Genomic DNA, 57,671 nt, shown 5'->3' with positions numbered 1-57,671 from the left:
CGATAAAGTCAGAAAGAGGGGCACCTTTATCAATGATTGACAAGGGACTATATCCTGCATTGAGCAATCCCTGTATTCCCGAAGGCCCCATTGAAATTCCAAATGTCAACAACACATGATCGACATAAGCCTTTGTAGCTGCATCTTGAGAAAGCTCCGGATCAGCAACATTTTGAATAGAATTGCCGTGAACATTAATTGCTGAGTTTGCAGGGTTTATCGTCAATTCTCCTGCTACTTCTAATGGATTTTGGGCCCATAAGCTTGGGTTGATTAGCAATACACAAAATATAACCACTCCTGATTTTGTATATCTTTTCATTGTGCTGTTTCTTTTTGTGGTTTTCAGTATCATTTCTTTTGAACGGTATTTTCTCTTTATCACAAGATTAATACCAATTCACAACACTCACAAGCCACATCCTCAGGTAGTTCTCTTTAAAGTGGAGCCCCATTGGTGGTCGGCATTCTGCGGTCAGGCCCTCAACCTCTTGCGGTGAGGAAATATTCCAAAAGCCTTAATCCTAAAAATAGGGCAATAGCAATGAGGAGTTTTTAGAAAAGCACCTTTCTGGTCTCTTCACTTTTTTCAGTTTTCAGTAAGGCTTTTACACCCGTCATGAGCTTATCTCTGTTTAACCATAAGATGATTAGAATAAATAGCTGATATAAAATTGCGGCTTTAAGAGCTCCCACATGAACTCCGAAGTAGATGTCCTAAGAAATGACGTCTACCAGAGTACCGACAGGTATGGAGACTATGCTTCAGGCAACCACTTAATTAGTCAACTGTATAGTATTTCTGAGCTTATTTTACAGCCTTGATGATATAGCCATCAATCTGGTTATTATCTTCATAGTAATCGCCCACACCAAGAATTCTCGTATTTCCTACACGAATATCTCCTCCGTAGATTCCCGCAGACCATAATATGCCTTCATGATCCAAATTTAAGTCAAGGGGAGAGGCCTGACCGTGAATCGGATCGCTCCAAATTAGAATACTATTAATTGGGTCAATCTCACAAAGGATAGATCTGGCAGCATGAGTATCGTAGTAAGAACCATCACCAATGATGATGTATCGTCCTGTGGTAAATTGAGCGTATAGTTCATCAGAATCGCTCATTTTAAGAATTCCGGCATATAAATCATCACCCTGAAAGTAAGTAAGTTTTTGAGTATTAAGAGACGCATCGAACTTAAGTATAAATACAGCCTCGTCCTCTGAAAGCTTATTGTAAGAGGATGGTATTTGGTACAAAGAACTTGACATTTTTAATGAGTCATCGGTTACCCCACTGAAGTAAACATTGTTTTGCGTGTCTACTTCCAGAAAGCCCTGGTATCCACCATCGTTACCAAAGGATTTGACATTTAAAAAAATGTTTGTGACCGGATTTAAGGTAGTGATAAAGAAATTGTCCTTCCCGGGAGTAACAGAATTCAATGGAAACCCTCCCACATTAAAAACAGTACCATATGATCCGGCCAGAATGTAATGGCCCAGTGAGTTTACCTTAATATCGCGTGCGAAATCATTGCCGGCTCCGCCCAATTGCTTGAGATAGGAAACACTTCCGGTACTATTTGAAATTCTTGCGACAAAAATATCCCCCTGACCGTTGGAAATGAGTTGGTTCCCGACAAAACTAGCGGTGCCATCAAAAGTGCCGGTAATGACCAAATCTCCTGATAGATCGATGTCCATAGCCACAAAGGTATCATATTCGGAGCCTCCAAGAACTCTACTCCATTGTGGTATCCCGTTGTTATTTAGTTTGATAACATTCACATCATTTTCCTGGGCAACAAATGAGCCACCGCCATCCCAAAGGGTATTAGCCCCTGTTGAGTATCCGCCTAAAAATATATTTCCGGAATTATCAAGTCGTATTTTAATGGGAATCATGCCTCCTGTACCAGTACTGGTCTTAACCCAGAGATATTCTCCATCGGCATTTTGTTTTGCTACATAGGCGGTATAAAGTGACCCGTTCGGGTTATTGAGAGTTGTGCTTCCAAAAGTAGCACTCCCGTTAAATAATCCTGTAATATATCTGTTTCCGCTGTCGTCGAAATCAATAGATGTAACATATTCGAGAGAGTCTCCGGCTACGCTGTATCCGGTTAATAAAACATTGTCTTTACTCAATCCTGAAGTGAAATAAGTCCATTCTGTACCGTTCCACATTCGAAGAGTATTATAGCTCGTGTCTATAACCAGATCACCGCGTTCAGGAGAAGCAATGGCCTTGATTTCATCGTAAGTCATTTTTGGAATTCCCCCGGTGGCTGGTGTTATGCCAGACGGCGTAATTGTCACATTCTGTGCGAAAGAATAAGCCGTGATACAGATTGAGATGAACAGAGTATATATTTTCTTCATTTCCGTTTTTTTCCGAAAAGAAGCACTGCCAGCACTGCACTCCAAAGTAGTTTTATTTTACGGAGGAGAGTTTTATTTTATGGTTTTGAATTTCTCTGGACGAAGTCTTTCCATAGTGGAGTCAGCTAACTATTTGGAAGACTTATTTCAGCTACTCATCCTCTGACGGTAAGGAAATATTCCAAAATTCTGAATAAAACAAACAGGGCAAAAGCAATAGATAGTTTTAAGAAAAGCACCTTTCTGGTCTCTTCAATTTTTTCAGTTTTCAGTAAAGCCTTTACACCGGTCATGAGCTTATCTCTGTTTAACCATAAGATGACGTTTACCAGAATTGTGGAGGTGACTAAACAGCCGATGAGTCGGGTTCTTTTGATCAGAATTAAGAGTCCACCAAGGACTTCAAAGACTCCGATTGTGATGGCAAATGGTTTTGAATAGCCGTAAAATGCCCACATCAGCTGCATTCCGGTCATTTCAGAGACTGTTTTATCAATTTGAGCAGCTCCGTCAAATTGCATCCCTTTAGCACCACCATAAAGGAACATGGCTAAAACTACCACCCAACTAATCGCATTTTCAAAGATTTCGATTTTGTCTTGCTTAGTGAAGGTCATTTATTGGATGGGTTGAATGAAGAAGCCGGTTTACAAACCGGATTGATTTATGCTTTTCTTCAAACTTACTCAAAACCGTTGATGAAAAAGAGTTTTGGCAAAACAGAGCCCTCCCTGATACCTTGGAGAGGACAGGGAAGCTGATCTGTCAGAGAAGTGGCTAAATTTTTATCAGTTGTTTTTATTGTTGAGTTCCCGCTCTTTGGCTTCTATCTCAGGCAGTTTTTGTATATATTCTTCAACATCCCAGGTGAGATTCCACCTATTCAAATTTTCCTGCATGGTATTCAAACCCATTTCAACTCGTCTTTGATCTACATTTTCAGGAGATTCAAGAGGTAAAACATAAGGTGATTTACTCTCTTTACTCATCGCCAGTTGTGTTCCATAGATCTGTCGTTCTCCGCGGTTCAGAAGTAAGCGGTCGTAAAACATGGCGTATTGTCGTTTTGGCAAATTTTTATCTTCCGTTGCTTTTTGAATGAGAGGCAAATATTTTTCCTGAGTACTTTGGTTTGCATGCTGTATCACTAAAAATAAGGTCGAAGTCCCCCTTTCACCGATTAAGTTCTTATCAGGCCATCCTTTTTCATCCAGGATTCCACTGACTTTTATCAGATTGACAGAATCTTTCTTTAGAATATCCTGCCAAAGAAGCTCCATTTCTGTTGATTCCCTTCCAAACTTCTCTTCGGTAGAACGTATCTTATTTCGGGTACTCTGATCATCAAAATAGATCTGATCCAATACGGCAACCATCTCCTTATCAAAATGGGCCTCCTCCTCTTTCTTGTTTTGAATGATCAGCGAACTTAATTTCTCCCATCTGGGGTCATCATGCAAACTTGTCAAGTCTGTATCACTGATTAAGTGATCATGGTCTGTCCATTTCAGCTCATTCCCAATAATGAATAAATGATGAAAGGCCTTGTCTTTGTTATTGGCCAGAGCATAAATGCAGGAAGCATTATAACGATCTCTCAAAGGTACGTCCTGTGAAATTTGGAAGGCCTTCTCATACTGTTCTGCCGAGCTTTCGAAATCTTTGGCTAGACAGAGTTTCCATCCTTCACTTATTAATTTTGAGTATTCTGAGCTATTTTGAGTAAATGCTTTTGATAGGGTTAAAAGGAAGAGAATGAAAATCAATGGATATTTCATAAAACTTTGATTTATAGGTTTGTTGAATAGTTGATGATTGCCCGATGACGTCGGTCTTTCTTCCTTTAAAAAGGAATATCGTTTATTCGCAATTAAGGATGTGATCGTCACATTAAGAACGAATCTGTCTGAAAAAAGCTTTCAGATGAACCTGAAAGGCGGTAAAAGCCATCGTTTTTACCGCCTTTGATACGCGAACAAATGTTTTGGCTTTAACCGCCCGAGGTATAGCTTATTAACTCATTTCGGTACAACCCATACCCGTCATCATTGAGGTGTAGAACATACGTTTTTAAAGCCGGGGCGTACCACCAGGTGTCTGACATTTCACCTTCGAAGCCCCTGGAATTCGTTACCTGGCCTTTATATTCTATTTTGTAGGCTTTGAACGTGCCTGCAGCTACTTCAATGTCCTCAAAGGCAACAACCTCCACATCCTGCCGGGTTTTTCCTTTGGTTCCCTCATTATTTTCCCATTCCGATTCATAAACCCAGGTCTTGCCTACAAATAAAGGCCAGCTTCTGAAAGGAGTGGAGTTTTCATCACGGATGTATTCAGTGGGAATTTGCAGGGTATCCAGACCGTTCCAGAGAACAGGGCGACCGTTTTGATCAAGGACTTCCTGAAGGTCTTCGCCTTCAGCCTTCACTTCTCCATCGACGGAACGGCTCCATTTCCAGGTCCATTTTTCACCGGTCCGGTAGTCATGGGCCAGAGGCTGTTCCGTAGTTTCAGGGGTACAGGCGTACAGCCCTGCGAACAGGGTGCACACCAGTAAAATTTGCTTTTTCATATGTATTTGATTGTTTATTCTTAATTGATTTTGTTTTAACCTTCCCTAAAGATCGGGATCCTGATACAGCTGTCATTTCGCAGATCGAGCTGCAATGGTTCACCGGCATCCCTGATCGATTCAAGGCTGACGTCTTGCCCCGTCCCATAATTGATTTGGGCATAGGGGTTTTTATTGCCGTTGATCACCACCACAAGGCGACTTCCACGAGCGATTTTTTTGCTATTGATCCGGGTGTTTCCGAAAGTCAGATGGGTCACTTCGCCGGGCTTAAGCAGTTTTCTGGATTCCCTGTTTTGAGCAAAACTGGCCCGGCCAATGTGGTAGCTGAGATGAAAGTAGTTCCCATCCGGGGTTAGCTCGTACAGCGTCACGGCATAGTCAAAGTCTTTTTTATTTGATATCAGGTGAAAATCTCCACTGAAAGAGCCGCTCATTATCATATCTTCTTCGAAGGGTTCCGTTTGAAAAATCAATCCGTCGGTCAGATCAATGCTTTCCCTGATAATGGGCCAGGGGTAATAATTGGCATTTGCCTGGTCGGATCGGTCGGCGAAGTCGATGGCCAGCGGAATAAAGTCTGGATTTGGGTCTTTGTCAACAGACAGCAGATAACTGTTTCCGGCCTTTCGCGTACTCAGTGAGAAGGTAAGTGAGTCATTGGCGATCGCCCGGAGGTTTGAAGCATGAAGCCATTGATTCCTTCCCATGATCTGAACATTGACCTTATCTATTAGAAGTTGAGGTTTTGAACCACCTTTGAGGATATAATCAAACCATTCAAAAGCCAGCTCCTCCCGGATATTGAGGGTAGCGACTTCGTCAATTTCATATCCGCGAAGATTCGGTACAGAGGCGGATTGGGCTCCCCAATGGTCATAGGGGCCTATCACCAGGTAATGTTCTGCTTCAGGACGGTATCGGAGGTGTTCTCTGTAGTAATATAAGGCTCCCGGCTGACCGTCATCATAATAACCTGTAGTCGTAAGAATAGGAATCGTAATATGGACAAACTCTTCCCTGTAAGGAATCATGGACTGCCAGTAGGCATCATAGGTTGGATGACTGATCCACTCGTGGAAAAGCTTATTGGGTTTTCCGTCCAGGGAATCCATACGGGCAAAAGGAGCACCGGACTGATACCAGTTATTTTCAAGGTCTTTCCAATGCGACCGATCCAGATTGGCCTGTACATCCAGGTAGCGGTTATTGGTGACATAGGGAATCCATTTATAGGGAAAATTGAAGAAGATGTTATTCTCCATAGGTACATCAATACCCGGTGCTGCCGAAACCGAAGGTACGATGGTTTTCAGGGCGGGGTGAACGCCATTTTTTAAGGCTGCCCATTGTGCAAAGCCATTATAGCTGCCTCCGTACATACCGACCTGCCCATCGCACCAGGGCTGACGGCTGATCCAGTCGATCACAACGTTGACGTCTTTGTGTTCGTGGAGGTAGGGTTCAATCGCGTTGGTGCTTTGGCCTTTTCCTCTGGAGGTGGCAATAACACCCACATACCCTTTGGCCGCGGCGATCATGGCCTGATTCTTATTATTGTTTTCCGCATAGATGGTGAAAATCAGAATTGCAGGTAATACCCCACTTGTCCGCTTTCTAACCGTGATTACAGAAAGTTCGGCTCCATCCAAAGGGGAGATGATCAGGTCTTCTGTTATCAGGTATCGTCTTTGTTCATCCAGCTCCGCTTCTCGATATACGAGTGGCTCTGTCAGCGAAAAGACCTGAAACCTGAATGCGGACTTTAGTAACCGGACAGATTCATCAATGCCAATCTGACCAGTCGGAGCTTTTTTGTACAAATCTTCGAATTCAGCGGTAAACTGGGCCACGGCATCATAGGTGGTAAGCCGAATCGTGATTTTGGCGGCTTCTGTATCAGAACATTCGCTAAGGTAATTTCGAAGTACGTTTTGATAGGCATTTTCAAAAGAATGGCCGTCTGCTGTCTTTAGCTGTTGTGCCTCCGCAAAAAGCTCATAGGGCAGAAGAGCCGCTTCATTTTCCGTACGGGAGGAAATGGCCTGCAGACTTTTCAAAGAAGCAGCGTATTCTCCGGCCAGCAACTCCACCTGAAAGCGGTCTGTTTCTGCAATCTCAACTTTTAAAACGTTTTGGGCCAGTTTTTTGATTGAAGTCTGAACGCCAGAGCTATCGGGCCATGCGGCCTTATCAAAGTCAAAGAGTTGACTTCGGCAAGGCAAGCTAAAGGCCAGGAGATTTACGATTAGAATTAATTTTTTCATGGGCTATCTTCCCTATTCCATAGAACAGCGTTCAAAAGGGAGGGAGGTTAAAAGAATTTATAAGCTATTCCAGTTTTTAAAACGGGCGGTTTGACGGGATGAAACCTCGAGCGTCTCTCCTGTGCTCAGCGTTAGATTTAATTTCTGTTTAAAGCCAGGTGATATTTTTTCGATGTATTCGGTATTGACAATCTGACTTCGGTTGATTCTGAAAAATACATGGGGATCCAGTTTTTCTTCAATGAGGTTCAGCGACCGTTTGATCATCGCTTTTTGTTCTCCAAAAAAGAGACGGGCGTAATTGTCCATGGACTGGATCAGCCGGATTTCTTTCAGTGGTATAAAATAGCAATCTTCCCCCTCTTTGATGAAAATCTTGTAATGCATCGGCAAGTATTTTTTGGGCGGCTCAAGGTTGGCCAACTCGGCTTTGATTTTTTCAATAGCCAGGGCAAACCGCTCTTTCCTCAGTGGCTTCACCAGATAATCGAGGGCGTTAACATCAAAAGCCTTAACAGCATACTGATTATAGGCTGTGGTAAAGACAACCATAGGGACTACGGTGAGTTCTTCCAGTAATTCGAATCCTGACTTTTCCGGCATTTGGATGTCCAGAAAAATCAGATCAGGTTGTTCCTTTTCAATCAGCTCGGCCGCCTCTAAAGCATTCGAAGCTTCTCCTGCAATTTGAAATTCGGGATAGTCAGACAGGGCTCTTCGCACTTCCTCGCGGGCCAGTCTTTCATCATCGATGATCAGTGTTTTGCAGGTATTTATCATTTTCTCAATGGGAAAGTTAAGGTCGCGGTCACCAGGTCATCTCCCTCATTTTCAAGGGTGAAATCAGCGTTTTGTTCGTAATGTAACTGAAGTCTTCTAGTCAGGTTTTTTACTCCGATACCGGTCATTTGTTCGACTTTTGAGATGCTCCCGGGGTTTTGAACTGTGACAACCACCTGATCATCTCTCTTTTCGATGTTTAGCCGAATGTTGCCGCCGCTAATTTTCCGGGCAATGCCATGCTTGATACCGTTTTCCACCAGAAGCTGAATACTCAATGGCAGGATCAGACAGTTTTCCAGTTCAGGGTCCATGGTTACGGAAATGGATAAACGTTCTTCAAAGCGGATTTTTTCAAGATCGATGTAATCTTTGACCAGCTCCAGTTCTTCTCTCAGCGTAATAAAAGGGACCTCTTTTTCATAGAGCGAAGTACGGAGGAGGTCAGATAGTAAGTCGACCGCTCTTCGGGCCGTATCAGGACTTTCGGAAATCAATGACTTGATGGAATTGAGCGAATTGAAAAGAAAATGAGGGTTCAGCTGATTGGATAAATGATCCAGTTGGGCTTGTTTCGCAATCAGCTGGAGATCGGCATTTAGTCGGGCGGTTTCCAGTTTATTCTGATGATAATGATAGAGGTGATAGGCCAGAATCCAGATAGCCATAAGTCGCAGGCCGGTAATGAAAACCGGGTCCCAGTAACTCATGGAATACCACAAAGTATAGTCCATCTCACGGATATAAACCCAGTAAAGGTGCCATTTGAAATCCACCAGCTCCATATACAGAAAGGAAAGGAGAATGATCGAAGGGATTACCCGGGCTGTCAGGCCGGCCAAAGGCAGCAAACTCCAATGGTATCTTTTGGCGATGAAACGATAAAAATGGGTCAGAGCTACACCAATAGCGATATCAAGCACATAATTGAGTGCTGTATAAAAAGGACCGTACTGGTCACGGAAGTAAACGGTATAAGCCCAATAGGTGGAGACTGCCCCCCAGCCCAGCAACTGGCATTTCCAGTAAAGGGAGAGAAAAGATGCCTTCGATATGTCTTTTGTTTTTTGCATTGACAGATCAAAGTAAAAATGATCTGTTCAACTATAAAAGAGAAAGTACATAAGCGTCAGGAATCGGGGGTGAAACGTCTTTGATTCCTTCCTTTCACTTTTATTTTGGGTGTTTTGGGGGCAATTTGATAGGAGATTGAATTATTCGTCTGATCCCTATTCGGTTTGATCATCTACTTTCTTGTCTCCTGAGCACTCCAAAATCAGGTTTAATACCCTCGGGCTCAATCCTCCTCCTCCACAAACTCCAAAATATCACCGGGCTGGCATTCCAGAACCTGACAAATAGCCTCCAGTGTGCTGAAACGAACGGCTTTGGCTTTTCCGGTTTTCAGAATAGAGAGGTTTGATAAAGTAAGCCCCACTTTATCAGAGAGTTCGTTCAATGACATCTTTCGTTTGGCCATCATCACATCCAGATTTACAATTATGGGCATGGCTCAGATGGTTAGTTCGTTTTCAGATTTGATATCAATAGCTCCATGCAGTACCCTCCCGAAGATGGCTGCTGCCGTGGCAACAACCAGTGCGGCAAAACTTAGCACAAGGCTCATGGCAATAAAACCGGCCGGGTCGTCTTCAGCAGAATGGGTAATACGGATAAACACAGCCAATAAAATGATAGATCCACCCAGGATAAGGGCACAATTTCGAATACCCCGGAGAGCTTTTACGGCTTCCGGTGTAAAGATTTTTTGATCGCCAATCAGACCGAGCAACTGAAAGGCCTTGTACAAGGCCGTAAAAAAAGCAATGGAGGCGGCATAAGCATACAGAATAACGGGGTCCAGGTAAATGCTTAAGAGGTCGAGGTCACGTGCCCGGCCTTCTTGTGGAGGAAAAAAGATCAGGAAAGCCAGAGTGGCCATGGCGATCAGAATGATAACGCCTTTAAGGAAAACAAGAGGTAACTTTTTCATATAGTGAATGATGTATAAACTGGTTAATAGTTTCAGGGTCAAACGGTTAGGTCCTGCTCGTTTTGGAGTTCAATCCCTCTTTTGAAGATGACGGCGATGATGTAAATGACTGCTCCCATCAGAATAAAAGCCTGGCTGTCAGCCCAAAATTGGTTCAGTCCGTCGGTCAGGTAACCATTTTTCATCAGGCCCTTGACAAACTGCCGGGCGATATGACTCAGGAAACCGATGGCCAGCGTGTAATAGCTGATTTGAGAAATCTGCTTCTCGATATAGGAGCTGAAAGGCTTCGATAAATCCATTTTATGCATCAGACTTATCACGATGTAAAAGAGGTGTGCTTTCAAAATAGCCACACTTAGCACAAAGCTATATACACCGAAAAACGCGATTGGCTTTCTTTCGTGCAGCTCTGAGAGGTCAAGCTTTTGGTACAGATTACCAAGAAACTCCGGTTTAAACAGGCTGAAAAGAAAATTGATGATTAAGCCTCCGGCCTCAATACACAGTCCTACAAAAATGACCCAGGCTATAACATGTAATGCTTTGAATACGACCGAATTTGTTTTTGACATCGCAATTGAATTTAAATGATTCGCCAAAAGTCAATAAAAAATTATTGATAAACAATAAATATATTTTCTTTTTCAAAAAATAAAAATGCCACAGATGTGGAGGTCATAGCAACTTCAAGAAGTTGTGAGGTCAATCTCTGAGGAGGGAAATTAGCCGAAGAAATGATTTGCTGATTGAACAACTAACAATACTAGCCACTCTGCACTATTTACCACTAAACCAATAACTAATCAACCATTCACCAATAACCAAATCCTATAAAACGGTCAAAAAATCCCTATTTACCCGATGTTTTCAGGGCTTTGAGATGAAGAAATTTGAAAAATAATTTCTCAATCACATGAAAATGATCAATCGCATAATCGGATTACTGGCTTTAGTTTTCGCCGCACAGCTAACTTTCGCTCAGAGTGTTGAAATTCTGCCTGATAGCTTAAATGGCAGAAAAGTGGTGGCTGATACGCTGGAAGCTCGTCATGCTCTGATTTATCCAGCTGGCGGAAAACTATTGGTTGATTCTCTTCTCCTCAAATACCTGCATACTGAGGAGGCCATTATTGAGAATCTTACTGTAGAAAACCTCAATAACAGTGTTTTAGGAGTTGACAGCCTTGTAGTTGACGAGTATGCGGAGGTTGAAGATTTAAAGGTTAGAAATTTGGGCTCTTTGTCTCCGGCCCCTGTCTTCTCCAATCAAAATAAGGAGCTCAGTAATGCAGCTGTTGGCTTTACTATCACTATTCCGGCGACTGATTTTTTTCCTGAGATCGTCAGTGCGGTTTCAAACTCCGGGTCACCGGTTTTGGGTCAAACCCGCGTTTTCAGTAATGGAGAAATTCAGGGATATGGAAACAATCTCTATGGTCTTTCAGCACCACTATACCTTTCTCTGAATAATGCCCATCAGAACATTTATATCAGAGAATTAGAGCTTTGCGGACTCGACAGAAATAATACTATGGACCTCTTTGCCGGCTTATATAGCACTACCGTAGGAACGCCGGGCCCCCTTACCACCTTACTTAAAATGGAAGCTAAAAGCAGTGGTGCCGCCGGTTCTAATTCATATAACTGTTGGTCGGTGAAAACGTCAGGTGATGATTTTAACATGGACTATACGAAACACAGCTATTGGGTTAAGGTAATTCCACGCAGAAACACGGTGGCCTCCATCGATGACATCTGCCCGGGCGAGTGCCAGGAAGAATGGGGAACCGTAACCTCGGGTGCCAATGTGATGAAACTGGTTCATGTTAAAATTCACTATGATTTTTTGCCATCTCCGGCCAATTAAATTACCTAAACAACGATTACCATGAAACAACAAATTGTCATAATAACATTGGTTTTAGGTTTTGTGACTTCTTCATTAAAAGCACAAATACAAATTCAGCCCGACGATGTTCAGGAGCTTCAGGAAGGAGACTTTGACATTACCGCCGGTATCAATAGCACCTCAAACAGGCCTTACTGGATAGGTGTCAGCAGCTACCCGCACCTTTATCTGGGAAGCGGAACACACCACAAAGTAGGCATTGGGGTTGGTTTGCCTCAGCACGGCTACCCCGGTGCACCGCAGCATTTTGACGTTCATGCCAAGCTACACGTTCGTCATGACGGAGGCACGGGGAGTGATTCTCCTACTGTAAAAGGACCTCATCTCCTTCTCGATGAGACTAATCCTTCCGAGAACGCCATTTTGAGGTTCAGGCAGTCAGAGAATATTTCTAATCTATACAATGGCTCAGATATTTCTCCGGGCCGTAGTTGGTGGGATTTGAGAGGCTATGCCAACGGAAGCAGTCTGGGCCAGGATGAATTCAGGCTCATTAATAAAGATGCTTCAGAAGACCTTTTCAACATTTCAGGAGATGGTAATTTTAAATTCACAGGCGAATCTATTACGCATTTTGAGCTGAAGGCACATCCGGGAAACAACCCAATTAAGCTTGAGTTTGGCGAAGTGGGCACGGTTAGCAATGGCGGCAGACTGTGGTATAATAACAGCAACGGGGTTATGCAGGTTTTTGCTGGTGGAGCGGCCTCTTTAGTACTTGATGCCGGAAACGTAGGGGTTGGTTCTGTAAATCCCGGTGATTCCAAACTTTATGTAGATGGTTACAGTACGCTGGGGGATCATGCTCAGGCTCCCAAAATCAAAACCTGGTACGGCGAGGCCTATTTACCCAACTCTTCAAATGGAGTAACAAACCATTCCATTTTACCTGTAGATGGAGGCCGAATTCTGTCTTGTTCGGTAATGGTGACTAACGACAAGGGAGAGGTGGTACCTCCTAATTTGGATTTGGAAATTGAAGACAGCTACTACTATTATAAAATTGATGGTACCACCATTTCATTATTCACAACCGCCTATAATTTCAGTTGGGCGGTTCAAGGCAATCTGGCCCGAATTTTTATCACTTACACAGATTAATAAGGGGTAAATATTTGGAAATAATAGAACAAAATAAGACCATGAAAAAAATAAGAATAGGAGGGCACCTTTTTGCTCAACCCAAAAAACTACTGAGGCTGGAGGCGGATGTCAACTACACCCATATCTACTACAAAGACGGGCGATATGTTTATGTGGCGACTACACTTGGTAAGCTGGAAAGCCGACTCAAAGAGCATGGGTTTTACCGTGTAGATCGGGGAACAGTGGTCAATGTTGATTCCATCAAAAGTTACCGCAAGGTGGGCTCGTGCCTAAAGGCAAAGTTAAGCAACGATTTGGAGGTAAACGTCTCCAAAAGAAGGGTAAAAGCTTTTCTGGAGCTTTCTTCGGCTTTGGCTTCCTGATTTAAAAGAGGTGGTTTTCAATCAGAAAGACACCGTTTTTGTTGGAGAGGATAATATCGGGCCGCTCATCTTGGTTCATATCCTCAATTGCGATATTGAGTCCTGCACCAGAGTCAATGTCAATGATCTGTTCATAATAATGCGGAGGCTCAGGGGTGAAGAAAAACCACATCAAAATAGGAGCATCGGCATCTCCGGCGTCATTACCATTATGAGCCAGATAACGTTTGCCCGTTAAATAGTCTTGTCTTCCGTTTCCGTCCAGATCTACCATGATAGATGAGTGCGTTTGGGCCGTGGTCTCACTCATCAGATGCCTTTTGAAATTGATTTTTCCTTCTTCCTCAATTTGCTCGTACCACCACACGCCTAGTTTATGGGCGGAGGCTGAAACAACATCATTTTTTCCGTCTTCATTAATATCTAAAATTTGCATGTGAGAGCAGGCTTCGCCTAAATCTGCCGGGTGGAAAATCCAGTCGCCTGAGCTCAGGTCGTCTTTACCTTCAAACCAACCTGCCGTGATAACGACGTCTTTGAAACCGTCGTGATTAATATCACCATAACCTATGCCATGAGAGTAGCGGTCGGTACCGGCCACATTTTCTTGGCTTATAGCATGTTTGACCCATTCGGTTTGTCCGGGCTCAGTAGGGGCTTGCAGCCAGATAATTTGTTTTTTTGCCACATCTGAGCAGAGGATATCTATTCTTCCGTCTTCATCCATGTCAATAAAACCGGGTGATTCATTACCAACACCTACTGAGTCAGCAATGATATGTTTTTTCCATTCAACGTTCTGATTTTGAGGATTTTCAAACCAGTATGCCGCCGTGCCGGGGTAGTCGATATTGACCACATCTTCCCAGCCGTCCTGATTGACATCAATCGTGTAAACCAGAAAAGACTTGCTGTATTCTTTTCGAGGTTGATAGACCCGCGAAGGAGCTATCTCATGTTTTATCCAATCAGGGGCTTCAAACCAATAATAACCCGTGATAATGTCTTTCAAACCGTCATTATTCAGATCACCGGCCGCCACACCTTCAGAGAGGAAGTCGCGGGTAACGATTGTTTTCTCAAAATTCGGAGAGGTTTGGCCATGAGATATGAGGGCCGAAAAAGTCAGACAAAAGAAAAGGAGTTTTTGCATAGGGTTGTTAAAAAGTCAAATCCAATTTAAGTCATATTTCTCAATGATGATTATGAAGTATTGATCCATTCCGTTTTTCAGGAGATCAAAAGAAGCGTGCTGGTGATTCTGAGATTTGATTTTCTGCATTAGAAAATGAGAAGCAACGCAAACGTTTGCATCCATATTGATGGCACTTCAATTCATTGAATATGAGTGTTATATGGTTTTCTGATGAATTGAATATTTGAAAAATTTGAGTCTGGAATTATTTCCTTTGAGGAGCCTTGAAGATTGCTCGTATCTTTGATTTGTATAACAGACCCTATCGTATGCAAAAGAAAATTGTCGGTTTAAGTCTTCTTTTGGCTTTGACCTTGTCTATCTCCTGCCAGAAAAATCAAACGGCTGATCTTAAAGAACTTCAGGAATATTTTTCGCCAAGGGGTTTTGACCCGGATACCTTTGAAAAAGATAGCACTGATTTGCAAATGCAGGTCATTGCCGGCCCTGATGTTGTACCCAGTCCGGCTTGTCTGGCTGTTTCGCCTGAAGGTGAAGTGTTTGTCGGTGTTGATAAGATGGGATCCTTAGGAAAAGATCCCGGTTATGGAGCCATTGTAAAACTGCTGGATCAAGATAATGATGGCGTGTATGAAGAACATGTTGAGTTCGCTAAAGCGGATAACCCAAGGGGAATCATGCCGGTGGGCGATCAGGTCTTTGTGCTGCATACCGTATTTGAAGGTGGTGATAACATTGCCACAGGTATGGATCTGGTGGTTTTTGAAGATAAAGACCATGACCACATAGCCGATGGACCATCAAAGCCTTTGATTAAAAATATTTGTTCCCCGGCACCTCTAAAGGGGCGTGGTACCGACCATGCCATCAATGGAATTCGGATGGGGATTGATGGCTGGATTTACATCGCCGCCGGCGATTTTGGTTTTCATGAGGCCGAGGACCGAAGCGGGAAAAAACTTACTATGCTCGGTGGAGGAATCGTAAGAGTAAGACCTGACGGCACTGAAATGGAAATTTATGCTCACGGAACACGTAATATTTATGATGTGGCCATTGACCCATTCATGAACATCTATACCCGTGGCAATACCAACGATGGCGGCGGCTGGAATGTCCGGTTTATTCATTACCAGCAAAGTGGCGAGTTCGGGTATCCGACCTTGTTTAAGAACTTTACAGACGAAATTATTCCGGCTCTGAAAGATTTGGGCGGTGGATCAGGAACAGGGAGCTATTTTATGGATGATGATCGCTGGCCGGTGGCCTATAATCATGTGCCCATGATGGCGGATTGGGGGCAGAACGAGCTCTTTATTCATCGGGTGACCATGGATGGCCCGACGTTTACACAACGTGATGAAAATTTCATCAAACTGTCTCAAATCACCGATGTGGATGTGGATGGCTCAGGCCGTATGTTTCTGGCGGCCTGGGATGGTGCCGGATACAAAGGTAGTCCTGACAAAGGTTACGTGGTGAAAGTAGTGCCAAAAGACTGGAGCTACGAAGCGTTTCCTGATCTCAAAAAAGCTACTGTGCAGGAACTGGCTGAACTGCTGAAAACAGGAAGCTCTGCAACGCGTTTCCATGCTCAGCAAGAGCTTCTCAAAAGATCAAAAGACGAAGCCTCTGCAGCTGCATTGGCGATAGCAAAGGATCAAAGTCTCACTCTTCAAAGTCGTGTGGCTGCGGTATTTACCTATGCTCAACTCACCGGTGGCAACGGAGTGGATGAGTTGGTGAAGTTGAGTGAAGAGGATAAGATGAGAGAGTTTGCCCTCAAAGCGTTGACAGATCGACTGACTTGTCTTGAAAATGTGCCTATCCAACCTTATTTGGACGGAGTTGAAGATGCAAACCCCAGAGTAAGAGCGGCGGCTATTGTAGGTCTTGGAAGACTTGGAAAGACCGAGGCGGTGGAAACCTTGATGAAAATTCAGGTTCCTGCCTCGGCTAAAATACCCGAAACGGGATCTGAGGGTCCGCATGCCACACCAAACTCAGAGATCGTACTACCTCACCTGGCTGTAAGGTCATTGGTAAAGATCAATGATGTGGAAGCCGTTCTTAAAGGAATGGATAAGAATCCGACCCTTGCTCTTTGGGTTTTGCGGTATAAGCATGATGAAAAAGCCGTAGATGGCTTGATGGAGGCTTTTGAAGAATCAGAATATCAGGATGAAATTTTGAGCACACTTTCACGACTTTATCACAAAGAAGCCCTGTATGATGGAAGCTGGTGGTGGAGCACCCGACCTGACACTCACGGGCCTTATTATAAAGCTATTGAATGGGAAGGTTCTGCGAAGATCAAAGATTTCTTGTTGGAGAAAATGAGCAAAGCTGGTGAAGAAAAAGCCGACTATTTTGCCTGGCTGAATGACAGAAACAGACTCGACATTGCAGATCTCGGAACTGCTGAGGTTGCTGAAGCGGAGGAGGATGAAATCAATGTGGATTTTGAGGCCATTAAAAATAAAAAAGGTCAGGTAGGGGAGTCTTCCATTGAAGATGTGATTTTGGCCATGGGCCAGATCAAAGGTGATGCTTCGAAAGGAAAGGCTTTGTTCACTTCTCAGGGTTGTATTGCCTGTCATAGCATTGAAAAAGGGCAGGTAATGAAAGGACCATTTATGGGTCAGATCGGCTCCATCATGAATCGTGATCAGATTACTGAGTCGATTTTGAAGCCAAATGCCTCAATTTCTCAGGGTTTCAGCACTTTTATGATTGAAACCAAAGATGGGAAGTCATACATGGGTTTTGTGACGGCTGAGTCGGCGGATAAACTGACCATTCGCGATATCGGTGGAAATGCTACCGAGTTGAGTAAAAACAATATCAAAAGCCGCGAGGAGATGGAAAACTCCATGATGCCGGCAGGGCTGGCGAATGCTCTTTCCTTTGAGGAACTGGCTTCTTTGGTGACCTACCTGCAGGGACAGAAATAGGTAAGGTTTCATGCCCGAATGTCATTGGTACGGTGACCACGCTGCGGTCATTAAAAGCATTTATGGATTGATGTGGCTATCATACTTTGACCCCTACAGGGTCATAATAATCCCGTCGGGATTACCTTATTTTAGCAGGAAACGAGATGAAAGAACATAGACCCTGTAAGGGTCACCGTATCTATCTGAAAGAAGGAAATTATTGGAGACCAACGAAAGTGCCCGATAAGGGCTACATTTTCTTATTCGTCGAAAAATGAAATGTCGGCCATACAGACCTTTGGACTTAAAAATACAATATATTTTACCTTAATTTCGGCTCTCTGAGCCTATTGAACTTTAGATTAGAAGCAGACGGAATCAACAAGTTTATATTCATCAAATGAATCCAATTTGAGAATAAAAGAAGGTCAGAAGTTCTTTTTTACTTACTCCCTTCGCCTATCAGCTTTTCAATGAGCATCAACTCTTTATGATGGCTATGATCGCTATTCTGCAGCCATTTTATGCTTAGCTTTTGCAGAGCACTTTTGGCATTCGCAGTCTTCAAATCCCCTACACGTTGTATCATATATGTCAAATGATCCGGGAATTTTGAGCTTTCTGCAAGAGCCAAAGCCCGGTCCGCATCTATCGCCGCCAGGGGTTCAGCAGCATACCAGTACATTAAAGGCAGGTTATGATCTGTGATGTCCTCAGACTTTTGGGTCAAAGCTTCCAGACTCTTCCAGCGTTGATTAGCCGGTAGCCTTAATAAGGCAGAACTCAGGTATAATCTTACCACGGGCGAAGGATCACTTACAGCTAAGTCCTCCATTTTCTTCAGGGTTTCCCGCTCAACGTTTTGGTCTTCGGCGGCCAGTTGAATAGCCCAGCTCTTGATATGTTCGTTTTCATGGTCCATTAACAGGACAAGGTCTTTTTCAGAAAGGCCACCAATGGCATGTAAGGTCCAGAGAGCATTGAGCTTGTTGCCGGTTTCGGGTGTCTCATGGAGTAGCTTTCTCAAAGCTCCAAATACGATTTCATTTCCACCTCTTTCCTGCAAAAGGGTACGAGCCTGTCGCACATACCATTCATTCGGGTGCGTTTGGTAAGCAACCAGTTCGAGGTCAGAGGCTTTTGTCAAATCTTCCTGTTTCCAACGATCGTTATTATGGGTGATTTTAAATATTCTGCCCAGACTTTTATCATGGACATCGGGATTGGGGCTATGGCATTGATTTTTATCGTACCAGTCGATAGCCCAAACCGATCCACTCGCGTCATATTTGAAATTCAGCCATTGTGACCAGGAGTCATTCATAACCAGAAAGTCTTTCTCATGAGAGGCCACATACCCAGAGCCAGATGGTGTGAGTTTATCATTATTGAGCCGGGCTCCATTGATATTATTCATGAAAATGAGATCGTGGTATTGCTCAGGCCAGGAGTTTCCCTTATAAATCATAGCTCCGGCATGGGCATGGCCACCACCGGCTGCTGCTGATCTGAAATTACCGGCATGAGGGCCTCTGTCACCCATATAGTGCACATGATCACCAATCGTCTTGATATCATTATAGGTATAAGGATTAAAATGCTGTCCTGCCTGACGGCGAAAACGCCCTTCCTGAATGATATGAAACATATGGGGAATCACACAAACTGTGGCAAACGCATGACCATATTCATTAAAGTCAATTCCCCAGGGGTTGCTGATGCCGTGAGCAAAAACTTCAAATTCGTGACGCGTGGGGTGATATCGCCAGATACCTCCATTCATTTTGACCCGCTCGTTTTCTGGTGTCCCTGGTTTACCGACAACAGAATGAGTAAAAACACCATGACAACCATAGAGCCAGCCATCAGGGCCCCAGCGGAGGTTGTTCAAAACTTCATGTGTATCATGAGTTCCCCAACCGTCCAGGAGTTTTTGCGGCGGCCCTGCAGGTTTATCATTTTCAACAGGGATAAACAGAAGATAAGGAGCAGCTCCCAGCCAGACGCCACCCATGCCCACCTCGATACCGGAAACCAGATTCAGACCTTCCATAAACACCTTTCGGTTATCCAGAGTACCATTACCGTCGGTATCCTCCAAAATAAGGATACGGTCACGGCCTTCACCTTCGGGAGCGGGCACAGGGTAAGTATGCCCTTCTACTACCCAAAGTCGGCCTTTAGGGTCAATGGTAAAACTGATGGGACGAATGATCTCCGGCTCTGCTGCAGCCAGTGTAATGCTAAAACCCTCAGGTAAAGTCATGGCTTTGGCGGCCTCAGGGCCTGATAAACCGGAGTTTAGAACGGGGTCAAGGGGTGGCATGACGATAATGTCCTCACGGTTCAGTTCATTGGGGAAGTTTGGTCGTGTGGGGTAGAAACGGAAATCATCAAAACTGATATGAGCCCAGATATCATCTCTGATATATGGAATAGGCGAGGTACCCGTTTCATTATCAATGATCCGAATAAAGATCTCCCGATCCATAAAGCTCTGAAGATCTGCGACAACTGGTTGCAAAGTAGCTCGACCCTGACCTGTAGATTTGAAAATGACTTCATTGGTTTCGTCCAAAACCAGTTCCACTCTTGTGTCTTCCAGGGCTCCACCAGAAACCCTGAAGGCTGCGAATGGTGCAGTTATTTTAAAAGCTTTTGATGTTAATGTTCCGGTGAGTTTATAATTATTGGTACCGCCACTACTCAAAAAGAATTCGCCTTCTTGTCCGCTGATGGTGCCGTCTTCATAAAGGCTTTCGACTGAGTTGAAAACAGGGTTTTGAAAGGCTTCACCTATTGCTTGCCAATCGCTAAGTTGTCCGTTTTCAAAGTTAAGGTTTAGAGTTCGGCCATCGATTTGTGGCAACTCACCTGAAATTACGGGAGCATCCAAACTTCCTTCCACCACTTCAAAAGTACCCACCATTCCTGCGGCTCTGTGACCTGGAACGGTACAAAAATAGGTGTCGCTTTCTTCTGCGGTAAACGTGATGCTCGTTTGGCTGCCTTTTTCATTAAGCGTCTCGCTTTTCAGGTCCAGCTTCTCCATTTTGATATCATGGGTCATGGTCTCGCCATTGACAATGGTGATGCGAACCACATCTCCTTTGTGAGCTTTCAGAGTTGGGTTTCGGGTACCATCTTTGGCAAAGTAACCGAGCATTGTCGCTTCAAGAGTATAATCACGGTCAATGGATGGGTCAGGAGATTGAGCAAGCAAACGGGTGCTAAGCAAGGCCAGCACCATGAAGGTCAGGTTTTTCACCATTGTTAATCAGGGTTGAGTTAAGATCATCATCAGAATTCTCTGAGAATGAACAGGTTGCTCAATTTAATGAATTTCCTGAATTGTAATATCTTTGAAAGCGGCCTCGGCCTTGCCACCGCCATGAATTTGTAGACCAATCAATCCCTTTTGAGGAATGCTTTCATCGGCTTCGGTGTAATCTACCGTCTGATGGCCATTGACATAGAGACGAATTCTACGACCTTCGGCGTGCACCGTATAGTCGTTCCAATCATTAATTTTTATCCACTCCAAAACCTGAACGGAGTCGGGAGCTATGAGGGTGCTGTCTCTTCTCGATTCATCGTAAAGCCCGGCCCAGTAATTTTCTCCAAAATCGGCCTGATAGCCCCTCATTTCATAAGGAGGTTCGTCGAGTCTGATACTTCTGAACTGTATACCGGAATTTATAAAACCTTCATCACCGGTGAGTTTTATTTTAAGGTTTAGAATAAAATTATCGTAGGTTTTAGTGGTGCACAGAAACTCGTTATGCGGTACGGTCTCTGTTAAAGAACCACCAATGAGTTCACCGTTTTCAATTCTCCAGGTACTCAGTGTATCACCCTCCCAGCCATTGAAAGTTTTACCATCAAAAAGTGAGATGGGTTGAGTCTCTTCGGAGTTTTGATTCTGACAGGCCAGGCTAAAAAAGTAAAACAGAGAAAGAGTTAGAAGAAGGTTTTTCATAGTAAAAGATTAGGGCTGTAAAAGTCTTTTGGTGAATATACTGATTTACAGTCGATTCGTCCAAAAAGCATCTCTACCATTCTTTGACCTGTGCCTGAAGAATCAAATACTCTTTTCGTAGGCCTCTTTTAGCCAACCAATGACTTCATCATCAACCTCATTCAGTTCGGTAAGTTGAATACGGTGGGTACACATAGTGCCAAAAGGTCCAGAATCGCCCAGGCGACCTTGCGGAGCAATATCTTTGAGTTTTAGTCCTAAATCTATTCTGGATTTTGTTGCCGGTTTTATCAGAGCAAATTGCCTTTTGCGGATAATACTGACCGAGGTTTTCTTTGGTGTCACCGTGATATCGTCTCCGAAAGATTGACAAGTCTCAAGCAATTTCTCATAGACAGGGAGCAGTTCTTCTTTTCCCTTGTATTGCTCGCTTACCAAATCCTCGGGTTCTTCATGTTCTTCCTTTGAGAGTAGCACAATAGTATTGGCAAATCCGTGAGTTACACCGTGTTCTTTCTTGAGAAAGTTGACCGCCTGCCCGTGTTTCTCAAAGTTTTTTGTTTTGAGCAACGCAGTCCATTCTTTTAAAGATTTGCCCGTTTTCTCGGGCATATTGTCAATCATCGTTTGCAAAGCTTTTTCCATAATTAAAAGTTTAGTTGATTTATCAAATATAAGAGATGGTCTGAAAAGGCGTTCTAAAAATCCTTTTTAAGATCACAAATCCCCCAAAATGGAGGAGTGGGCAAACGTTTCTTTTTTGATAAGAGGTAAATCATATCGAAAGATTATCGCATAAAGTGCGGGAAGAAAGAAGAAGAATTTTACAACTTTGAAACTCAAAGTACTTTTAAATCATGAAACAATTACTCCAATATTATCATAATGCCAAAAGAAACCTTTGGTTCGGCTATTTCACTATTTTCTGCCGTGTAGCTTTAGCCGCTGGTTTTATTCCTTCCGGGTATGTGAAAATTATTGGAGAGCGGTTTACCTCGCTTTCGGTAAATCATCCAATGGGCCAATATCTTGAGGCTCTGCATCATACCGGATATTATTACACGTTTATAGGAATTGCTCAGGTTTTGGCTGCCATTCTTTTATTAATTCCACGCACGGCTCTTCTGGGAGCTTTGCTTTATTTACCTATAATTCTGAACATCACTATTCTCTCCCATGCGGTTCGTTTTGATGGTTCTCTGTTTACTGCTCCTCTAATGACAATAGCTGTCTTCTACTTACTTTGCTGGGATTATGAGCGGCTGAAAGTACTGTTTTTCCCTCTTCAGAATACACCCAGGGAAAAGAAAACCAGAAGTTTTCCCTGGGGATTCTTTGCCTCAGTTTTTGCGGTTATTGTTATTGTTATTTTTGGTTCAGTCAATATGTATGGCATCATGCCCCGAAATACTCAGAAGGGGTGCCTTCGCCAATGCAGTGAGAACTCCGGACCCTGTGAGAATTTCTGCGAATGCATTCATGTGAAAGGTAAGCCTTTCAATAGCTGTATTCAGTCTTATGAAAATGAATGGTGATGATCAGGGCTCCTGCTCTTCGTTTTTCTTCTTCAATCCGGCTCCGATAGCCAAGCCAATGGCAATGCCCAAACTAAGCCACATGGATAAATTATCTGTTGCAACTCCAATGGCCGTACCAATACCAACCCCAAGTGCAAGGCCTAAGCCGATGTATTTATTGTCTTTCATAGGACTAATATACGGTTAAAATGGGGCCCTACAGGTGGTGGATTTACAAACGGTATCACAGCCTTAGCAACGGCGATCAGGATTTGAGCTTTGACCCATCAACATGATAAACATCGGTCATGCTGAAGGCTTCAGGGCCTGATCCTTTTGAGTTCAAGACATCAAGTTTGTCCTTGGCCTCAGCTAGAGATGGAATATGGCCTTCTTCAATATACCACATCACAGCAGTATGACCGGCCATCTTTGAAGCCCACTTTTTTCGGCTTTTCAGAAAATAACTGTGTACGGTTTGGTAGGTATAATCCGCCAGGGAGGCGTAGTCTTTCCAAACAGACATATTCACAAAAATGAGAGGGTCTTCGTAAGGCGTTTCAATGGCAGTGGCATCGGTACCGGTTTCGTCTTTTAATCTCCAGATAAACCCCGGACTATCTTCTGCAAGAAGGTTTACCGGAGCCAAAAAGTCCTTAAACTCTTTGATGGTTGGTGAATCAAGTTCATCAATGAGTTTTATTATGTTGAATTGTGCTAAGCGTGGCATCAGTTATTCTATTCTACTGAAAGTCCGAAATCACTCTGTTCTCAGAATTTTTTCCATTTTTCGCCCTTTGGCTAATTCGTCAACAAGTTTGTCGAGATATCTTACTTTCTGAGTCAGGGGATTGTCGATTTCCTCAATTCTATAACCACAAATCATTCCTTTGATTGAAGGTGCATTAGGGTGAAGGTTTGCCTGCTCAAAAAACTGCTCGAACGTAACCTTATCATTGATAAGCGACTCAATTTTTTCATCATCAAAACCTGTCAGCCAGGTGATCACTTCGTGCAGTTCAGCCTTTGACCGGCCTTTCTTTTCCACTTTAATGACATAATGAGGATATACCGAACCAAAAGTCATTTTGGCCATTCGTTCGTCATGATTTGCTGGTTTGTTCATATATAGAAGTTTCAGTCCAGCAAATTACATTCCTCGACTCTAAGCTTCAAACGTTTCAACCAAAATCCCATATCATTTCCTAACTTCTTGTTCATTTGAGTTTTGAATAGTCCTGCAACCCAGCCCTCCATACTTTCTTCGACGCTTACTATGGTAAACTCTTCAGTAGGGTAGAGGTTCCAATTGTGGATTGCACTCGCCCCGAAGGCCTTTCCTGTCCATCCAAAGAGATGATAGGGTTGAAAGGTGTGAATTTTTGATTTTATCATACTGCCTCCTGTTTTCCAGTTGAAGACGGTTCCTTTTTTGATACTAGTTTCCGCTGAGGATTTGGAAATTTTATTGTTCCATTCAGGCCACTTTTCTATGTTGGTTAAGACCTCCCATACTTTCTCCGGAGAGGCCTGAATTCTAATTTCTTTACGCTGAAATACGGGTGCTTTTTCATTGATTCTCATCTTTGTCTGTATTAATGTTTTGCAAATGAACCAGGGCAAAGTTCTACACTTCGGTTTGCTACAGACTTGATATAGATCAAGAAATGGATTTGGCCTGTTTATTTCTGATTCGGCTCAGGGTTTCGGGCGTCATGCCGAGCATAGAGGCGAGGTGATTGAGTGGAACCTGATTGAAAAGTTGAGGATTAAAGCTGTGCAATTGCAGATACCGTTCCTCAGCATTGAGTCCAAGGTGAGAAACCACTCTATTCTCCAAAACGGTGAAGCATTTGGCTAGAAACATTTTCTCAAGAGTATCCCAACGAGCCACCTTTCCTGAAATCTGGTCAAAATTTTCTTTCGAGATAGTAAGCATTTCCACAGCTGTGATGGCCTGATAGTTGACTTTAGAGGTTTTCTCAAACAGAAAACCGGAGAGATCAACGGCAAAATATCCGGAGGTAGAAAACCATTTGGTGATTTCCTTGCCATTGAGGTACAGAAACTCTCTCAGGATACCACTTTCCACAAAACCCATTTGCCTCACGAGCTGACCTTCCTTTAGGAAATACTCACCTTTGGCCAGACTTCTGGGCTTAAAGAAGCCTTCGATGTGCCCGAATTCTTCTTCAATGAATCCGAAAGTTTCTATGATATGTTTTTTTAGGGCAGACATTTTAGCTCTGATAGGAAATTGTGTTTTATGAGGACAAATTGAGCTCTATTCAGAGCTTTGCTCAATCCATTTTATAACGATTTCTTTCAATTCCTCCTGTGCCGCTTTTATGTCTTCCATATTTTTAAAACCGGCTATTGCTCTGTCATTTTCCTTCCAAACCAGCAGTTTGGAGTCGGTCTGAATCAGTTTTTGTTTTGGCTGTTCCAGTTTTTTTGCTCCACGGTGAAAAATCAGTTGTATCTGCTTTGGTGGCTGAATTTTCATCGTTATTCGATCGGCATCCTGAAACGTATAATTCGGGCCGTTCCACTTGATGTTTTCATTAAGACCTTTTGATGATCCCAGAATTATCTCCCGCAATAGTTGAATTTCGAATCGAAGTGGGTGATTGAGGCTGTCAAGAAAGATGGTGACTTCAGGGTTTAGGCTATTCATTTTTTTAAATAAGTAATTGATTTCGCTCAAGCAAAGGCGAACTCGCCAATAAAACTACCCAATTTTTTGCTTCTTAACCCAGATCAATGCAAACGGTTTGTACCCCGGATAATTTTGCTCTCAGTTAAAAACAAAAACAAAGAAAAATGAAAGCAATTGAATGTTCAAAGTACGGATCTCCTGAGCACCTGATTCTCAGTGAAATTGAAAAGCCCAGCCCGAAAGACGATGAAGTATTGATACGGATCAAAGCCACTGCAGTGACCACAAGTGATGTTCTCATTCGTGGGTTAATTGCCTCTCCGGTAGCGAAGTTCATTGTTCAGCTTATTTTCGGTTTTGGAAAGCCCAGAAACCCTGTTTTGGGAATGGTCTCGGCAGGAGTTATTGAGTCCAAAGGAAAGAATGTCACTCGTTTTAATATCGGCGACGAAGTATTCGCTTACGGTTCTGTTTCTCCAACCAAACGACGTTTTGGTTCCTATGCAGAGTATATCTGTCTTCCCGAGGACTGGAATCTTGCTCTGAAACCGTCAAACTTGACTTTTCAGGAAGCTGCGGCCATCCCTTACGGTGGGTTGCTGGCAAAGCACCTGCTTAAAAAGACTACTATTAAGCCCGGAGATGAGGTTCTCATTTATGGAGCATCTGGCAGTATAGGCACTATGGCGATTCAATTGGCCAAACTGGTGGGAGCAAGAGTTACCAGTGTATGTAGCGAAAAGAATTTTGATCTTGTCAGATCATTAGGAAGTGATGAAACCATTGATTACACCACTGATAACGCTACAGAGGACTTAGGAACCTACAAGTATGTCATTGATGCTGTAGGCAATTCTAAAACGTCTGAATTGAAAAAGAAGAGCAAGGAGTCGCTATTGCCGGAAGGCAAATACATCTCCATTGATCATGGTACTCCGCTAACCCCAAAAGAGGCCTTTTTGCAGTTGAAGAGCCTGGCCGAAGAAAAGAAGATCAGGCCTGTTATTGATCAGGTCTTTCCTTTGGAAAAAATGGCGGAAGCTCATACCTATGTAGAGAAAGGGCACAAAAGAGGAAACGTGGTGATTGCCGTCTAATCTTTCTTTGGTGAGGAAGCCATTCTCTTTCTGATTCGGCTGAGTGATTCAGGCTTTACACCGATATAACTCGCAATCTGGTATTGAGGAATACGCTGAATAAGACTTGGTCTTGACTGAACTAACTTCTGATAGCGTTTCTCCGGGGAGTCGGTATAATAGGAGGAGAGGGCTTCCTTTTGTTCTGCCAGTGCCGACTCCATAATGGTTCTGGAGATAGTTTGAAACTGGGGAAAACGTTCGAAGAGAGCCTGAGCCTGCTGCTCGTCACCTGCAACGACAGTTGTATCTTCAGCACAGACCCAATAATGGGTGGAGGGTTTGCCCGGGCTCAAACCATTCAGGGAAATTGCCCATTGATCTTCCGTGAAGAAATTGGTGGTTTTTTCTTCTCCTTCCAGAAGGACGTACTCACGAATACAGCCTTCTAACACGAAATAGGTTTTGGAGGCAATCTGACCCTCTCTGACCAGAAAATCCCCTTTTTGAAACGATCTGGTTTGCATACTTTGGGCTATACCCTCAGCCTCTTCTACGGTGAGCGGTGAGATGCTTGAAAAGTATTCTACGAATCTGTTCTTCATAATGAAGTTTAAATTAGGGAATCCTGATTGGTTAAGCCAGAATTCTTTCTATCTAAACTGTTTCGGTTTGCAGCTTTGGCTGGCGTTTCTGGCAATTTCAAGAATACGCTTTTGTCTGGTTTTCTCGGTTTTGGCTGATATGACCCAATAGAGCAATATCTTTTTATCCGATTTACTCAGGTTGTCAAAAAATGTGGCTGCTCTCTCATGCTTATCTAACTCTTCTTTTAGTTCGGCTGGTATAATCAGTGCTTCTACTGCATCCAGAAACGACCATGAACCATTTTCTTTTGCGATTTTGATGCTAACATGGCCCGCTTCCTGCATTAGCCCCTGCTCGGTAAGCATTTTTACTTTCTCTTTATTGACTCTTGACCAATTGCTTTTTGGTTTACGCTTGCAGAAGTATTGGATATACTTTTCGTCGTCAACTTTTCTCTTGGTGCTGTCTATCCAACCAAAACACAAAGCTTCATCGACGGCATCACTCCAGCTCAGATTATAGTTAGGGGAGCCTTTTCTAAAAAACTCAAGCCAAACTGAATCTTCTTTGACATGATTTTCTTCAAGCCATTCTCGCCAATGGGCCTTGTTTTCAGGGTTAAAGGTTTTCATAGAACTTTAAATTTGGACTACTTTGTGTTACCATTTCTGGTGAAGAATCATAGTTTTATTGAAGCTTCTATGGTCTTACAAATCTCGTCCCGGTAAGCCTCATTTTTGATTTCAAGACCAGTGGCCTCAGCATTCAGCTTATATTTTTTATTGGTGTATAAATCTATGATCAAAGGCTCAAGGTTACCGAAGGATATTTTGCTGATATTAACTCCCAGAGGTCCCAAACCTTTCTTATGAATGATTTTATTCCAAACAAACTGGTCAATAATGTGAGGAATAATTAAAGAAGCACACCCATACTTTATGGCGGTATGTGTGGTTCCGGAGCCACCATGATGTATCATGGCAAACAGTTTCGGGCATATCCAATCGTACGGAATACGGTCTGCAAAATGAAAAAGCTCTTTGTTGTAGTTTTCAGGCTGAACTAAGCCACCAGAAGCTGTATTGATGATCGCAGGAATTTTGTTTCTCTCCAGGATATCCAAAAGGATTTCCGTCTTCTTCAGCGGGTCGGTATTGATCATGCTTCCAAAAGTTGCCAGAATCACCTTTGGATGATTACTGAGGAAGGTTTCGAGTTCTTTTGAGGGACTCCAGTGCAATGTTTTTTTTCTTTCGTGATAACCTAAAACCCGGAGTTTTTCACTCCAATAGTCAGGTCTTTGAAAAAGAGAAGGAGAAACGGTGTAGATGACTTGCTCCTCAAATAGAGCTTTTTTAATTTCTCTAGTGCTTAATTGTTTTGGTTTCGCCAGCGATTTCAGCGAACCTGAAATGGTTTTGATCAGACCGAAATTGGCCAGATCGTATGTCAGTTTATTAAGAAAAGGCCCGAAGTTTCGGTTAAAGGCTAAATGAGAATGGTCTTTTACATAGTGTAAATAGGGTACAGGGCTGACCAGAAAACGCTTTTCTTTATTTTCTGTTCCCCAGATAACCGGGTACATTGTTTTGCCATTATGAACAATCCTGTCGGGATTTTCCTTCTCAATAACGCTTTCCTGCTTCAGAATCATAGCCTTGTTGATCTCCTTCTGCATGGAAGCGAGTTTCAAAAGAGCCCTTATTTTTTTGAAGCCAAATCTTCCGCCACCCATCACTGTAACACCGACCGGACTATTGAGCATCTCAATAAACTCGGTGCCTAGTGAGGCGAATTCAAAACCCGAATCTTCAGCGAGTGACCTGAATTGCTCGGGAAAAAGGCAAATAACTTTATGTCCCCGCTCCTGCAGGATTTCAGCTATCGCCAGAAAGGGCTCCATATCGCCTCTGGTGCCAATGGATGTGAGAATTATTTTCATGACTTTATCAGTAACATCAATTTCAGGTGTTCAGTGATAAAGTTAATGAATCTTGGGAATGACAGAGGTTTTGCTATTATCCGTTTCGTTCTTTCGGGTTCTTTTTAATCGTCCTGATCACTCTTTTTTGAGTATACTCACGATTCGGTCATAAGCGTTTTCCAGTTTCAACCAGAAGATTTCTTTACCACTGGTATTCACAAACTGAACCACCACGGTATCAATATCCTCCTCGTACCTGGCAATACTGGTATAACCGCTAAGCCAACCAGTATGTTCGTAGACATAGACCGAAGAATACAGGGCCTGTTCTTCCGGAGATAAAAGAGAACCGTCTATCAAGGCCCGTAAAAACAGGCCGACATCTTCTGCGGTGGCTACCATAGAACCACCTGGTCGTGTATAGTCATTTGCTTTTAAATCCGGCTCATGGCCCTTATAATAGCCACTCATTACCTTTTCAGGATCCACTTCACTATACAAGCTGTAGGTGTTATTCAGGCCAAGTGGAAGAAGGATTTCGTTTTTGATGTAAAGATGGTGAGAGTAACCGAGGGTTCTGTCCAGAATTTCACCGATGAGCAGATAATTGGTATTTGAGTATTTATACTTCTGGTCAGGTTTAAAATCTGCCGGTTGGTCATAGATTATAGATGCAGTAGCCAGATAGCTTTCTTCAGGGTCATGATTGACGAAATCGGGATGGTATATAAACTCCGGAATCCCGCTTCGGTGCTGTAGCAATAACCTCAGCGTAATGACATCTGCATTTTCAATTTTTCCGGAAACTTCAGGGATAAGCTGATTAAGGTGATCATCTAAAGAAAGCTGACCGGCAGCAACCAGCTTTACCGTTGCCGCTGCAATATATAGCTTGCTGATGCTGGCTATTTTAAAGAGGGCATGAGGATCGGCCGGAATCTTGTTTTTACGGTTTTTCCATCCGGCACTGTAAAGTTTAGATTCATTTCCCTGATTGACGTACACGATCATTCCGTCAAATTCTTTTTCTACCAGGTGACTAATTTCGGTATCAAGGGTGTCGGAAAGAGGTCGCAGATCCAATACACAGCCTTGCATAAAGAGAAGTGAACTTAGCAGTACTATCTGAAGCATTTTTCTTTGCAATTTCATTTTGTTCAACATGATTTTTTCTGAAAGTCAGTGAATGCGGGAAAGGTCTCAGGGTGAAACCGTTGCTTTAGCTATTTCAATGGCCACATTGCCTCTCTTTCTTCCTCTCTCCACATAGGTGTGGGCCTCTGTCAGATTGGTGAAAGGGAAAACCTTGTCAATGTATGGTCTGATCTTTCCCTGTTCGGCCAGTTCAATCAGTTCGTCTAAGTGCTCCTGCTCAGGTTTGGTGATGGAGGTGACCGACACAAACTGCCCCCCCGGCTTTAAAACCTCAGATGCCTTTGATTTAGAAGTTTTGCCAACAGCGTCGATAACGATATCAAATTGTTGACCCAGAGTTGAATAATCTTCCCGGCGATAGTCAAGAACCGTACCGGCTCCCAAGGTTTTCATCATTTCACTGTTCGATTGACTGCAAACAGCCGTAACCTCGGCCTCGTAGGCTCCGGCTATCTGAACTGCAAAGCTTCCTACACTTCCGGAGGCTCCGTAGACCAATACTTTTTGTCCTTTTGCCAGCTTGGCCTTCTTGAGTAAATAAAGGGCTGTCATTCCCCCAACCGGCAGAGCAGCGGCTTCTTTAAAATTCAGATTTTGAGGTTTATGTGCCAGTACACCTTTTTTTCTATCCTCCGGGATACAAATGTATTCGGCATACGCACCGGAGGGCAACTGGGTGGGAGTGGCCAGAATGGCATCACCCACCTGGTATCGGGTAACGTTTTCGCCTACCGCTTCCACGATTCCTGAAAGCTCATGTCCAAGGATTTTCTTTTTTGGATAAAACAGGCCAAACATCAGACGGGCTATGAGCCAGGCTACCGGTGGGAAATCAGAGCTTCTTAGCCGTACATCACCGGAGGTCACCGTGGTGGCCTTAATTCTGACCAGAATCTCATTTTCTTTTGGTTTTGGTTTTTCCAGATTCACCAGTTCCAGAACTTCAGGTGAACCATATTTTTGGTAGATAAATGCTTTCATTTCATTGATCGTTTAATTCCTCATTTAGATTATTATCTAATTATCAAAGTCCGTTTACAAACTGGCGGAAGGATTGAATAAATAGTTCCTGTTCTTCGATATACCCTTCATGAGCACTGTTTTCAAGGATGACCATCTGTTTTTGATTAAATTCAGGTCCTCCGATATGCTCATAGGCATCATAGCCCATTTCAATGGTATTCACTCCATCATGCCGTCCCCAGATGACAAGAGTTGGTACCCTGATACGCTTCATGTCCTGGCTCAGGTTCAATTCCAGAATATTGAATCGCGGTCTCAGGTATTTGCCATTGAAAAAGAGGGCTAGTGACAGGTAAGAATTCATGGTGCCCAGAGCTCCCACCACTGGCCCCTGAACCACCTGATCCGGGTTTTTACGGTAGGCATTGGTTTTGCTCAGGTAGCCATCATATTTGAAATAATTTTCTTTAACGGTCATATCCGGTGCAGTAGCACACCAATCTCTCGCCTCAGTCCAATAGGCGGTGTCCTGCCTCTTTTCAATTTGCTGTTCAGCAAAGTTTTTTACAAAAAGCACTGATTTCGGGAGCCCTTCCACCAGATTATGACCGCTGTCCATACAAATAAACCCATCAATTTTTTCCTGTAGATCTGCAGTACTCAGGTAAGCACTGCCCAAGGCTCCACCCCAGCTGATGCCATAAAAAATAATCCTTGGTTCATTATATCGTAACCTAAGGGTTTCCACCACGAGGTCAAGATCTTCCACAAATTGTTCGACTGTGAAGGTTGAGGCTTCCGGGTTTCCCATGGAAAGGCCGGAGCCCCGCTGGTCCCAGTAGGCAAAGGCATAATCTTTTTCCAATTCCTGTGAGACCGGCATGAAAGAGGGGAGAGAGGCATTTCCGCCCGGCCCTCCATGTAGAAAAAGAATGAAAGTGCCGGATTCGACATTTCCCTTTACAAAAACAGGCATTTCGGCTCCGGCATTGCGGATAAAGAAATGGTCGCCCTCATAAAAGCTTTCCTTTTGACAGGCCGTAAACAGGACTGCCATCAACAGGTTAAGTAAAAGCACTGTTCTTTTCATGGTTGTTGCAGTTGATAAGTTAAACCAATTTTGGCTGCCAGGTGAGGCAGATAGGTATGGTTGAAAGAGGACTGCAGATAGACTTGCGGTCCAAAATGAAGCATCAAGGGCTGTTGCTTGTTTTTTCCGGGGTGCAAGCCGATTTGCAAAGAAGAATTCGGCATAAAGTGAGAATGCCATCGGTTTGAAGCCGCTTGTATATCCCCATTTTCTGTTTTTTCAAAGAGATCTCCATCGGGCCGTGTGTGCATATAACCGATTCCAAGGCTAAAATCTGTGAATACCGGCCCCATATGAATTCTGAAGCCGATGCCTGAGGTTAAAAAGGCCGCCGAATTGTTCCATCGGTGCCGGTACCCGCCCAGGTCGGTGTCCCAGTGAATTGTCAGCCATTTATTTTTAGAGACCGTGTAGTCCAGACCAACGGTCAGCCCCGGATGGAGAACTAATTCACCAAAATATCCGGCTTTCAGAGCTAGACGGTTTTGTGGTCGGTCGGGGTGCTCTTCCTTCCACTCCTGTGCAAGAACAGTTAGTGAGAACAGCAGACAAACCATGGGTAGTAATTGTAGACGTTTCATACTTGTTTTGTTTTTCTGCTGCAAAGGAAAGAAAGCGTTGTGGCCCGGAGGTTCGGGATTTCAAAGAAGACGTTCAGATTTATGATTCCGAACATTTACAGGTTTCAGTTTTTCAGAAACTCACGGGGCGTTTGTCCGGTATGCTGCTTAAAGTAAGTATTGAAAACGGTCTTGGAGTTAAATCCACATTCGTAGGCGAGGCCCACAATAGTAAAATTGGCGTTTATTGGGTCTTTCGCAATTCGCTTGAATTCCTCCACTCTGTACTGATTGACAAAGCTATTGAAGTTCTTTCCAAGGCCTTCATTCAGCACCAGAGAGAGTTGATTCGGGGAAAGATTCAATGGATGGGCGAGTGACTTTAAACTCAGGTTTTCGTCCAAAAAAGGTTTTTCGTGGTCCATCAATTCCAACAATTGCTGACCATAAAACTGAATCTGTTCTTCGTCAAGCAACGCTTTTTTTGCCGGGTTCGAGGGCTCTGAAGTCGTTTCCTCCTGACTTCGGCCTTCTGATTTGAAGATGGTTTCCAGCATGCCTGACCGCGGATCTTCAGACAGCCGTCGGAAAGCCGGTATTTCACGATAAAAGTTGAGATAATATTTGCCGGCAGCAATGTCTTTTTCCAGTTCAGCAAAGGCCTGATCCAGATTGCCCAGGTAAATGGGAATCATCACCAGGGGGTTTTCCTCAGCAGCCAGATGAAAATTTTGTGGCCGACTTTGACATCGATTCAGGTATTCCAGGGCTTTATCTGCCTCTCCCGCTGCAGCATATACGATACCAATACCGGCCTCATACTCCGCTGTCTTTGTCGGCGATACAGGAAAAGTTTTGTAATGGAGAATGGCCTCGTTATATCGCTGCAACCGGAATAAAATGGTGCCTTTCAGACCATAAGCATTTGCATGGTACGGTGAAACTGCCAGTAATTTATTTACTTCTTCAAGGGCCTCTTCATATCGGCCCATCCGCTGAAGGGCAGAAGCCAGATAGTACCGGTGTGAGCTGGTGAGCGGGTCCAGCTCCATGGCTTTCCTGATCCGCGATAATGATCTTTCATGATGGCCTGAGATAATGTCCATTACAGAGCCCCCCAATAGGGCATTGACGTAGTTCGGACGATTTTTCAGGGCAATTTCCAGATAAGAGACAGCGGTGTCCAGGTCTTTTTCAAAAAAATAATGGACCATTCCAATGGCATAATTGGCCTCCGGATCTTTTGGGTCAGACTGCAGAGCTCTTAGAGCAGCCTCTCTGGATTTGGTGAATGCTTCCTTACCGGGAATGGCATTTATCAACCCCAGGTAGCCGTAATAAATGGCTTGTGAAGCATGATAAAACGGACATTCCGGATCGATGGCAATGGCATTTTCTATTTCCTCCAAAGCGGTAAACAGGTCGGCCTTTTGGAATTTCGCAAAGCTGGATTTGCTTCTGAGGTAACATTCATAGGCACTGACATCTGTTTTTTGGTGATCTGTTTGTTCCTCTATTTCAAAATGGCCGATTTGTTCCCTGAGTTTTTCGGCAATCAGCAGGCTGATTTCGTCCTGCACTTCAAAAATATTATCCAGTTGCCGGTCCCAGGTTTCAGACCAGAAATGAAAGTCTTCTTCGGCATCAATCAACTGAGCGGTAATCCGGATTGCTTTCCCGGACAATCGCACACTACCTTCCAGTAAGGTGGAAACTCCGAGTTCTTTTCCTATTTCTGTTATCGGAATGTTTTTCCCTTTGAAATGAAAGGCAGAGGTTCGAGAAGTCACTTTTAATTCATCGATTTTCGCCAGTGCGTTGATGATTTCCTCCGTAATGCCATCGCTGAAGAATTCATTCTCCATGTCCGTGCTCATGTTCACGAAGGGAAGTACGGCGATTCTGGTTTTATCCGCGATGTTGGGTGTAATCTTCAAATCCGGAGGTAGTGGCCGCAGTTTTGAAAAGAGGCCTTCACAATAAAGTTTTAAATGAACATTGCTAAAAGCAGTTTCCGAACGAAAGATAGTGTTTTTTTGGTGGTAAAAGGAGTTAAAGTTGAGGTGAGAAGTGTTGAAAGTCATTTTTGGGTGACCTCTTTTATTCACTTGTCCCACGTAATCCGAAAAAGATCTCTGGTTAGAGTTCAAAGATATTCCCTGGCTCCGAGTCTTTGGTTTTCATGATTTGCCTTCAGGTCTTGTGCAGCTCTTCCGAAAGATTCGGGAGGTCTTTTTTAATTCAAAAGACCGAAATCTGATCAGTTTCTGGAATTTTTGAATGCATTTTTTACCATAAACCTCCTTAGGTACACCTTTGATTTCTTTCTGAACATAAAAATTTTTATTTCAGGATATCTTTTGGTGTTCAGTATTTTGTCACAAACTCAATCACTTCTTTTTTGAAATTTTCAGGATCACTGATATATGGTTCGTGGCTTGAGTTGGGCAAAAGTTTGTAAAACTTGTGGCTATCTTCTGTGCCGAATTGGGTGAAAACTTCCTTACCCTCCTCCGGGGCAATAAGATCATCATACCTTCCCCATATAAGTAGAGAAGGAATGGTGATCTGAGAAACAATCGAAATGAGGTTTGTGCCTTCAGCGTCTTCATTGAGATGATTATTGACCTTTTCAAGATTTGATGATAAATAGGCAGGAAAAGGGTTATAGCTTGAAAAAAAACCGATGCCCAGATATTGACGTAAAGATAATGCAGCTCTTTCTTCGGGAAGGATGATTTCGCCCGGCCAGCCTATAAAACTTCTCCATTTGTTTTTCTGCTCCCCCGTACTGATGACCGGATTGTCTTCTGCCCATACCAAAGCGTTGGTCCAATGCTCTATTTTGTTTCCCAGAGACAGTTCCTCTTTGGCCAGATTGATCAAAAAAGTTCTTCGGTATTGCCAGCTCAGGTCATAGTCGAAATTATAGGCACCATCTACGGAAATCCATCCACTGATTTTTTGCTGAAACTGGTCTGTTAATAAATAATTTGCACCGATAAAGCCCCCAAAACTTGCACCCATCAGATAGATTTTCGGCTGGTCGTATTGTTCTGCCAGTACAGTGATGATTTGATCTAAATCTTCAACATACTGTTTAATAGTCAGGGTATTATCATTAATATTTCCCTGGGCATTTCCGCATCCACGCTGATCATAGTAGACCATGGCAAAATTGGTCTCCAGCCCCTCTGACCAGCCAAACATATCGGCTCTGGCGATGTCAAGACTGGTGGCTCCGGGGCCTCCATTGATGTAAATAATGAATTTTTTGGAGGTTGTATTTCCTCTGACCCAAACCGGGAGTTCAGCTCCTTTATTTTTAATATAGAAAAAGGAGTTTTCCTGTGAATCTACCTTGAATTTTTCGCAGGAAAACAATAAAGGTAGGATGGCCATTAAGGCCAGGTAGTTCAATCGTTTCATTTACAAATGTTGTTTGATTCCTAATTCAAGAGCAAAATAGCCAGTGACAGAAGGGAAACCGGGAGCAGCGAGAAGTAGTTGAGGTTTAACAAAGTAAGAAGCCTGTTTTTTTTTGATCGAACGCAGCCCTTTCCCAAAGACCAGAAAGACATTGGAAGACAAATACGAATGGCTGGCGGTTACTTGCCGAATTTCGGAGTCATGTACCTCAAAACTATTTGGAATCAGGGTTTTCAGGTAACCAAGACCAGCTCCCATTTCAATAAATTTGCCTTTTTTTTGATGTCTTTGGTAGCTGATTTCAGGAATAAAAAACAGGCCTGTCTGATACCGTTTGTGGTAGAAAAAACCAATGCCAGTACTGAGTATAATACTTTTTTGTATGACTTTCGGGTTGTTTCCTTTCCATGTTTTTAATGGAAATCCGGCATTAAGTTTGAAACCGGGATGCGTCAGCATTTCGCCGAAATAAGAAAAGGAGAGAGAATTGATTTTCCCAGGATGTGCCTGTAACTGAGTCATTGCAATGACTCCGATCAGGAGAGGTAATAGCTTCATTTTTCATTTTTTTTCAAAATTAGGAAGCCCTTGCCTGGTAGGATTGTAAAAAATCGTCAAGACCACTTTTTTTTAAAATAGGCTTCCTGAATTCCCATTTTGAGAGAGGCTAACTGGCCGGGGGTGAGGCCTGAGAACTTACTTACTTCCTTAATAAAATGAGCCTGATCGTAATAATTGAAACTACTACCCGAATTATAGCTCCGGAAAGATTTTTGTCCTGAAAGAAATTGCTTTTGAAAGCGTAAAAGTGAGCAGTATTTTTTGGGTGTCAAACCCATATTTTTCCGAAATTTTCGCTCGATTGTACTCGCAGATATTGAAAAAAGAGAGGGGAGCTCACCGATAACACAAGCCCCATTAAGCTCATCAATGTAACGGATAATATCTTCAAAAACCGGGTCGGAATCGATGGTAACAAAGGTCAGGTAATCGGTAAAAAAGGAAGTGATTTTTTCAATCCGCTCTTCTTGTGATTTTGCCATGAAGACTTCCCTTTCCAGTTTTGAAACAGATTTGCCGAAGCAAATAGTAGGATGAAGGCAATTATTGATGGTTTCAGACATTTTAATCAGACTTAACCGGTAGAAACGTGATACTTTGAAACGAATTCCGATAACCGGACTTTCCTGAACCGAACATACCTGAGGGGTCGTTCTAAGCCCGGCCAACTGTGTTTTTTTTCTCTTATATTCACCGGTTCCGGGAAGATACCGGACCATTACAGAAGGCGTAAAAATGAGTTCAATGGATAGATCAGGAACCAATAAATGTTTTCCTTTTTCCGGATGAATTTCGGCATAGTTCTCCCACCAGATACAATCAATATATTCAGCCAGGTGTTCAGGAGGTTTAATTTCGTGATATTCCCAGTTCATTTTGTTCGCTTCAAATAAGAGGAGAACGCCCAGAAATAATCCACCGTATTCAAATCTCCGTCAATTCAGGAAAATTCATCCAATCATGAGGGTAACTTCAGAGAACTATTCCGGTTTGCCAAAATTGGTAAAAAGGACACGCCTTTCAGTTTCTGTTCAGAGAAAAACGATGGAGAAAACGATCATATGAAGTATCCAGAAAGGAAGCATGAGTAGGTAAGGTTCTGGATTTCGGCCGTTTTTTTTATCCATCAGAATCAGACTGATCAGCAATAGAAACAAGATGCTGTAAACGACGAATTGGGCCAGTACATCAGAAAAGTCGAACCAGAAAGGAAATATCCGTCCAACGGTGGGACTGATAAAAATCAGGGCTGTTCCAATCATGTACCGCATATGCAGAGTGGCCTTTGAGCGGTAATAAATTCCCAGCGTATAAAAGGAAATCAGTAGAATAGAATCGGAAAGTGGGAAAAATAAATTATTAGGGCGATCTGAACCCGCCAGACTGATCATCTGGGGAATAAAGGAAAGAATCAGCAAAGGGAAAATAACATAAGAGGCCTTGCCTATTTTCCGGTGAAGGTCTACTCTCCGGTTTCGGATCATCAGAGGCTGAATAATCAGCATAAGAATCCATATCATAGCGATGCCGGCATGAATTTGCACAAAAAAGGCGGTTTCGCTAAAGGTCGGAAACTGATTGAAGTAGGTTTTATAAAAACCAAAAAAAGTTAGAGGGATGAGTAGTAGCAGGAAATACCCCAGATTACGGTATGCTTTTTCCATGGTTGATTGGGTTAGAGGTTAAATTAAAATGATAATCTCTTGATGTACATGGAGGTCGTAGCTTTGGGCTTCCCTTTTTTCTTCTATGCGGGCCAAAGTCCGTAAAAAGAAGTAGCCATTATTTCATCTTTAAAAAACGGGCGGCGTTACCATAAAAAATGCCCTCTTTTTCCTCAGTGCTTAAAAAATCCAGGCTATTGAGAAACTGAATGGACTGCTCAATTGCATGAGGCCAGACCATCTGATCAGAACCAAACATCACGCGGTCGAGATAACCCGCATGTTGAGCATTTTTTAAAAATTCAGTTACGGTTCGCTGAGTATTGGGTTCCACCCATAACATTACGGCGATATCGGTGTACAACTGAGGGTAATAGGCCATCATCCGAAGGGCATGCTCATGCCATTCTTCGCCCCCGTTATGCATCAGGTAGATTCTTAGTTTCGGGTAGTTGACTAGTACGTCTTCGATGAGGTAGGGGTCTCCCTTGATAAGGCGGGCTTTGGGCGACCAGGAGTAAGTGCCACCCGGGTCACCTCCTCCGGTATGTACTGCCACCGGAATGTCGTATTTTTCACAAAGACGTAAATAGGGCTGCCAGATTTCATCACTAAGAGTGGTGCCGCTGTAATAGGCTCCGATTTCACCGAAAATCTCAATTTTCTTATCTAGGATCATTTGTTCAAACTGAAGGCTGTCAAGGCCATAGTCGTCCGGTGAAAAGATGAGAAGGCCACGGATCACCCGGTCAGGGTCGTGTGCCGCCCAGTGTTCTACACTTTCCGGATTGCCACTTACAGCGGCTTTTACAATGTTCCATTTCCGAAAGGCTTCAAAGGTTTCTTTCAGATGTTCTTCCGCATTGGCGGCTCCTTTATTGCCATAGAAATCGCTGGAAGGCTCCCGCTCCCCAAAGTCATTTTCAGAATAAGAATGAACGTGCATGTCAATAATTCTGGACTGCGATAAAGCAGACCCGGCGGTCAGAAATAGAGCAGTCAGGATGTTTCCAACCAAGAGAAAGATAGCTTTTGCCCGTAAGGTTGAAATTGGTTTCATAGCAATGGTTTTTAGAGGTTCGTTACGGGTGGTGGAATTGTGCCTTTGAAGATTTACAAATCTTTTTATTCAAAGGGCGCGTGAACGTAAAGCAATATAACTTATTCCTGATCGAATTGTATGATTTCGTGTCTTCAAAACGGGAGGTATTGTCGTTTTTTTTACTGAGTGGTAAGAAGAGGGATCAAAATGACGATGACCACCTTCGGGCCTTTCCCGATGGCAGAAAGTCAATCAGGCACTTGGTTCTGTCATCTGATCGGAATAAAAGGCAAGAGGAGTGGAAAAGGAGGTGTTTCTTTTTTCTTGAGAATGGGTATTGGTATGAAAGCCCAATATCCCTCTGTCTTAAGATACTAAAATACTCTTGTTTACTTAATCTTTCTAAACGGGAAGAATTAGGGCCAAATAATTCTTTGGGAAGAGAATCATAAGGCCAAAACAAGAGAGCGGTGTGTAAGACTCATCAAAAAACAGGAAGTGAATATTAATTTGGCCAGGTCTTTAGTTTATCCACAAAACGGTTGAGAGCGAATCAGATATTGTTTGACTTCTGGGTGAGAAGTGCCTTCGAATAACGGAGGTTCTATTAATTTTTCTGGTGTTTAAGTATTTTGACAATTCGCTTATTCACAATTTCGGAAAGATTCCAATTATACAATTTGGAGTCCGTTGTACTATAGAATTCAACGGTAACCGCGTCAATGTCTTCATGATACTTTGCAAAGCTCTGATAGCCGGGCACCCAGCCTCCATGTTCATATTCATAAACCGACGAATAGATTTCCTGCTCTCCCGGTTCAAAAACAGACCCGTCATTTAAAGCCCGAATGAAAATGCCCACGTCTTCAGCGGTAGCAAGCATGCCGTGTTCATCAGCTTTTAAGTCATGAGGATGCCCCACATGGTAGCCACTCATTACATCGTCCAGATTCACTTCTTTCAGAGAGCCAAAGGTATGTTTGAGCTCAAGGGGTTTCAGGATTTCTTCGCGAATGAATTCAAAATTGGGGTACCCGAGTTCATTATCCATGATTTTATTGATCAGCAGGTAGTTTGTATTGCAGTATTCGTAATCATCTCCGGGCTCAAAATTGGCTGGTTGGTCAAGTATCAGGGCTAGACTTTCTTCAAAGCTTTGGGTGGGAGATGCCCAGAAATTCGGGGTATCGGTAAAATTGGGAAGTCCGCTTCTGTGCTGAATCATCAAACGCAAGGTGATTTTATCTGCGTTTTCTATTCGGCTTGTAAGATTCGGAAAGTAATCCGCGATGGTCTTGTCCAGCGAGAGCCTTCCGTCATGTACCAGTTTGGTTACAGCAACGGCATCATAAAGCTTGCTGATGCTGGCTATTTTAAACAAGGCATCCGGTTTGGCGGGTATTTTCAGTTCTTTGTTATACCATCCGGCTGCAAAAGATTGAGCGGGCTGGCCCGCCTTGTCGATGTAGACGAGCATTCCTTCAAAACCATGTCCGATGGCCTGTTCCATTTGTTCCTGAACAGTATCAGGAAGGGGCAGTATCCAGGCTTTCACTAAAAGCCATGGAACAAAAAACAGGGATACTCCTGTGCTCACAAATAAGACAATTCTAATGATCAGTGTTTTTTGTTTTTTATTCATTGCAATGCGGAGCAAAAAAGCCTGCCCGTTTTTTAAGATTGATGGTTATGAGTTTACCGCAATATACTATACGTTTTTTAGAGATGCTCTTTGACTCCTTTGTACCAGTAATAAAGCCCAAACAGGGCCGTCACGATGGCAAACATGATCCCGTTTTCGCCCAGCCAGTGTTCAGTACCTTTTACTTCACTGGTAAGAGGCGGCATTATTTTTTGAATATAAACATTGCTCACGGCATGAAAAAGGACAGCGGGCCAAAGGCTTCTCGATTTGAAGGTGAAATAGGTCATGATGAATGACATGGAGATAATCACAACGAAAAAGGAGATGAACTCAAGAAGCATATTATTGCTGTAATAAACCAGGAGGGGCCAATGCCAGGCCGCCCAAACAAGCCCACTTACCACGGAGACCCCTGTAAACGAGAGCACCTTTCTTAGCTCCCAGATGAAAAATCCTCTCCAGCCGATTTCTTCTCCTAAAGTGGTGGCTGAGGCTCTGATGACTTCCACAGTCCCTGTCAAAATTATTGCGATGACCACAATAGAAGTGGTATTTAAAGTCCGGATACCAAACAAACCCAGTTCCGTTCCCCATTCCGCAATTGTTTCTCTATCGGCCAGCTCTCCTAAACCAAAACTCCAGATGAATAGGTAAGTCAGCAGACCATAAAGGGCAGGAATGATGTACGATAACCAAAGATATTTCCCGCTTTCCCATGTCCAGGGAAGAGATGAAATAGACCGGCCTCTGATTTTCAGGGTTAGAAAGGCGGCGATAGCCGGGCACCACATGATAGCTCCCACGTAAATACGGGAAGGGTATAAATTCACCAAAGCATAATGAAAAGGAGAGGTCAACGTGAACACCAGTACGAGAAACAGAAATATGGTTTTCCAGACTTCCTTACGTTCGGCTTGATTGATCATTCGGATTTCAAAATTTTAAACAAAGGTCGGCTTCCCATTTTTAGGGTTCATTGACTTAGGTTAAGAAAGGAAGGATTTACCTAAAAAAATGAGTTTGTTAAATTCAATAAGAAAGGAGCTTACAGCAGGTAAAATATGCTATAAATCATTCCGAGGTTAAACCCTGCATGACAGAAGATGGCTCCCATCAGTGAACCAGACAGACTCTTAGCTCTGAAGAAAAGAATACTGACAACGAACATACCCACCACCCATATGAGTGTCGGAAAAGGGTGAAAATGCCAGGTACCGCTTATGAAAACAAGTCCGAAATGAGCAATATGGGTGAGGGAAAAAGCTAAACTATCTATAATGGAAGCCTTTTTCTCTCCAATCGATCGTGCAAAACTGCCGTGAACTATTCCCCGAAAGAATAGCTCTTCTCCAATTGGGCTAAAAATCATTCCTGTTACGGCCATGGTGACGAATAATATCAGTTTGTCGTTTCCTGATATTCCTTGGGGGATGTTGTAAGATTTGCCGATGTAGACGTACCAGTTTTGAAAGGTACCTCTATATATGGCTTTGCCGATGATAAAAAGTAGAAAGCTAAAGGCTAAACCAGCAATTAATGACATGAGTAAGCCGCCAATGTTTTTAGTCCCTATAATTCCGATTTCCTTACGGCCATTTCTGTTTAAAAAGATGAAAGGAACAATCGCAGAGATGAGCATTATTGCCCCGATAGGGCCATAATTTCCGGTTTGATTTGCATTGAGAACCAATACGAATCGGGGTATGCAGATCAGAAGTATCAGGAAGAATCCAAACTTCCAATCGAATTTGAAAAGCTTCCTCCAAAATGGTTTTAGAGCCGGGTCATGCGTTGATCTCTTTTGGGAGTTTTCCATTTTTGGTGGCAATGGTTTTGTGTTTCTTGTTATCGTTTTGACCAGTAAAATGCAGGTTTTAGTCCTTCTGGGGTTCGACGGAGATATATCTGTTTGTTCGGGGAATTCATTTCATTCAAAGCATTACCCTATCCAAAACTTTTAGAATTAATGACAAAGTAAAAGCTTCTTAGGCAACCCTTCAGGTTTGAAGTTATGGACCCGTCTTTTTTATTTTCAGGGAGTTCATGATTTCTTTCGCAGTCGGCGTCCATTCCTCAATACTCTTTCTGGTGCAGTTAAAAGTGCAAAGAAGTAATTGACCGTCTAAGTCTGTGAAGAACATTAAATTATAAATTTCGGTATCAATAGCCGGAGTTATCAATTCTAAATAGCCAACTTTTCTGCCATCAATCGTTTTCACGCCACTGTCTTTCCATTCGGCCGATGGATAAAGGTTCTTAAAAGTCCGAACAAAGTTGTCTTTATAGACGGGAATTAGTTGTTGGCTTGCCGGACTTTGAGTGAGGTTTAAAGCCACATTAATTCCGCCCGACTCGTTAGAATAGACCAGAGTTGGTCTTCGCTCTGATGGATACTTTAATTGCATTAATTCTTCAGACATGATATCGAAGTCCTTCGGTACTTTAAGCTCTACTTTGTCATTCAGTAAGAGTTTAGTTTCTAAATCAATAACTACAGTAAAAGCTGTCGCTAGTAAGATGGTTAAAAATGTAAGTCCGATTGTTTTGATTCTGTTCATAGTTTCTTTTTTACTTATTCGTGCGGATGATTTCCGTTCAACTAGTTACCTGGAGTAGTTGAATTTGCAAGTAAGCCCAAACTTTTCGATTTTCTGGCAAGACGTATATCAGGGAGAGGAAAAACCAGAAGTTGACCTGACAAAACAGATCATATTCAAACCAGAGATGAAAGACGGAGTCTTCCGGAGCGTTTCGGATTTTATCGAATTCAGCCCCGCTATTTTTTTGGTATTCTTCAGGAGAAACACCATGAACCCTTGCCCTGTTTTCCAGAAATGCTTGCCAGGTTTCTCCGCTAAGATCCCCGTCCATCAGAGCCTCTCGGGCAATGATCACCTCACCTTTCAGACCCGTTTCTCTAAAGGTGGGTGTCAGAGCGTCACCATTCAGGATATGATAAATCATCGATTCAATTCTTTAAATAAAGCCCAGTTAAAGCCGGGGAAACCTTCGTCCTGAAATCCTTTGTAAATACTGACCACTGTTTCTGTAGAATTAATAAAGTAGTAGGTTCCCCCACCGGCCCACCATCCCCCACAGGCCGTAGAAGCATTCTCCGGAATTTCCATCGATTGGTATTGTTCGGGGTTGATGATTTCTGCTGTACCATCCATGCTGTCCAGGGGGAAGACTTTTCCATCATATTCCACCGAGAGGTAAGACCTGGGCTGATAGTCCAATTCCTCAACTTTGATTTTAAATTCCGGCTCGCTTTTGTCGACTACTTCCCCTGAGGTGGGTACTTCAGGTGTGGTGTTGTTTATTTGAAGGGTATCGCTCAGTCTGGTTTCTTCATCATTTTGCGGGGAAGAACAGGCATAGATCAAAAGGGCTGTGAACAGGAGGCTAATTGATTTTTTCATGGTCTTAAAGGGAGGGTTGGTTCAGAAATAGAAATCCATTGGGTTTGTCTGTCACTCCGAAATCCTGTACGGAATAGTCGTTCAGGTCAATGACGCTTAGGTGCTTGTCCAGAGCATTGACCACAAAGGCTTTGCTTTGATCAGGACTTATTTTGACGCAGATCGGAGCTTTGCCGGTTTTTATTTTTTGCAAAACTCTGCCGCTGGCCCGATCAATAACGAGCACCTGATTATCATAAGGGCAAGGAGCCAGTAGCCATTTTTCGTCCGGACTGAAACAGGTATAAATGATTTGTTTGACACCCAGGTCGGTATAGTGCTGCACCACTTCCAGTGTCTCGGTGTTCAGGAGATAAAGTTCATTTACACAGCTGAGGAGAATCTGACTTTCGTCTTTCGTCAGTGCCAGTCCCCGTAAAGCAGAGGTAACAGGAAAATGAGCCAGCTCTTCTCCCGTTTCGGGATCAATGGTATATAGTCCATTGGTGCCGGCCATTAGATACAAAAGGGAGCCATCATTTGAAAACAGAAAATTATGGGTTCCGGCAGGGATAGCGAAACTGCGTTGGATTTGTCCGTTCCGAGGATCCATAATTAGCATGGCATTGCCATATTCCACATTTACGTACAGCTGATTCTCGTGACCGGGCCGAAGCTTTACCCCATGCGGCCCCTTGCTGGAATCGGCCGGAAAGTCCCTTCTGAGGGTACTCCAACTGCGGCTTTCTGAAATTTTTTTTGGATCAATTACGGCCAGGCTGCTGCCCGGAATTCCAATAGTGTTGTCGTAATCTTCCACCCCAAAATTACTGACATAGGCCTGTTTCAGCGTGGCATCCCATTCTATTTCATGCGGGTTATATCCTACTTTTACGCTGTCCAGTAGTTTGCCTTCATGATCGAACCGCTTGACCTGCCCTTTGCCTTGTTCTACCACCAGCACCTGATACTCTGATACAGCACCTTCTTCCGGTCTCGACTGACAAGCAAGATTCGTCAAAATCAACGGAATGAATAGTGGAAACAGAGTTGGTTTCATTCAAGGAAATTTGGGTACACTAAATATACCTTATTTCCGGCTCAAAACCATGAGGGTTTAAATGACTTCAAAGCCCAAAACTATCGGGGCTCAGGGCTGGGGACGCTCTTCTCGATGTCAACATTATGATAACTTCTGATTTTCCATTCGCCACCCTCCTTTTTTAAGACCTGCAGCAACCGGGTGCGTAGCCGTCCCTGTTCATCCGGAGCTACCCCTTCAAAGGGAATTGGGGAAGACATCCCACTGACCCAGATTAGGGTCTCCAGAATAGCGACATCCTGATTGATAAATTGCATCGAAACAATATTCTGCGTCATAGTCGTGCCTTTGAAGACACCTTTGAAAATGAAATCATGACGGAGTAAGAATTCCTCGTAGCCTTTGTAAAACAAACCCAGAACATTGGTAAAGGTACCATCTTCAGCAAAATGCTCTGAGTAGGCTTTCGCATCTCCTTTGTTCCAGGCAAGAGTTTCGTCAAGAATGATTTTTTCCAGAGCAAGGCTATCTTGCCTGCTTTGAGCCGGGCTACTTAGGGAGATAAGAAACGTTAGGAAGGTAGCAAAAAGGGCGAGGGTGAACTTCATTATTTCTATTTAATAATTTCGTCAATACGTCTAATGTGAAACAAGATCCAAAGGTAAAAATATGAATTGGTTTGATAGCCCGTAAATGAATGGTTATATGAATTAGTACTAAACGTAATCAGCTGACACAAAACCCGAGATCTACATTACTAGAACTTAAGGTAATCCGAGAAGAATAGGACGAGCTTTTTACTCCTGATCATTGCAGACTCCACCTTTATATTACCTTATTTTCTTAAAGATCATAGGCATAGCGTCCGGGTCAATGGCATTCATATCCACCAATTTTAAGGATTTTACCATTTTTAAGGTGGTGGTTTTGTAATACTTGAAATGGGGTGTTTCGAGGTGAGACTCATAGGCTTTTTGATTAGCATAGATTTCCAATAACCTAATTTCGGTCGGGTTGTCTTTTTGGTACATCGGATAAATGGAAATTACCCCCGGCTCTAGCTTCATTGAGGCATTAGACTCCTCTTTAAGTATATTTAAATATTCATCAAGATACTCAGGTTCAATTTCAATCTCAACGAGCCTTATCATCATATTGTCCGGGATATGCTGTTGGTTTTGCAGGTTATCTTGTCCGAAAGAAATAAGTGGAATAGCAGTTATTAATATCAGGTATAATTTTTTCATTCGTCAAATATTATGGTGACACCAGCGATCATGTTTTGAGAAAGAGACTAAAGCAAGAAATTCATTAAGGTCATTTTAGTTAGTGCTTTTTTACTCAATGATATTCTCTATTTTATCGCCTGTCAGGTTTTGAATATTCCTTGTGATTTTTTCAATATCCCAGTTCCACCACTGAAGTTCTAAGAGTTTTGAAATGACTTCTTTAGAAAACCTCTTTTTAATTTCTTTGGCAGGGTTCCCTCCGACGATTGAATACGGTTCCACGTCTTTAACTACGGTAGAGTTTGTGGCAATAATTGCTCCGTCTCCAATAGTTACCCCAGCCATAATAGTGGCATTATAACCAATCCAAACATCATTGCCGATATGGATGTCTCCTTTTTGCGGATAAGATTTTCCGTCCATCGCGTTTTCCCAGCCATTTCCAAAAATGGCAAAAGGATAAGTTGACAAGGCATCTGTTAAATGATTGGCTCCGTTCATGATGAATTTGACGTCAGAGGCAATCATACAGAATTTTCCGATGATCAATTTGTCATCAACAAAGTCAAAATGGTATTTTACATTTTTCTCAAAGTTCTCAACGTTTTCAAAGTCATCGTAATACGTGTAATCACCAATGATGATATTCGGATTCTTCACTATGTTTTTTAAGAAACATAGTCTATCGTAATTCTTCAGAGGAAATTTTGTGTCTTTATCTGGTCCTGTCACTCAGTTTTGTCTTTTTAGTTTTCTGCCTTGAGTTGATTATTCAAGCTTACTTCATCCGGGAAGCCCCATTGTTCGGCAATTTTTCCGTCGGCGATTCGGTAAATCGCAGTCTCGTAAATGGCGACTTCCCTACCGGTCGAATCAAGCCCGTTAAATGTTCCCTGATGAGTTCCCGTCGATCTGAATCGGGTAACCACCCGGTCGCCCTCGCTGATCATGTCCACTATTTCTTCGTTCCAGTCGGGGAAGGATATTCTGTGTCCCGAAATGGAGGCGTTTGCTCCTTCAATGCCTTTCCACTCGATTCCGGCTATAAAATGGCAGACAAAATCCGGTGCCAGGATGTTGTCTAATTCATTAACCTGGCCGTTGCTCCATACCTCGTGGTATTTTTTGACGACTTCACGGTTGGCGTCAAGGTCGGCTTGTTCTGTTGTAGAACTGCAACCGTTAAAAAGAAGACTTCCTGCCAGAAGAAACATAAAAAAGAGTGATGTTTTCATTTCGGTTTTGGGTTAGAGGTTTATTTTTCAGGACGTTAAAAGGGGTGTGGTTGTCTGAAATGGGTTGGCTGACTAGGGCTTGGGTATCAGTTAATTTCCACTCATCTGTTTTTTAGCTTAAAAACTGAACTGTAATTTATATTTTATCCTTCGAATTTGCACCTAAACCAGAATGACTTTTACACCATGTTGGAAACAGCTTTTAACCCTATTCTTTTTTCAACAATTCGTTCAATGTTTTTACTGAGCTTTCACTACCTGATTCCACTGCCTTTGCGTAGCACTTTATAGCTTCCTCTTTATGGTCATATTTGAGGTAAGCTTCACCAAGAGAATCCCACAAATTACCATCCTCAGGAAATAATTGCACATTCAGTTTGAACAACTCTAAAGCCCAACCCGGTTCGTCTTCTTTTTTCAAACGACTATATCCCAGTCGATTGAAGATGGCATGGTCAGTTAATTCATGATTCAATTCTTTCTTAATAATATCCGGCAATTTTTCAGCCTCGGTAGGTGGATTTGTTTTCATAAACTCCTGAACTAGTTCATAAATATTCCTTGGAATTGTTGTGGCGGTATAATTGGGATCAAAAATCATTTTTCCAATTTCCCGGGCAACGTTTTCTGATTCTGGACCCAAAAAAGCATTTGTGATGTAGATAATAACCACATCATTATCTATAAACCTAACAAAATCTGCAAAATACAATCCATTACTGCCATTATGAGCTACGATCTTGGTGTCTCTATTACTTTCAGATATAGCCCAGCCATAACCATAATACGATGTCATATGATCATCCTCAGCTACATAAGGAGTTTCCTGGGTTTCTCTGGAATTTGATGTTAAAACGGCGTTGTTTTCCAATGCCAAATGCCATTTGTATAAATCCTCAACGGTAGAATGAATATCGCCTTTTCCTATACTATACCAATGTTTATCAGTGTAGGGTAGGTGTTGTTGGGTAGTCCCCCAATCTTCCCATTGCTCTTTATCTCTGTTATAATAGTAGCCATGTGCTAATCTTTCCGTGCTAAAGTTGATTCTTTTATATCCGGTACTTTTCATTTGAGCAGGAACAAACAAATTCTCATTCAGAAAAGAAGCATACGTTTGTCCTGAAACAGATTCTATTATTGCTGAGAGCAGAATGTAGTTGGCATTGGCATAATGGTGCCTTGTTCCGGGTTGAGATTGCAATTCTGACTCAAAAAATTCTTTTAAGAACTGTTCTTTACTCGCCTCATCATACCTAAAACCTCCGGTTCTGTTGGAGATTCCTGATGTATGAGTCAATAATTGATGAATTGTGATCTCACGTTTGTCTTCAGGTGCCTGATTAAAATAGATGCCTATTTCATCTGATGTTTTTATTTTTCCTTGCTCTACGAGTTTTAAAATAGCCGATGCTGTAAATTGTTTTGTGACAGAACCAATATTAAAGACGGTTGATGGTGAATTGGGTATTTTATTCTTTCTGTCAGCCCATCCATATCCTTCAGACAGCATAACTTCTCCTTGTTTAGCGACTAAAACAACTCCGGAAAAGCCATTTTTTACGCTGGATTCTAAATAAGTATCAATTTTATCGATGAGCTCCTGATTGGTATTTTGAGCGAACGAATCGAATGTCAGGAAGGTGATGAGGGAATAAATGACTGCTTTAACCAATGAATACATTTTAGTTTTTTTTGATGAATGGCTGCTTTAGCCTCTTGTACTTTCTCGGATGTACTTTGATTGTAGATGGTTGCCCGGAGTATGTAAAAAATGGGTTAGCAGCCGTTTATTTTTCAATGATTAAGTTTTCTAAATACCGAAGAGCTGTAGCCAAAAGGTTCTTACGACTCCCGGCTTTTTCCTGATAAGCCGTCAAGGTTTCTCTGTTTAGTTTTCTACCGTTTACAAAAACACATTCCGGACTCTTTAAGGTCGATAAGTCCTCCAGCGGGTTTTCATCCACTAAGATTAAGTTTGCCAGCTTACCCTCTTCCACGGTTCCAAGTTGATTCATCATTGAATGCGTTTGAGACGCATTGACAGTAGCTGTTTTTAAAACTTCATAATTTGAAAGGCCTGCTTCCTGATAAAATGCCAGCTCTTTATGAATGGAAAAACCCGGAAGAGTGACTCCAATGCCGGCATCAGTTCCACAAATAATCGTGACACCCGCCTCGTGTAGTTTTTTAACGATGGTCAGGTGAAATGCATGTTGTTTCTTTATCCGGTCAAGAGTCGAAGGGTCTTCTTGTTTGGCGTTGAACCAACGTTCAAATTGATTTTTACTATCTATCTTTTTGATCAGAGGATTCATGTAGGCCAGAGATCCTGATTCTAAAATGGAATCATTGATCATCATTTGATAGATATTATTAAATACCGTGATAGTCGGGCTATATCTTGCGTTTTTGAATGATGCAATTGAATCAATAATCACTTGCAGTTTCGCCGTATCCAAATCAAACTGTAGAGGCTGCTGTACAATTTCTTCAGCATGTTCAATCGATTTGATCTGGGGATGTAAATGATAGGAGAAGGGTACTTTTTGTGAGGGATGAGCCACGATATCGATTTCAGAAATATTGGCTTGGTCAAGCACGGCATCGAAGATTTCCTTATCCAACCCGTAATACGTTTTAATGAAGTTATACCCTCTGTTTTTATAGGATATGACCTTTTCTTTGGCCTCAGCGGGATTCGTCAGGTTCAAATTATCGTCACCGATAAATTCCCGACCCGTCAGTTTTGGTCCTGTTGTAAAAAATGTCGGGGAAATAATTTTGTTTTCATTGACGTCCTCTTTCATTCTCAAATGCATGGGCATACCCCAAAGGTTTCTAACAGCCGTTACGCCATTTGACAGGTAAAGTCCCAGTTCGTATCGATCCCACACATGAACGTGCATATCAATAAGGCCTGGTGTTAAGTATTTGTTTTTTGCATCAATTATCTCAATCCCTGCGATCGCAATAGTATCTGCAATTTTTTCAATGATGCCGTCTTTGATATACACTCTTTTATCAGCCAAAACAGTGTCCTGATTCATGGGTACTACATTGACATTCGTGATGATATATGAAGTCTTGGCGGTTTCTCCATTCTTGTCAATTTTTAAGTACCCGGTTCCTAGAGTATCAGCCCAGAATATTACCAATATGGATAGGGTCAGTACTCCTGCAAGCAGGAAGACAATCTTTAATAGTCGTTTCAGTATTTTCATTTTTCTGATTCTAATTAGAGCGATTCGCCCGTGAATATTCCAAAGGGGAACTTTCAAATTACAAAAATCTATTGGAAGGCTAACCTTTGAAAATGGCTTTGTGAGCTAATGGATGACCGTGTTTGTCAGATATTTAGTTTTTGATCAGCCTGTCTTTGGGGGAAATTACCTTTTAATTGTACTCTACTTTTGAGCTAGTTAAATGGCTCGAATCAGAACAGTTTAGGTCTCGTCCTCAAGGCTTCAAATAGATGGACCAGCCAGGAATAATGAATCCTGACCGGTCAGACTACAGCTTAAAAGTTTAGCCCGATGTAGATATTAGGCTCAAAAAGAAAGTAATCTCGCCATTTATCGTCAAGCTGCTTAAAGCCTTCGGGAGCATTGTTGCCGAACATCCAGTGCTGGCTATGCACCTGGGGTTCAATGAAAAATCGTTTTTTCTTACCTATGTCGATATGGTAACCCAAATGATATGAGTTATAAACTTTAAAACCATTGCCGAGTTTATTGCCTTCCAAGTCAATGTACGTTTGAAATTGTGGCAGAACTTCTGCTGTCGCAAATAGCCCTTTCCAAAGCATTCGTTGGTATGTAATACCTATTCCTGTTTCCCGAACGTGACCTGAATAGAACTCACTTTTTGTTTCTAATTTGTCTAAAAGGCCATCCCACCATGTGATTCCCATCGGTTGAAACAGTCGCCACGTGGCCAATTTCACACCGACGATATTCTTATTATCTAGATTACGTTTGACATGAAGTTCGATCATTTGCGTATTTTCTCTGTCGCTCCAGGAATCCCCGATGGGATCAGTGACGATAAAATACGGGAAACTCACCCTCCACTTGTGAGTTACTTCAGCTTCTTCCTTATCTTCTGAAGTATTCTTTTGAGCAAAAGCACTAACGGTGCAAAAGATTAAAATGGTTGTCAATAGCTTTTTCATTGTATTCATAATTTTTTGTTAAAAATTCGACTGATACAAAGACACTCCTCGGTGATTAAATTTTTTATTAGAAGGGAGTTGGATCTTTATTTGCTCTGCCTCAATCGATTTGACGCTGCAAAACTGAGAAGATAAGGAAGGTGAATCGTCCTGAAATGAAATTCAGGACTTCAAAGTGAGATTTCGTACTTTTTAAAAAGGCTTAGATTTGATTGGATTTCAACCAGGCTTTCGGAGTTAACCCTTCATTTTTTTTGAAGAAGGTATTGAATACCGATTTGGAACTGAAACCGCTGTCATAAGCTAGTCCCAATAGGGTAAGGTGATTATTATTAGGATTTAAGGCCTTCTCTTTGAAGTCCTCTATACGAAGTTTATTGATGTATTCATTGAAGTTTTGACCAATCCGATCATTCAGTAACCATGACAACTTATTACTGCTGGTATTCACTTTATCAGCCAACTCGCGTAACGATAAAGAGGGATTTTGAAACCACTTTTCTTCGCTCATTCCTAGTGCAAGTTTTTCTGAAACCATATCGGCTTCAGTATCGGACATTAAGGTTTTGGAGTCGGGAGGGGTAATTTGTATTTCAGGATTTGGAGGCAATAATTCTTTTCGGAAAGTGGCCTGAAGTAATTCCCGGAACCTCTCATATTGGTTTAAGGGTCTGAGGAACGGGATGTTCATATAGTTGATGATCTGACCGCTACGCAACTTGATGTTTTCGTCCAAGAAGTCCAATGCCATTTCGTGTTTCCCTAAATGGACCAATAAGAAAAGTTGCCAAGGGAATAGTGCTGCTCCCAAATCCTCTTTGATCATAAAACTTGCCCTGCTGATATCGATATCAATATCTTCATCCGGATTTACCAATTTGTATAACACACGGCATTCTTCCGGTCTCTCAACCAAAGGAGTTTTGTCTAAGAACTCATTTAGTTTTTCGTAATCTTTCGTTAGAATCAGGCAGAGCTGTTTTAGTGCAATGGAATGTGTGAAATCGGGGTTAATGCTTAATGAGATATCCAGGCATTCCAGGGCTTTTGAATAGCCCTCTTCTAAATAATGAATATTCGCTTTTGTGAAATAGTGATTTGGAGACAGCGGGTTTATTCTCAAAATATTGTCGGCATGCCATAGTGCTTTTTCGAAATAACCTACAGCGGTATACAACTCGCATAAACCTTCCTCTGCCTCTGTATAAGAGGGGTTTATCTCTAGTGCTTTTTGAAAGTTTTTATGACCCTCGATGAAATCCCATTGACCCCAAAATTGGAGTGTCGCCTTACCAAAATATCCTAAAGATGATTGTTTATCCAGTTTAAAGCCTTTCCTATGGTTCTCTTCTGACAACTGTAATATGTTTTTGTTATTCCCCCATGAGCCGTACATGGCGTAACTATAAGCCAAACCGAAATAGGGGAGAGCAAACGAAGGGTCAATGGTTACACAATGCTCATAGAGTTCCACAGAATTCCTGATTCCTTCACCATCCCATCTTAAATGCTGATAACGACCTTTAAGATATAGATCATATGCTTCGATATTATGTGTTGGTGCTTCTATTAAATGTTCCTTCACATTAAGGTGACCAAAGTTTTCCCGGATTTTATCGGCAATGTGTAAGCTTATTTCATCTTGCACAGCGAAGATGTCCTCCAGATCCCGATCAAAGTTTTTTGACCAGAAGTGAGTGCCGTCAAGCGTGCTGATCAACTGTGCTGTAATGCGAACTCTGTTTTTAGCTTTACGGACACTCCCCTCCAAAACGGTATTGACTCCCAACTGCTCCCCAATGGTTCGCACGTCCATATTTTTATTCTTAAACGCGAATGAGGATGTGCGGGCAATCACTTTCAGGCCTTTTACGGTGGTGAGTGCATTGATGATTTCTTCGGTAATGCCATCGCTGAAGTATTCGTTCTCAGGGTCGGCACTCATATTTACAAAAGGGAGAACTGCAATCGACTTATCGGAAGGTGATATGGGCAGATGATTGCTTATTTTCACAATACAGCAGGAGAGCTTCTTTGAATTGACATTGAATACTCGAAATTAGGACTTTTATTCCTGAATTTCCCTAACAGCTTGGTATTAGAAAAGATAAGAGCGGTAAAGTGGTACACTCGCAATTACCTGTTCATTTTCAAATTGCCATAATGATCTGAATATGTGAGGGCGTGTTCCGATCTGGCGTGGTAAGCTCTCATATATTTAATGTTGTAAATAGTTTTTTATGGTTCATGTGTTTGAATCAGTGTTTGTGTGGTATCTGTATTTTTCTGGTCACTTGTCGCTTGGTCACGCGGCAATAATTGTATTTGCTTTTCTTTTTGGGTTATTTGAGGCGACTCATTATGAAAGAAAACGGAATGAAAGAATAGCCCAGCAGAAAAAGAAAACCCAATTATACCAAAGGTCATCATCAGTATTTGATAGTCTTGCCACTTGCCTAAAAAGTTGTTGTATGTTTTTGGTGGTTTGTATAGTCCCTTATTTTCAATAGTTTCAATGCAGTCGTTAAGGAATTTTTTAACCTTTCGTTCTTTGGACCTTAATTCATGCTTTACAACCTCATCTGAGAGCGAAGCTGGTAGTATTAAGTATTACGGAAAACTCAAAGTTATTAATGTATCGATATTCTGGCGAGTCGAAACCGAAAAAGTCTTTTATGTAAGATGTCGTTTGGGAGACCCAAGTCGAATCGTTGTACGAGTTGTCATCAATTTTTAGAATTTGATTTTTAATATTTTAATAGCCTTTTTAGGATTCATCGTATGAGGCAGTTTAAAATACGACTAAAAGTTGAGGGTCATAATGAGATTAAAGAGATTAGTGAAAAGATAGTCGATAGGCTTGATGAGGTCGAGTCTCTTATAGAACAATTGTGAAATGTAGGTCTGGGTTTTAAGATAGAAAAGCCAAGACCTTCTTCTGAAGATCGGTAGAGATGCCAGTAAAGGAAATGTCCAGTTCCCCATTGCATAGCTTGTTGATTTTTATTTGTCCATTCGAGTTTTCAATTTCATGCTTTAAAGGACTAATAAGGTCGAGAATTGAATCTTCCTCAAATTTTCTCAATTCGTTGGTTAAATCTTCAATAAGTCAGTCAATCGCATTGTTGCCTGATTGATTCTCATATTCGAATATTATTTGTGCCATTTTTTTAATTATTTATAACGTGCGGATTAACGAATGTCTCTTTTCCTCCGCAAAAAGGAATGTCGTTAATCCGCGTTTCATGAGCAATATAGTTCTTTAGCCCGAGTCTAAAGGATTTTGTATTAGGCTAACCTCATAAACCCTACCTTACAGCCTAAAAACCAGCCCAAAGACACTCCCTTTCCCGGGCTCACTTTTAACTGTGACTTTGGCCCCCAGTTCGTCTGCTATTCGTTTGACAATGCTCAGGCCCAGGCCGGTGCTTTGTTCGCCGTCAGTAGGGGTGGAGGCTGTTTTGCCGTATTTTTTGAACAGTAAAGACTGATCTTCTTTGCTAATGCCCACACCCAGATCTTTTACCTGAAAATGAAGCTTTTTGCCATCTTTATAGACTTTGAGCCACACTTTGGCATGGCGGTTTGAGAATTTCAGGGCATTGGAGATCAGGTTTTCCAGAGCTCTCCTGAGGAGCTTTCCGTCGGTTTGAAAAATAAAGTCCTCTGAAAGATTAAAGTCGTTCACTATCGTGATGTCTTTGCCTTTGGCTGCAGGAGCAAAATCAGCGATTAATTCCGATATAAACTCTGCTAACGGTAATGGTTGTACGTCAATGGTGTGACTATTGATTTCCATCCGTTCAATGTCCAGAATATTGTCAATCATCTCCTGCCCGTAGCCTGCCATTTTCTCAATCATCTCACTGCTCTCCGCCACTTTCAGAGGCGAGCTGGCCAGGTTTTCCCGCAAGGTGCGGTTCCAGAGTAAAATACTGTTAAATGGTGATCGCAAATCATGCGAAACAATACTTATAAGATTGTTCTTCTCTGAGTTAAGCTCAGTGAGTTTATCCCTTTGTTTTTCTATCAGTCGGTTTTGCCGGGCCAGCTGAGCATTTTTACGCCGGTTTTTTTGCAGAGCAAAGGCGATACCCGCCACGGCGGCCAGTGCCAGCAAAAGTCCACCGATGAGTAGCGTTCGCTGCTGTCGCTGTGAAGTCAATTGTGTATTGAGAAGCTCATTCTCAGTTTCCCGCTCCCGGGCATTATACTGCTCCTGCAGCTCGCTGATGCGTTCGTTGGTCTCCACATTGATGATCTCCTGCCGGGTGCTTTCGGCTTGTCGGTAGTAAGAGAGAGCCTGCCGGTAATTTCCTATATTTTCATGAACCGTGGCCAGATGCTCCTGCGTCTCCATAATCCTTTCTTTGGAGTTAAGTTCCTCGGCCAAGCCAAGTGACTTCTCAAAAAGCCTCAAAGCTTCCTGATATTTATCCTGCCCAAACTTTACCGAAGCCAGGTTATTGGTATTGGCCCATACATCTGCTTTGAGGTCTTTACCTTTGAGATAATCGAGATTTTGAAGGGTGTATTTTTCGGCCTCATCATAGCGTTCCAGCTTTACCATCAGCGATGCCATATTGATTCGCAGATCGGCCATACCACGTTCATCGCCCAGTTCCTCTTTTATTTTGAGCGACTCGCCGTAAGAGTAAAGGGCACTATCCAGGAGGTCCAGTCTACGGTAAGCAATGCCTAGGTTATTATAAAAAACCGAAAGCCGTTTGGGGTTGTCTTGCTGCAGCTCAGGATTGCTAATGGCCTCCTGATAAATGCTTTTGGCCCGTTCATACTGATTCGTATGCAAATACACAGCCCCCATATCATTAAAAGCAGCATTAATGCTGAATTTGTCATTGGCTTTACGGGCCTTTTCCAGCATTTCAAGGTATTTAGGCAAAGCCAGACCATAATTGCCTTCGTACTCATCTGCCCAGCCCTCAAAACGCAGGGCATAAAGCTCACCCTGAGGTACGCCACTCTCTTTTGTAAGTGTTCTAAGCTGCTTACCCATAATACGTAAAGAGTCAATTTTGGCATCATCATAGAGCTGTGCAATGTTATAAAGAGAGTCCATTTTTTCCAGCGGAGTTAGCTGGGCTGTCAGCAAACCGGGAAGAAACAGCAGGAAAAGAAGGTTTTTTGTCAACGTATTTTTTTGGGTTTTGATCAGTCTAATTTAGTCACATTTGGTAGCGAAGCAATAGTCGCGGACAACACAATTTGTTTCCGACCGGTACAGTTTATGAGCTTTCAGGATC

56 protein-coding genes (1 of these 56 running past the window's edge) are annotated in these 57,671 nt (G+C 42.6%); 6 read left to right on the top strand and 50 right to left on the bottom strand.

Annotation, left to right across the window (positions count from 1 at the left end):
• The 11 genes from AFM12_RS14595 to AFM12_RS14545 all read right to left on the bottom strand — a co-directional run.
• Window positions 1–322: the 5' end (the start) of an Lcl domain-containing protein gene (locus AFM12_RS14595; RefSeq protein WP_157687420.1), read on the bottom strand. Its footprint begins 458 nt before the window's first position; only the first 322 of its 780 coding nucleotides appear in the window; the start codon lies at window positions 320–322; the stop codon falls past the left edge of the window.
• A gap of 486 nt (window positions 323–808) precedes the next feature.
• Entirely contained in the window at window positions 809–2,389 is a 1,581-nt protein-coding gene (locus AFM12_RS14590; protein WP_055149500.1) for a hypothetical protein, read from the bottom strand.
• A 155-nt stretch (window positions 2,390–2,544) separates the two neighbouring features.
• Complete coding sequence (locus tag AFM12_RS14585) at window positions 2,545–3,006, bottom strand: MauE/DoxX family redox-associated membrane protein (protein ID WP_055149498.1); 462 nt, start codon at window positions 3,004–3,006, stop codon at window positions 2,545–2,547.
• Window positions 3,007–3,177: 171 nt separating this feature from the next.
• A complete protein-coding gene (locus AFM12_RS14580) occupies window positions 3,178–4,167 on the bottom strand; it encodes a DUF6624 domain-containing protein (RefSeq protein ID WP_055149496.1) in 990 nt (329 codons plus the stop codon).
• Between the two features lie 212 nt (window positions 4,168–4,379).
• Window positions 4,380–4,961 carry a hypothetical protein gene (locus AFM12_RS14575; protein ID WP_055149494.1) on the bottom strand — a complete coding sequence of 194 codons (582 nt, stop codon included), beginning with the start codon at window positions 4,959–4,961 and terminating at the stop codon, window positions 4,380–4,382.
• Window positions 4,962–4,996: 35 nt separating this feature from the next.
• Complete coding sequence (locus tag AFM12_RS14570; protein WP_082391358.1) at window positions 4,997–7,228, bottom strand: CocE/NonD family hydrolase; 2,232 nt, start codon at window positions 7,226–7,228, stop codon at window positions 4,997–4,999.
• Window positions 7,229–7,285: 57 nt separating this feature from the next.
• Window positions 7,286–8,008, bottom strand: coding sequence for a LytR/AlgR family response regulator transcription factor (locus tag AFM12_RS14565; RefSeq protein ID WP_055149492.1), 723 nt, complete (start codon window positions 8,006–8,008; stop codon window positions 7,286–7,288).
• Window positions 8,005–9,081, bottom strand: coding sequence for a sensor histidine kinase (locus AFM12_RS14560; RefSeq protein ID WP_055149490.1), 1,077 nt, complete (start codon window positions 9,079–9,081; stop codon window positions 8,005–8,007). The genes AFM12_RS14565 and AFM12_RS14560 overlap by 4 nt, the downstream gene beginning before the upstream one ends.
• Before the next feature lie 224 nt (window positions 9,082–9,305).
• On the bottom strand, window positions 9,306–9,518 hold the full coding sequence (locus AFM12_RS14555; protein ID WP_055149488.1) for a helix-turn-helix domain-containing protein: 213 nt from the start codon (window positions 9,516–9,518) through the stop codon (window positions 9,306–9,308).
• 3 nt (window positions 9,519–9,521) lie between these two features.
• A complete protein-coding gene (locus AFM12_RS14550) occupies window positions 9,522–10,001 on the bottom strand; it encodes a DUF2975 domain-containing protein (RefSeq protein ID WP_055149549.1) in 480 nt (159 codons plus the stop codon).
• Window positions 10,002–10,039: 38 nt separating this feature from the next.
• On the bottom strand, window positions 10,040–10,576 hold the full coding sequence (locus tag AFM12_RS14545) for a DUF2975 domain-containing protein (RefSeq protein WP_055149486.1): 537 nt from the start codon (window positions 10,574–10,576) through the stop codon (window positions 10,040–10,042).
• A gap of 347 nt (window positions 10,577–10,923) precedes the next feature.
• On the opposite strand from AFM12_RS14545, the gene AFM12_RS14540 reads away from it, so the two are divergent.
• The 3 genes from AFM12_RS14540 to AFM12_RS14530 are packed head-to-tail and all read left to right on the top strand — an operon-like array spanning window position 10,924 to window position 13,382.
• Window positions 10,924–11,871: a hypothetical protein gene (locus AFM12_RS14540; protein WP_131458384.1), complete on the top strand. Its 948-nt coding sequence runs from the start codon at window positions 10,924–10,926 to the stop codon at window positions 11,869–11,871.
• A 21-nt stretch (window positions 11,872–11,892) separates the two neighbouring features.
• Entirely contained in the window at window positions 11,893–13,014 is a 1,122-nt protein-coding gene (locus tag AFM12_RS14535) for a hypothetical protein (RefSeq protein WP_055149482.1), read from the top strand.
• A 41-nt stretch (window positions 13,015–13,055) separates the two neighbouring features.
• On the top strand, window positions 13,056–13,382 hold the full coding sequence (locus AFM12_RS14530; protein WP_055149480.1) for a LytR/AlgR family response regulator transcription factor: 327 nt from the start codon (window positions 13,056–13,058) through the stop codon (window positions 13,380–13,382).
• 1 nt (window position 13,383) lies between these two features.
• On the opposite strand, the gene AFM12_RS14525 is transcribed toward AFM12_RS14530, so the two are convergent.
• Window positions 13,384–14,535: an FG-GAP repeat domain-containing protein gene (locus AFM12_RS14525; RefSeq protein WP_055149478.1), complete on the bottom strand. Its 1,152-nt coding sequence runs from the start codon at window positions 14,533–14,535 to the stop codon at window positions 13,384–13,386.
• Between the two features lie 311 nt (window positions 14,536–14,846).
• Here AFM12_RS14525 and AFM12_RS14520 point away from each other — a divergent pair, with 311 nt between their 5' ends.
• Complete coding sequence (locus AFM12_RS14520; protein ID WP_055149476.1) at window positions 14,847–17,492, top strand: DUF7133 domain-containing protein; 2,646 nt, start codon at window positions 14,847–14,849, stop codon at window positions 17,490–17,492.
• Window positions 17,493–17,916: 424 nt separating this feature from the next.
• Here AFM12_RS14520 and AFM12_RS14515 read toward each other — a convergent pair whose 3' ends face one another.
• The 3 genes from AFM12_RS14515 to AFM12_RS14505 form a co-directional block, all read right to left on the bottom strand.
• Window positions 17,917–20,724 (bottom strand): PVC-type heme-binding CxxCH protein, encoded by a 2,808-nt coding sequence (locus AFM12_RS14515; RefSeq protein WP_229308515.1) that lies wholly within the window; start codon window positions 20,722–20,724, stop codon window positions 17,917–17,919.
• An 84-nt stretch (window positions 20,725–20,808) separates the two neighbouring features.
• Window positions 20,809–21,453, bottom strand: coding sequence for a 3-keto-disaccharide hydrolase (locus AFM12_RS14510; protein ID WP_055149472.1), 645 nt, complete (start codon window positions 21,451–21,453; stop codon window positions 20,809–20,811).
• A gap of 102 nt (window positions 21,454–21,555) precedes the next feature.
• The gene (locus tag AFM12_RS14505) at window positions 21,556–22,098 is read right to left on the bottom strand and encodes a DUF4287 domain-containing protein (protein ID WP_055149470.1); all 543 of its coding nucleotides are present in this window, start codon (window positions 22,096–22,098) and stop codon (window positions 21,556–21,558) included.
• A gap of 212 nt (window positions 22,099–22,310) precedes the next feature.
• Here AFM12_RS14505 and AFM12_RS14500 point away from each other — a divergent pair, with 212 nt between their 5' ends.
• Window positions 22,311–22,988 carry a DoxX family protein gene (locus AFM12_RS14500; RefSeq protein ID WP_055149468.1) on the top strand — a complete coding sequence of 226 codons (678 nt, stop codon included), beginning with the start codon at window positions 22,311–22,313 and terminating at the stop codon, window positions 22,986–22,988.
• 3 nt (window positions 22,989–22,991) lie between these two features.
• Here AFM12_RS14500 and AFM12_RS19855 read toward each other — a convergent pair whose 3' ends face one another.
• The 6 genes from AFM12_RS19855 to AFM12_RS14475 all read right to left on the bottom strand — a co-directional run bounded on the left by AFM12_RS19855 (window position 22,992) and on the right by AFM12_RS14475 (window position 25,647).
• On the bottom strand, window positions 22,992–23,159 hold the full coding sequence (locus AFM12_RS19855; protein ID WP_165492352.1) for a glycine zipper domain-containing protein: 168 nt from the start codon (window positions 23,157–23,159) through the stop codon (window positions 22,992–22,994).
• 76 nt (window positions 23,160–23,235) lie between these two features.
• On the bottom strand, window positions 23,236–23,700 hold the full coding sequence (locus AFM12_RS14495) for a DUF3291 domain-containing protein (RefSeq protein ID WP_055149466.1): 465 nt from the start codon (window positions 23,698–23,700) through the stop codon (window positions 23,236–23,238).
• Window positions 23,701–23,730: 30 nt separating this feature from the next.
• Window positions 23,731–24,096: a DUF2200 domain-containing protein gene (locus AFM12_RS14490; protein ID WP_055149464.1), complete on the bottom strand. Its 366-nt coding sequence runs from the start codon at window positions 24,094–24,096 to the stop codon at window positions 23,731–23,733.
• Window positions 24,097–24,107: 11 nt separating this feature from the next.
• Complete coding sequence (locus AFM12_RS14485) at window positions 24,108–24,554, bottom strand: SRPBCC family protein (RefSeq protein ID WP_055149462.1); 447 nt, start codon at window positions 24,552–24,554, stop codon at window positions 24,108–24,110.
• Between the two features lie 76 nt (window positions 24,555–24,630).
• Entirely contained in the window at window positions 24,631–25,209 is a 579-nt protein-coding gene (locus AFM12_RS14480) for a Crp/Fnr family transcriptional regulator (protein WP_055149460.1), read from the bottom strand.
• A 45-nt stretch (window positions 25,210–25,254) separates the two neighbouring features.
• The gene (locus AFM12_RS14475) at window positions 25,255–25,647 is read right to left on the bottom strand and encodes a DUF1801 domain-containing protein (RefSeq protein ID WP_055149458.1); all 393 of its coding nucleotides are present in this window, start codon (window positions 25,645–25,647) and stop codon (window positions 25,255–25,257) included.
• Window positions 25,648–25,793: 146 nt separating this feature from the next.
• Here AFM12_RS14475 and AFM12_RS14470 point away from each other — a divergent pair, with 146 nt between their 5' ends.
• Window positions 25,794–26,726, top strand: a complete 933-nt coding sequence (locus AFM12_RS14470) for an NAD(P)-dependent alcohol dehydrogenase (RefSeq protein ID WP_055149456.1) — start codon at window positions 25,794–25,796, stop codon at window positions 26,724–26,726.
• Here AFM12_RS14470 and AFM12_RS14465 read toward each other — a convergent pair.
• The 29 genes from AFM12_RS14465 to AFM12_RS14320 all read right to left on the bottom strand — a co-directional run bounded on the left by AFM12_RS14465 (window position 26,723) and on the right by AFM12_RS14320 (window position 57,559).
• Window positions 26,723–27,310, bottom strand: coding sequence for a Crp/Fnr family transcriptional regulator (locus AFM12_RS14465; RefSeq protein WP_055149454.1), 588 nt, complete (start codon window positions 27,308–27,310; stop codon window positions 26,723–26,725). The genes AFM12_RS14470 and AFM12_RS14465 overlap by 4 nt on opposite strands.
• Window positions 27,311–27,358: 48 nt before the next feature.
• Window positions 27,359–27,925: a YdeI/OmpD-associated family protein gene (locus AFM12_RS14460; RefSeq protein ID WP_055149452.1), complete on the bottom strand. Its 567-nt coding sequence runs from the start codon at window positions 27,923–27,925 to the stop codon at window positions 27,359–27,361.
• A gap of 47 nt (window positions 27,926–27,972) precedes the next feature.
• Window positions 27,973–29,235, bottom strand: coding sequence for a glycosyltransferase (locus tag AFM12_RS14455; protein WP_055149450.1), 1,263 nt, complete (start codon window positions 29,233–29,235; stop codon window positions 27,973–27,975).
• 117 nt (window positions 29,236–29,352) lie between these two features.
• Window positions 29,353–30,351 (bottom strand): serine hydrolase domain-containing protein, encoded by a 999-nt coding sequence (locus AFM12_RS14450; RefSeq protein ID WP_229308512.1) that lies wholly within the window; start codon window positions 30,349–30,351, stop codon window positions 29,353–29,355.
• Between the two features lie 66 nt (window positions 30,352–30,417).
• Window positions 30,418–31,353: an NAD(P)-dependent alcohol dehydrogenase gene (locus AFM12_RS14445; protein WP_055149448.1), complete on the bottom strand. Its 936-nt coding sequence runs from the start codon at window positions 31,351–31,353 to the stop codon at window positions 30,418–30,420.
• A 43-nt stretch (window positions 31,354–31,396) separates the two neighbouring features.
• Entirely contained in the window at window positions 31,397–32,425 is a 1,029-nt protein-coding gene (locus tag AFM12_RS14440; protein ID WP_055149446.1) for an alpha/beta hydrolase, read from the bottom strand.
• The gene (locus AFM12_RS19720) at window positions 32,422–33,006 is read right to left on the bottom strand and encodes a hypothetical protein (protein ID WP_055149444.1); all 585 of its coding nucleotides are present in this window, start codon (window positions 33,004–33,006) and stop codon (window positions 32,422–32,424) included. Before AFM12_RS19720 ends, AFM12_RS14440 begins: the two co-directional genes overlap by 4 nt.
• Window positions 33,007–33,110: 104 nt before the next feature.
• On the bottom strand, window positions 33,111–35,069 hold the full coding sequence (locus AFM12_RS14430; RefSeq protein WP_131458382.1) for a helix-turn-helix domain-containing protein: 1,959 nt from the start codon (window positions 35,067–35,069) through the stop codon (window positions 33,111–33,113).
• A gap of 283 nt (window positions 35,070–35,352) precedes the next feature.
• Window positions 35,353–36,414, bottom strand: coding sequence for an alpha/beta fold hydrolase (locus AFM12_RS14425; RefSeq protein WP_055149441.1), 1,062 nt, complete (start codon window positions 36,412–36,414; stop codon window positions 35,353–35,355).
• The gene (locus AFM12_RS14420) at window positions 36,415–36,972 is read right to left on the bottom strand and encodes a hypothetical protein (protein WP_055149439.1); all 558 of its coding nucleotides are present in this window, start codon (window positions 36,970–36,972) and stop codon (window positions 36,415–36,417) included. It abuts the gene before it with no gap.
• Window positions 36,973–37,028: 56 nt separating this feature from the next.
• On the bottom strand, window positions 37,029–37,850 hold the full coding sequence (locus AFM12_RS14415; RefSeq protein ID WP_055149437.1) for a helix-turn-helix domain-containing protein: 822 nt from the start codon (window positions 37,848–37,850) through the stop codon (window positions 37,029–37,031).
• A 156-nt stretch (window positions 37,851–38,006) separates the two neighbouring features.
• Complete coding sequence (locus tag AFM12_RS14410; RefSeq protein ID WP_055149435.1) at window positions 38,007–38,639, bottom strand: hypothetical protein; 633 nt, start codon at window positions 38,637–38,639, stop codon at window positions 38,007–38,009.
• Between the two features lie 118 nt (window positions 38,640–38,757).
• On the bottom strand, window positions 38,758–39,699 hold the full coding sequence (locus tag AFM12_RS14405) for an amidohydrolase family protein (protein ID WP_055149433.1): 942 nt from the start codon (window positions 39,697–39,699) through the stop codon (window positions 38,758–38,760).
• Window positions 39,700–40,288: 589 nt separating this feature from the next.
• Window positions 40,289–41,323, bottom strand: coding sequence for a serine hydrolase domain-containing protein (locus AFM12_RS14400; protein ID WP_055149431.1), 1,035 nt, complete (start codon window positions 41,321–41,323; stop codon window positions 40,289–40,291).
• 77 nt (window positions 41,324–41,400) lie between these two features.
• A complete protein-coding gene (locus AFM12_RS14395) occupies window positions 41,401–42,252 on the bottom strand; it encodes a CPBP family intramembrane glutamic endopeptidase (RefSeq protein ID WP_055149429.1) in 852 nt (283 codons plus the stop codon).
• A gap of 119 nt (window positions 42,253–42,371) precedes the next feature.
• A complete protein-coding gene (locus AFM12_RS14390) occupies window positions 42,372–43,142 on the bottom strand; it encodes a CPBP family intramembrane glutamic endopeptidase (RefSeq protein WP_055149427.1) in 771 nt (256 codons plus the stop codon).
• Between the two features lie 193 nt (window positions 43,143–43,335).
• Window positions 43,336–43,884: a hypothetical protein gene (locus AFM12_RS14385; protein ID WP_055149425.1), complete on the bottom strand. Its 549-nt coding sequence runs from the start codon at window positions 43,882–43,884 to the stop codon at window positions 43,336–43,338.
• 37 nt (window positions 43,885–43,921) lie between these two features.
• Window positions 43,922–44,290, bottom strand: a complete 369-nt coding sequence (locus AFM12_RS14380) for a hypothetical protein (RefSeq protein ID WP_055149423.1) — start codon at window positions 44,288–44,290, stop codon at window positions 43,922–43,924.
• Window positions 44,287–44,748 carry a hypothetical protein gene (locus tag AFM12_RS14375; protein ID WP_055149421.1) on the bottom strand — a complete coding sequence of 154 codons (462 nt, stop codon included), beginning with the start codon at window positions 44,746–44,748 and terminating at the stop codon, window positions 44,287–44,289. Before AFM12_RS14375 ends, AFM12_RS14380 begins: the two co-directional genes overlap by 4 nt.
• Window positions 44,749–44,752: 4 nt before the next feature.
• Window positions 44,753–45,787 carry a YncE family protein gene (locus AFM12_RS14370; protein ID WP_055149419.1) on the bottom strand — a complete coding sequence of 345 codons (1,035 nt, stop codon included), beginning with the start codon at window positions 45,785–45,787 and terminating at the stop codon, window positions 44,753–44,755.
• Between the two features lie 80 nt (window positions 45,788–45,867).
• On the bottom strand, window positions 45,868–46,377 hold the full coding sequence (locus AFM12_RS14365) for an SgcJ/EcaC family oxidoreductase (RefSeq protein ID WP_055149417.1): 510 nt from the start codon (window positions 46,375–46,377) through the stop codon (window positions 45,868–45,870).
• A 222-nt stretch (window positions 46,378–46,599) separates the two neighbouring features.
• Complete coding sequence (locus AFM12_RS14360; RefSeq protein ID WP_082391355.1) at window positions 46,600–47,016, bottom strand: putative quinol monooxygenase; 417 nt, start codon at window positions 47,014–47,016, stop codon at window positions 46,600–46,602.
• A gap of 90 nt (window positions 47,017–47,106) precedes the next feature.
• Window positions 47,107–47,730 (bottom strand): CatB-related O-acetyltransferase, encoded by a 624-nt coding sequence (locus tag AFM12_RS14355; protein ID WP_055149415.1) that lies wholly within the window; start codon window positions 47,728–47,730, stop codon window positions 47,107–47,109.
• Between the two features lie 14 nt (window positions 47,731–47,744).
• Window positions 47,745–48,233 carry an ester cyclase gene (locus AFM12_RS14350; protein ID WP_082391354.1) on the bottom strand — a complete coding sequence of 163 codons (489 nt, stop codon included), beginning with the start codon at window positions 48,231–48,233 and terminating at the stop codon, window positions 47,745–47,747.
• 208 nt (window positions 48,234–48,441) lie between these two features.
• Window positions 48,442–49,917 carry a serine hydrolase domain-containing protein gene (locus tag AFM12_RS14345; protein ID WP_055149411.1) on the bottom strand — a complete coding sequence of 492 codons (1,476 nt, stop codon included), beginning with the start codon at window positions 49,915–49,917 and terminating at the stop codon, window positions 48,442–48,444.
• Between the two features lie 106 nt (window positions 49,918–50,023).
• A complete protein-coding gene (locus AFM12_RS14340; protein WP_055149543.1) occupies window positions 50,024–51,457 on the bottom strand; it encodes an amidohydrolase family protein in 1,434 nt (477 codons plus the stop codon).
• A 296-nt stretch (window positions 51,458–51,753) separates the two neighbouring features.
• Entirely contained in the window at window positions 51,754–52,407 is a 654-nt protein-coding gene (locus AFM12_RS14335) for a hypothetical protein (RefSeq protein WP_055149541.1), read from the bottom strand.
• 202 nt (window positions 52,408–52,609) lie between these two features.
• On the bottom strand, window positions 52,610–54,421 hold the full coding sequence (locus tag AFM12_RS14330) for a helix-turn-helix domain-containing protein (RefSeq protein ID WP_510186028.1): 1,812 nt from the start codon (window positions 54,419–54,421) through the stop codon (window positions 52,610–52,612).
• A 1,299-nt stretch (window positions 54,422–55,720) separates the two neighbouring features.
• A complete protein-coding gene (locus tag AFM12_RS14320) occupies window positions 55,721–57,559 on the bottom strand; it encodes an ATP-binding protein (RefSeq protein ID WP_055149405.1) in 1,839 nt (612 codons plus the stop codon).
• Between the last annotated feature and the right edge of the window lie 112 nt (window positions 57,560–57,671).

It is taken from the genome of Jiulongibacter sediminis (assembly GCF_001306455.1).
GTDB lineage: Bacteria > Bacteroidota > Bacteroidia > Cytophagales > Spirosomataceae > Jiulongibacter > Jiulongibacter sediminis.
This window is presented reverse-complemented; position numbering and strand designations above follow the sequence as displayed.

Coding starts and splice junctions, on each gene's coding strand:
- AFM12_RS14420 (WP_055149439.1), bottom strand. CDS start 36,972: ATGAAGCTATTACCTCTCCTGATCGGAGTCATTGCAATGACTCAGTTA.
- AFM12_RS14585 (WP_055149498.1), bottom strand. CDS start 3,006: ATGACCTTCACTAAGCAAGACAAAATCGAAATCTTTGAAAATGCGATT.
- AFM12_RS14380 (WP_055149423.1), bottom strand. CDS start 44,290: ATGATTTATCATATCCTGAATGGTGACGCTCTGACACCCACCTTTAGA.
- AFM12_RS14385 (WP_055149425.1), bottom strand. CDS start 43,884: ATGAACAGAATCAAAACAATCGGACTTACATTTTTAACCATCTTACTA.
- AFM12_RS14340 (WP_055149543.1), bottom strand. CDS start 51,457: ATGAAAATACTGAAACGACTATTAAAGATTGTCTTCCTGCTTGCAGGA.
- AFM12_RS14390 (WP_055149427.1), bottom strand. CDS start 43,142: ATGGAAAACTCCCAAAAGAGATCAACGCATGACCCGGCTCTAAAACCA.
- AFM12_RS14525 (WP_055149478.1), bottom strand. CDS start 14,535: ATGCAAAAACTCCTTTTCTTTTGTCTGACTTTTTCGGCCCTCATATCT.
- AFM12_RS14375 (WP_055149421.1), bottom strand. CDS start 44,748: ATGAAAAAATCAATTAGCCTCCTGTTCACAGCCCTTTTGATCTATGCC.
- AFM12_RS14555 (WP_055149488.1), bottom strand. CDS start 9,518: ATGCCCATAATTGTAAATCTGGATGTGATGATGGCCAAACGAAAGATG.
- AFM12_RS19855 (WP_165492352.1), bottom strand. CDS start 23,159: ATGAAAGACAATAAATACATCGGCTTAGGCCTTGCACTTGGGGTTGGT.
- AFM12_RS14530 (WP_055149480.1), top strand. CDS start 13,056: ATGAAAAAAATAAGAATAGGAGGGCACCTTTTTGCTCAACCCAAAAAA.
- AFM12_RS14575 (WP_055149494.1), bottom strand. CDS start 4,961: ATGAAAAAGCAAATTTTACTGGTGTGCACCCTGTTCGCAGGGCTGTAC.
- AFM12_RS14520 (WP_055149476.1), top strand. CDS start 14,847: ATGCAAAAGAAAATTGTCGGTTTAAGTCTTCTTTTGGCTTTGACCTTG.
- AFM12_RS14490 (WP_055149464.1), bottom strand. CDS start 24,096: ATGAACAAACCAGCAAATCATGACGAACGAATGGCCAAAATGACTTTT.
- AFM12_RS14365 (WP_055149417.1), bottom strand. CDS start 46,377: ATGAAGTTCACCCTCGCCCTTTTTGCTACCTTCCTAACGTTTCTTATC.
- AFM12_RS14350 (WP_082391354.1), bottom strand. CDS start 48,233: ATGAAAACATCACTCTTTTTTATGTTTCTTCTGGCAGGAAGTCTTCTT.
- AFM12_RS14475 (WP_055149458.1), bottom strand. CDS start 25,647: ATGAATAGCCTAAACCCTGAAGTCACCATCTTTCTTGACAGCCTCAAT.
- AFM12_RS14560 (WP_055149490.1), bottom strand. CDS start 9,081: ATGCAAAAAACAAAAGACATATCGAAGGCATCTTTTCTCTCCCTTTAC.
- AFM12_RS14465 (WP_055149454.1), bottom strand. CDS start 27,310: ATGAAGAACAGATTCGTAGAATACTTTTCAAGCATCTCACCGCTCACC.
- AFM12_RS14345 (WP_055149411.1), bottom strand. CDS start 49,917: ATGTATTCATTGGTTAAAGCAGTCATTTATTCCCTCATCACCTTCCTG.
- AFM12_RS14565 (WP_055149492.1), bottom strand. CDS start 8,008: ATGATAAATACCTGCAAAACACTGATCATCGATGATGAAAGACTGGCC.
- AFM12_RS14580 (WP_055149496.1), bottom strand. CDS start 4,167: ATGAAATATCCATTGATTTTCATTCTCTTCCTTTTAACCCTATCAAAA.
- AFM12_RS14545 (WP_055149486.1), bottom strand. CDS start 10,576: ATGTCAAAAACAAATTCGGTCGTATTCAAAGCATTACATGTTATAGCC.
- AFM12_RS14485 (WP_055149462.1), bottom strand. CDS start 24,554: ATGAGAATCAATGAAAAAGCACCCGTATTTCAGCGTAAAGAAATTAGA.
- AFM12_RS14480 (WP_055149460.1), bottom strand. CDS start 25,209: ATGTCTGCCCTAAAAAAACATATCATAGAAACTTTCGGATTCATTGAA.
- AFM12_RS14410 (WP_055149435.1), bottom strand. CDS start 38,639: ATGGAAAAAGCATACCGTAATCTGGGGTATTTCCTGCTACTACTCATC.
- AFM12_RS14590 (WP_055149500.1), bottom strand. CDS start 2,389: ATGAAGAAAATATATACTCTGTTCATCTCAATCTGTATCACGGCTTAT.
- AFM12_RS14455 (WP_055149450.1), bottom strand. CDS start 29,235: ATGAAAATAATTCTCACATCCATTGGCACCAGAGGCGATATGGAGCCC.
- AFM12_RS19720 (WP_055149444.1), bottom strand. CDS start 33,006: ATGAAACGTCTACAATTACTACCCATGGTTTGTCTGCTGTTCTCACTA.
- AFM12_RS14570 (WP_082391358.1), bottom strand. CDS start 7,228: ATGAAAAAATTAATTCTAATCGTAAATCTCCTGGCCTTTAGCTTGCCT.
- AFM12_RS14415 (WP_055149437.1), bottom strand. CDS start 37,850: ATGAACTGGGAATATCACGAAATTAAACCTCCTGAACACCTGGCTGAA.
- AFM12_RS14405 (WP_055149433.1), bottom strand. CDS start 39,699: ATGAAACCAATTTCAACCTTACGGGCAAAAGCTATCTTTCTCTTGGTT.
- AFM12_RS14460 (WP_055149452.1), bottom strand. CDS start 27,925: ATGAAAACCTTTAACCCTGAAAACAAGGCCCATTGGCGAGAATGGCTT.
- AFM12_RS14515 (WP_229308515.1), bottom strand. CDS start 20,724: ATGGTGCTGGCCTTGCTTAGCACCCGTTTGCTTGCTCAATCTCCTGAC.
- AFM12_RS14335 (WP_055149541.1), bottom strand. CDS start 52,407: ATGAAAAAGCTATTGACAACCATTTTAATCTTTTGCACCGTTAGTGCT.
- AFM12_RS14495 (WP_055149466.1), bottom strand. CDS start 23,700: ATGCCACGCTTAGCACAATTCAACATAATAAAACTCATTGATGAACTT.
- AFM12_RS14540 (WP_131458384.1), top strand. CDS start 10,924: ATGATCAATCGCATAATCGGATTACTGGCTTTAGTTTTCGCCGCACAG.
- AFM12_RS14395 (WP_055149429.1), bottom strand. CDS start 42,252: ATGATCAATCAAGCCGAACGTAAGGAAGTCTGGAAAACCATATTTCTG.
- AFM12_RS14470 (WP_055149456.1), top strand. CDS start 25,794: ATGAAAGCAATTGAATGTTCAAAGTACGGATCTCCTGAGCACCTGATT.
- AFM12_RS14500 (WP_055149468.1), top strand. CDS start 22,311: ATGAAACAATTACTCCAATATTATCATAATGCCAAAAGAAACCTTTGG.
- AFM12_RS14360 (WP_082391355.1), bottom strand. CDS start 47,016: ATGAAAAAATTATACCTGATATTAATAACTGCTATTCCACTTATTTCT.
- AFM12_RS14510 (WP_055149472.1), bottom strand. CDS start 21,453: ATGAAAAACCTTCTTCTAACTCTTTCTCTGTTTTACTTTTTTAGCCTG.
- AFM12_RS14400 (WP_055149431.1), bottom strand. CDS start 41,323: ATGAATAAAAAACAAAAAACACTGATCATTAGAATTGTCTTATTTGTG.
- AFM12_RS14445 (WP_055149448.1), bottom strand. CDS start 31,353: ATGAAAGCATTTATCTACCAAAAATATGGTTCACCTGAAGTTCTGGAA.
- AFM12_RS14430 (WP_131458382.1), bottom strand. CDS start 35,069: ATGACTTTCAACACTTCTCACCTCAACTTTAACTCCTTTTACCACCAA.
- AFM12_RS14535 (WP_055149482.1), top strand. CDS start 11,893: ATGAAACAACAAATTGTCATAATAACATTGGTTTTAGGTTTTGTGACT.
- AFM12_RS14425 (WP_055149441.1), bottom strand. CDS start 36,414: ATGAAACGATTGAACTACCTGGCCTTAATGGCCATCCTACCTTTATTG.
- AFM12_RS14505 (WP_055149470.1), bottom strand. CDS start 22,098: ATGGAAAAAGCTTTGCAAACGATGATTGACAATATGCCCGAGAAAACG.
- AFM12_RS14550 (WP_055149549.1), bottom strand. CDS start 10,001: ATGAAAAAGTTACCTCTTGTTTTCCTTAAAGGCGTTATCATTCTGATC.
- AFM12_RS14370 (WP_055149419.1), bottom strand. CDS start 45,787: ATGAAACCAACTCTGTTTCCACTATTCATTCCGTTGATTTTGACGAAT.
- AFM12_RS14450 (WP_229308512.1), bottom strand. CDS start 30,351: ATGCTTCAGATAGTACTGCTAAGTTCACTTCTCTTTATGCAAGGCTGT.
- AFM12_RS14440 (WP_055149446.1), bottom strand. CDS start 32,425: ATGAAAAGAACAGTGCTTTTACTTAACCTGTTGATGGCAGTCCTGTTT.